The sequence below is a fragment of the Paenibacillus sp. F411 genome, from assembly GCF_017582705.1.
GTDB lineage: Bacteria > Bacillota > Bacilli > Paenibacillales > Paenibacillaceae > Paenibacillus_AQ > Paenibacillus_AQ algicola.
In genome coordinates, this window is sequence record NZ_JAGFIP010000019.1 from 1 (window position 1) to 57,671 (window position 57,671).

General features: G+C 50.7%; 59 protein-coding genes (1 of these 59 running past the window's edge). All 59 read right to left on the minus strand.

The annotated features are described in order from the left end of the window. Positions 1-251: 251 nt before the first annotated feature. Entirely contained in the window at positions 252-2,345 is a 2,094-nt protein-coding gene (gene pnp / locus JJQ72_RS17145) for a polyribonucleotide nucleotidyltransferase (RefSeq protein WP_138226079.1), read from the minus strand. Positions 2,346-2,494: 149 nt separating this feature from the next. Next, positions 2,495-2,764, minus strand: a complete 270-nt coding sequence (gene rpsO, locus JJQ72_RS17150; RefSeq protein WP_138226080.1) for a 30S ribosomal protein S15 — start codon at positions 2,762-2,764, stop codon at positions 2,495-2,497. A gap of 151 nt (positions 2,765-2,915) precedes the next feature. Next, positions 2,916-3,869: a bifunctional riboflavin kinase/FAD synthetase gene (locus JJQ72_RS17155; RefSeq protein ID WP_138226081.1), complete on the minus strand. Its 954-nt coding sequence runs from the start codon at positions 3,867-3,869 to the stop codon at positions 2,916-2,918. Between the two features lie 44 nt (positions 3,870-3,913). Next, positions 3,914-4,825 carry a tRNA pseudouridine(55) synthase TruB gene (gene truB / locus JJQ72_RS17160; protein WP_138226082.1) on the minus strand — a complete coding sequence of 304 codons (912 nt, stop codon included), beginning with the start codon at positions 4,823-4,825 and terminating at the stop codon, positions 3,914-3,916. Beyond that, on the minus strand, positions 4,822-5,799 hold the full coding sequence (locus tag JJQ72_RS17165; RefSeq protein WP_208204439.1) for a DHH family phosphoesterase: 978 nt from the start codon (positions 5,797-5,799) through the stop codon (positions 4,822-4,824). The genes truB and JJQ72_RS17165 overlap by 4 nt, the downstream gene beginning before the upstream one ends. Positions 5,800-5,834: 35 nt before the next feature. After that, the gene (gene rbfA / locus JJQ72_RS17170; RefSeq protein ID WP_138226084.1) at positions 5,835-6,182 is read right to left on the minus strand and encodes a 30S ribosome-binding factor RbfA; all 348 of its coding nucleotides are present in this window, start codon (positions 6,180-6,182) and stop codon (positions 5,835-5,837) included. 19 nt (positions 6,183-6,201) lie between these two features. Next, positions 6,202-8,910, minus strand: coding sequence for a translation initiation factor IF-2 (infB, locus tag JJQ72_RS17175; RefSeq protein WP_208204440.1), 2,709 nt, complete (start codon positions 8,908-8,910; stop codon positions 6,202-6,204). Beyond that, positions 8,903-9,229 carry a YlxQ family RNA-binding protein gene (locus JJQ72_RS17180; RefSeq protein ID WP_138227783.1) on the minus strand — a complete coding sequence of 109 codons (327 nt, stop codon included), beginning with the start codon at positions 9,227-9,229 and terminating at the stop codon, positions 8,903-8,905. Before JJQ72_RS17180 ends, infB begins: the two co-directional genes overlap by 8 nt. Next, positions 9,219-9,530, minus strand: a complete 312-nt coding sequence (gene rnpM, locus JJQ72_RS17185; protein ID WP_138226086.1) for an RNase P modulator RnpM — start codon at positions 9,528-9,530, stop codon at positions 9,219-9,221. Before rnpM ends, JJQ72_RS17180 begins: the two co-directional genes overlap by 11 nt. Before the next feature lie 24 nt (positions 9,531-9,554). Beyond that, the gene (gene nusA, locus JJQ72_RS17190; RefSeq protein ID WP_138226087.1) at positions 9,555-10,652 is read right to left on the minus strand and encodes a transcription termination factor NusA; all 1,098 of its coding nucleotides are present in this window, start codon (positions 10,650-10,652) and stop codon (positions 9,555-9,557) included. Between the two features lie 32 nt (positions 10,653-10,684). After that, entirely contained in the window at positions 10,685-11,146 is a 462-nt protein-coding gene (gene rimP / locus JJQ72_RS17195; RefSeq protein WP_138226088.1) for a ribosome maturation factor RimP, read from the minus strand. A 189-nt stretch (positions 11,147-11,335) separates the two neighbouring features. Beyond that, a complete protein-coding gene (locus JJQ72_RS17200; RefSeq protein WP_138226089.1) occupies positions 11,336-15,658 on the minus strand; it encodes a PolC-type DNA polymerase III in 4,323 nt (1,440 codons plus the stop codon). 145 nt (positions 15,659-15,803) lie between these two features. Next, positions 15,804-17,252 carry a proline--tRNA ligase gene (gene proS, locus JJQ72_RS17205; RefSeq protein WP_208204441.1) on the minus strand — a complete coding sequence of 483 codons (1,449 nt, stop codon included), beginning with the start codon at positions 17,250-17,252 and terminating at the stop codon, positions 15,804-15,806. 86 nt (positions 17,253-17,338) lie between these two features. Next, complete coding sequence (gene rseP / locus JJQ72_RS17210; RefSeq protein WP_407669161.1) at positions 17,339-18,607, minus strand: RIP metalloprotease RseP; 1,269 nt, start codon at positions 18,605-18,607, stop codon at positions 17,339-17,341. A 147-nt stretch (positions 18,608-18,754) separates the two neighbouring features. After that, on the minus strand, positions 18,755-19,894 hold the full coding sequence (locus JJQ72_RS17215; RefSeq protein ID WP_208204442.1) for a 1-deoxy-D-xylulose-5-phosphate reductoisomerase: 1,140 nt from the start codon (positions 19,892-19,894) through the stop codon (positions 18,755-18,757). Positions 19,895-19,914: 20 nt separating this feature from the next. Then, positions 19,915-20,715, minus strand: coding sequence for a phosphatidate cytidylyltransferase (locus JJQ72_RS17220; RefSeq protein ID WP_138226093.1), 801 nt, complete (start codon positions 20,713-20,715; stop codon positions 19,915-19,917). Between the two features lie 19 nt (positions 20,716-20,734). Continuing rightward, entirely contained in the window at positions 20,735-21,502 is a 768-nt protein-coding gene (locus JJQ72_RS17225; protein ID WP_138226094.1) for an isoprenyl transferase, read from the minus strand. 71 nt (positions 21,503-21,573) lie between these two features. After that, a complete protein-coding gene (frr, locus tag JJQ72_RS17230; RefSeq protein ID WP_138226095.1) occupies positions 21,574-22,128 on the minus strand; it encodes a ribosome recycling factor in 555 nt (184 codons plus the stop codon). Continuing rightward, a complete protein-coding gene (gene pyrH, locus JJQ72_RS17235) occupies positions 22,128-22,856 on the minus strand; it encodes a UMP kinase (RefSeq protein WP_138226096.1) in 729 nt (242 codons plus the stop codon). Before pyrH ends, frr begins: the two co-directional genes overlap by 1 nt. Before the next feature lie 114 nt (positions 22,857-22,970). Beyond that, positions 22,971-23,621, minus strand: coding sequence for a translation elongation factor Ts (gene tsf, locus JJQ72_RS17240; protein WP_138226097.1), 651 nt, complete (start codon positions 23,619-23,621; stop codon positions 22,971-22,973). 147 nt (positions 23,622-23,768) lie between these two features. Beyond that, positions 23,769-24,467 carry a 30S ribosomal protein S2 gene (gene rpsB, locus JJQ72_RS17245; protein WP_138226098.1) on the minus strand — a complete coding sequence of 233 codons (699 nt, stop codon included), beginning with the start codon at positions 24,465-24,467 and terminating at the stop codon, positions 23,769-23,771. A gap of 225 nt (positions 24,468-24,692) precedes the next feature. Further along, complete coding sequence (locus JJQ72_RS17250) at positions 24,693-25,358, minus strand: endolytic transglycosylase MltG (RefSeq protein WP_208204443.1); 666 nt, start codon at positions 25,356-25,358, stop codon at positions 24,693-24,695. Beyond that, on the minus strand, positions 25,355-25,873 hold the full coding sequence (locus JJQ72_RS17255) for a hypothetical protein (protein ID WP_138226100.1): 519 nt from the start codon (positions 25,871-25,873) through the stop codon (positions 25,355-25,357). Before JJQ72_RS17255 ends, JJQ72_RS17250 begins: the two co-directional genes overlap by 4 nt. A gap of 33 nt (positions 25,874-25,906) precedes the next feature. Beyond that, positions 25,907-26,218 (minus strand): hypothetical protein, encoded by a 312-nt coding sequence (locus tag JJQ72_RS17260; RefSeq protein WP_208204444.1) that lies wholly within the window; start codon positions 26,216-26,218, stop codon positions 25,907-25,909. Positions 26,219-26,252: 34 nt separating this feature from the next. Next, entirely contained in the window at positions 26,253-27,659 is a 1,407-nt protein-coding gene (locus tag JJQ72_RS17265; RefSeq protein ID WP_138226102.1) for a DUF342 domain-containing protein, read from the minus strand. 28 nt (positions 27,660-27,687) lie between these two features. After that, the gene (locus JJQ72_RS17270; RefSeq protein WP_138226103.1) at positions 27,688-28,476 is read right to left on the minus strand and encodes a FliA/WhiG family RNA polymerase sigma factor; all 789 of its coding nucleotides are present in this window, start codon (positions 28,474-28,476) and stop codon (positions 27,688-27,690) included. A 15-nt stretch (positions 28,477-28,491) separates the two neighbouring features. Further along, positions 28,492-28,905 carry a hypothetical protein gene (locus JJQ72_RS17275; RefSeq protein WP_208204445.1) on the minus strand — a complete coding sequence of 138 codons (414 nt, stop codon included), beginning with the start codon at positions 28,903-28,905 and terminating at the stop codon, positions 28,492-28,494. Positions 28,906-28,907: 2 nt separating this feature from the next. Then, positions 28,908-29,405: a chemotaxis protein CheD gene (locus JJQ72_RS17280; RefSeq protein WP_138226105.1), complete on the minus strand. Its 498-nt coding sequence runs from the start codon at positions 29,403-29,405 to the stop codon at positions 28,908-28,910. Then, entirely contained in the window at positions 29,398-29,991 is a 594-nt protein-coding gene (locus tag JJQ72_RS17285) for a chemotaxis protein CheC (protein ID WP_243896181.1), read from the minus strand. Before JJQ72_RS17285 ends, JJQ72_RS17280 begins: the two co-directional genes overlap by 8 nt. A gap of 35 nt (positions 29,992-30,026) precedes the next feature. Continuing rightward, entirely contained in the window at positions 30,027-30,488 is a 462-nt protein-coding gene (locus JJQ72_RS17290) for a chemotaxis protein CheW (protein ID WP_138226107.1), read from the minus strand. Positions 30,489-30,542: 54 nt separating this feature from the next. Continuing rightward, positions 30,543-32,609, minus strand: a complete 2,067-nt coding sequence (locus JJQ72_RS17295; RefSeq protein WP_208204447.1) for a chemotaxis protein CheA — start codon at positions 32,607-32,609, stop codon at positions 30,543-30,545. 23 nt (positions 32,610-32,632) lie between these two features. Continuing rightward, the gene (locus JJQ72_RS17300) at positions 32,633-34,054 is read right to left on the minus strand and encodes a protein-glutamate methylesterase/protein-glutamine glutaminase (protein WP_208204448.1); all 1,422 of its coding nucleotides are present in this window, start codon (positions 34,052-34,054) and stop codon (positions 32,633-32,635) included. Between the two features lie 40 nt (positions 34,055-34,094). Beyond that, positions 34,095-34,976, minus strand: a complete 882-nt coding sequence (locus JJQ72_RS17305) for a MinD/ParA family protein (protein WP_208204449.1) — start codon at positions 34,974-34,976, stop codon at positions 34,095-34,097. After that, positions 34,973-36,406 carry a flagellar biosynthesis GTPase FlhF gene (gene flhF / locus JJQ72_RS17310; protein WP_208204450.1) on the minus strand — a complete coding sequence of 478 codons (1,434 nt, stop codon included), beginning with the start codon at positions 36,404-36,406 and terminating at the stop codon, positions 34,973-34,975. The genes JJQ72_RS17305 and flhF overlap by 4 nt, the downstream gene beginning before the upstream one ends. Next, positions 36,403-38,436, minus strand: coding sequence for a flagellar biosynthesis protein FlhA (gene flhA / locus JJQ72_RS17315; protein ID WP_208204451.1), 2,034 nt, complete (start codon positions 38,434-38,436; stop codon positions 36,403-36,405). The genes flhF and flhA overlap by 4 nt, the downstream gene beginning before the upstream one ends. Positions 38,437-38,460: 24 nt before the next feature. Beyond that, positions 38,461-39,531: a flagellar biosynthesis protein FlhB gene (flhB, locus tag JJQ72_RS17320; RefSeq protein ID WP_208204472.1), complete on the minus strand. Its 1,071-nt coding sequence runs from the start codon at positions 39,529-39,531 to the stop codon at positions 38,461-38,463. Positions 39,532-39,568: 37 nt separating this feature from the next. Further along, entirely contained in the window at positions 39,569-40,357 is a 789-nt protein-coding gene (gene fliR / locus JJQ72_RS17325; RefSeq protein WP_138226113.1) for a flagellar biosynthetic protein FliR, read from the minus strand. An 11-nt stretch (positions 40,358-40,368) separates the two neighbouring features. Then, positions 40,369-40,638: a flagellar biosynthesis protein FliQ gene (gene fliQ / locus JJQ72_RS17330; RefSeq protein ID WP_138226114.1), complete on the minus strand. Its 270-nt coding sequence runs from the start codon at positions 40,636-40,638 to the stop codon at positions 40,369-40,371. Between the two features lie 37 nt (positions 40,639-40,675). Further along, positions 40,676-41,428: a flagellar type III secretion system pore protein FliP gene (gene fliP / locus JJQ72_RS17335; protein ID WP_138226115.1), complete on the minus strand. Its 753-nt coding sequence runs from the start codon at positions 41,426-41,428 to the stop codon at positions 40,676-40,678. Beyond that, entirely contained in the window at positions 41,425-41,943 is a 519-nt protein-coding gene (locus tag JJQ72_RS17340) for a FliO/MopB family protein (protein WP_138226116.1), read from the minus strand. Before JJQ72_RS17340 ends, fliP begins: the two co-directional genes overlap by 4 nt. Before the next feature lie 3 nt (positions 41,944-41,946). Then, positions 41,947-42,312 carry a response regulator gene (locus JJQ72_RS17345; protein WP_138226117.1) on the minus strand — a complete coding sequence of 122 codons (366 nt, stop codon included), beginning with the start codon at positions 42,310-42,312 and terminating at the stop codon, positions 41,947-41,949. Between the two features lie 27 nt (positions 42,313-42,339). Continuing rightward, positions 42,340-43,635: a flagellar motor switch phosphatase FliY gene (fliY, locus tag JJQ72_RS17350; protein WP_208204452.1), complete on the minus strand. Its 1,296-nt coding sequence runs from the start codon at positions 43,633-43,635 to the stop codon at positions 42,340-42,342. Next, on the minus strand, positions 43,625-44,623 hold the full coding sequence (gene fliM / locus JJQ72_RS17355) for a flagellar motor switch protein FliM (RefSeq protein ID WP_138226119.1): 999 nt from the start codon (positions 44,621-44,623) through the stop codon (positions 43,625-43,627). The genes fliY and fliM overlap by 11 nt, the downstream gene beginning before the upstream one ends. A 39-nt stretch (positions 44,624-44,662) precedes the next feature. Further along, positions 44,663-45,124: a flagellar basal body-associated FliL family protein gene (locus JJQ72_RS17360; RefSeq protein WP_208204453.1), complete on the minus strand. Its 462-nt coding sequence runs from the start codon at positions 45,122-45,124 to the stop codon at positions 44,663-44,665. Beyond that, positions 45,121-45,348 (minus strand): flagellar FlbD family protein, encoded by a 228-nt coding sequence (locus JJQ72_RS17365; RefSeq protein ID WP_138226121.1) that lies wholly within the window; start codon positions 45,346-45,348, stop codon positions 45,121-45,123. Before JJQ72_RS17365 ends, JJQ72_RS17360 begins: the two co-directional genes overlap by 4 nt. A gap of 57 nt (positions 45,349-45,405) precedes the next feature. Continuing rightward, positions 45,406-46,224: a flagellar basal body rod protein FlgG gene (gene flgG, locus JJQ72_RS17370; protein ID WP_138226122.1), complete on the minus strand. Its 819-nt coding sequence runs from the start codon at positions 46,222-46,224 to the stop codon at positions 45,406-45,408. Between the two features lie 78 nt (positions 46,225-46,302). Further along, positions 46,303-46,692 (minus strand): TIGR02530 family flagellar biosynthesis protein, encoded by a 390-nt coding sequence (locus JJQ72_RS17375; protein WP_208204454.1) that lies wholly within the window; start codon positions 46,690-46,692, stop codon positions 46,303-46,305. Further along, on the minus strand, positions 46,689-47,279 hold the full coding sequence (locus JJQ72_RS17380; protein ID WP_208204455.1) for a flagellar hook capping FlgD N-terminal domain-containing protein: 591 nt from the start codon (positions 47,277-47,279) through the stop codon (positions 46,689-46,691). Before JJQ72_RS17380 ends, JJQ72_RS17375 begins: the two co-directional genes overlap by 4 nt. Positions 47,280-47,300: 21 nt before the next feature. Beyond that, the gene (locus JJQ72_RS17385; RefSeq protein WP_208204456.1) at positions 47,301-48,629 is read right to left on the minus strand and encodes a flagellar hook-length control protein FliK; all 1,329 of its coding nucleotides are present in this window, start codon (positions 48,627-48,629) and stop codon (positions 47,301-47,303) included. 43 nt (positions 48,630-48,672) lie between these two features. Beyond that, positions 48,673-49,581, minus strand: a complete 909-nt coding sequence (locus JJQ72_RS17390) for a MotE family protein (RefSeq protein ID WP_208204457.1) — start codon at positions 49,579-49,581, stop codon at positions 48,673-48,675. A 56-nt stretch (positions 49,582-49,637) separates the two neighbouring features. After that, positions 49,638-50,081, minus strand: a complete 444-nt coding sequence (gene fliJ, locus JJQ72_RS17395; RefSeq protein WP_138226126.1) for a flagellar export protein FliJ — start codon at positions 50,079-50,081, stop codon at positions 49,638-49,640. A gap of 9 nt (positions 50,082-50,090) precedes the next feature. Next, positions 50,091-51,410 carry a flagellar protein export ATPase FliI gene (gene fliI, locus JJQ72_RS17400; protein ID WP_138227786.1) on the minus strand — a complete coding sequence of 440 codons (1,320 nt, stop codon included), beginning with the start codon at positions 51,408-51,410 and terminating at the stop codon, positions 50,091-50,093. After that, positions 51,403-52,251: a FliH/SctL family protein gene (locus JJQ72_RS17405; protein WP_208204458.1), complete on the minus strand. Its 849-nt coding sequence runs from the start codon at positions 52,249-52,251 to the stop codon at positions 51,403-51,405. The genes fliI and JJQ72_RS17405 overlap by 8 nt, the downstream gene beginning before the upstream one ends. Next, the gene (gene fliG / locus JJQ72_RS17410) at positions 52,244-53,239 is read right to left on the minus strand and encodes a flagellar motor switch protein FliG (RefSeq protein WP_407669162.1); all 996 of its coding nucleotides are present in this window, start codon (positions 53,237-53,239) and stop codon (positions 52,244-52,246) included. The genes JJQ72_RS17405 and fliG overlap by 8 nt, the downstream gene beginning before the upstream one ends. A gap of 32 nt (positions 53,240-53,271) precedes the next feature. Continuing rightward, the gene (gene fliF, locus JJQ72_RS17415; protein ID WP_208204459.1) at positions 53,272-54,846 is read right to left on the minus strand and encodes a flagellar basal-body MS-ring/collar protein FliF; all 1,575 of its coding nucleotides are present in this window, start codon (positions 54,844-54,846) and stop codon (positions 53,272-53,274) included. Between the two features lie 31 nt (positions 54,847-54,877). After that, a complete protein-coding gene (gene fliE / locus JJQ72_RS17420) occupies positions 54,878-55,183 on the minus strand; it encodes a flagellar hook-basal body complex protein FliE (protein WP_243896175.1) in 306 nt (101 codons plus the stop codon). Positions 55,184-55,219: 36 nt separating this feature from the next. Then, positions 55,220-55,672: a flagellar basal body rod protein FlgC gene (gene flgC, locus JJQ72_RS17425; protein ID WP_208204460.1), complete on the minus strand. Its 453-nt coding sequence runs from the start codon at positions 55,670-55,672 to the stop codon at positions 55,220-55,222. Between the two features lie 5 nt (positions 55,673-55,677). Next, positions 55,678-56,085: a flagellar basal body rod protein FlgB gene (flgB, locus tag JJQ72_RS17430; protein WP_138226132.1), complete on the minus strand. Its 408-nt coding sequence runs from the start codon at positions 56,083-56,085 to the stop codon at positions 55,678-55,680. Positions 56,086-56,490: 405 nt separating this feature from the next. Next, positions 56,491-57,671: the 3' portion of an ATP-dependent protease ATPase subunit HslU gene (gene hslU, locus JJQ72_RS17435; RefSeq protein WP_208204461.1), read on the minus strand. Its footprint extends 226 nt past the window's final position; only the last 1,181 of its 1,407 coding nucleotides appear in the window; its start codon lies off the right edge, out of view; its stop codon occupies positions 56,491-56,493.

The window sequence follows — 57,671 nt, forward strand, 5'->3', positions numbered from 1 at the left end:
GACGCGGCAGGATTCACTTTATGTTACAGCCTGGTATGTTGCTCGCCCTGTCTCTGACAGGTACTTATGTCGATACGCTTCTACGCACAGATTTCGCCATACGCAGGTATCCTAGCTACACAGGGGCTTGGTCCCTCCTGTGACCGGACTTTCACCGGCTAGAAGATGCGTGCTTTGCTGGGCACGCCGGCATAAAAAAAAGAGCCAGAGTCAATCTGTCTCTTTCCTTCATGTCCTTCATGTAGAGAATATTAGTTGGCTTCAGCCGTCAGAACAGCTTTACGGGACAGGTTGATCCGGCCCTGCTGATCGATTTCGGTAACCTTCACTGTAATCACATCTCCAATGGCTACCACATCTTCTACTTTACCCACACGCTCGGTAGAAAGCTGAGAAATGTGTACCAGACCGTCTTTGTTCGGCAAAATCTCAACGAAGGCGCCGAATTTCTCAATCCGCTTCACCGTTCCGGTATAGATTTCACCCACCGCAACCTCACGCACAATGCCCTCAATAATGGACAGGGCCTTCTGGTTCATTTCGGCATTGGATGAAGCGATGAATACACGGCCATCCTGCTCGATGTCGATTTTCACGCCGGTCTCTTCGATGATTTTGTTAATAATTTTGCCACCGGCACCGATCACATCGCGAATCTTGTCCGGATTGATCTGCATCGTGATGATTTTTGGTGCATAAGGAGAAAGTGCCTCTCTTGGCTGCTGAATCGCTTCAAGCATTTTGCCCAGGATATGCATACGTCCTTCTCTTGCCTGCTCCAAGGCTTCCTGCAAAATGCTACGGTCGATGCCATCAATCTTAATATCCATCTGGATGGCCGTAACGCCTTGCTGGGTTCCCGCAACCTTAAAGTCCATATCTCCCAAATGATCCTCCATCCCCTGGATGTCAGTCAGAATGGAAACATGCTCTCCGTCCTTGATCAAGCCCATGGCAACACCTGCAACAGGAGCCTTGATCGGTACGCCGGCATCCATCATAGCCAGGGTGCTGGCACAGATGCTCGCCTGAGATGTCGAGCCGTTGGATTCGATAACCTCAGAAACGAGACGAATCGTATACGGGAATTCCACTTCATTCGGAATAACCTTGGATAATGCGCGCTCACCCAACGCTCCATGTCCGATTTCACGGCGGCCCGGTGCGCGAAGCGGACGAGCTTCACCCACACTGAACGGCGGGAAATTGTAATGGTGCATGAAACGCTTCGTTTCTTCCAGATCAATACCGTCCAGAATTTGCACGTCTCCCAATGCGCCAAGCGTACACACGCTAAGAGCCTGGGTTTGTCCACGTGTGAACAGTCCTGATCCGTGAGTTCTTGGCAGCAGGCCAGTATCACAGTCGATTGGGCGGATCTCGGAAAGACCGCGGCCATCCGGGCGCACCTTATCATGGGTAATAAGGCGGCGGACTTCTTCCTTCACGATGTCATGCAGCACTTCCTTAACATCCTTCAGAAGCTCCGGCGTCTCCAAATACTTCTCTTCAAATACAGTGTATGCTTCATCGCTGATGGCATCGATGGCATCCTGGCGGGCATGCTTCTCTTCAATGCGTACAGCCTCTACCAGACGCTGCTCGGCAAACTTCCGAACCTCTGAGTTTACAGTTTCGTTAACCGCGTGCAGCTTGACTTCCATCTTCTCCTTGCCGGCTGCAGCTACAAGCTCACTGATGGTGGACACAATCTGCTTGATCTCATCGTGGCCAAACATAATTGCTTCCAGCATCACTTCTTCTGGAACCTCGTTGGCTTCGGCTTCAACCATCATAATAGCGTCTTTGGTACCGGCTACAACCAGGTACAGATCACTTGCTTCCTGCTGTGCAATAGTCGGATTCACGACGAACTCGCCGTTCACGCGTCCCACTGCTACTCCGCCAATCGGTCCGTTAAACGGAACGTCGGAAATGCTGAGAGCGGCAGAGGTACCAATCATGGCAGCAATCTCAGGCTCGCAGTCCTGATCCACGCTCATCACCAGATTAAGCACCTGCACATCATTTCGGAAGCCTTCAGGGAACAGAGGGCGAATCGGGCGGTCTGTCAGGCGGCTTGCCAGAATGGCTTTCTCGCTGGGGCGTCCTTCGCGTTTAATGAATCCTCCCGGAATTTTGCCGACAGCATACAATCTTTCCTCATAGTTCACCGTCAGCGGGAAAAAATCCAGGTCCTTCGGAGCACTGGAGGCTGTTACCGTACAAAGCACGGCTGTATCTCCGTACCGAACCATGACTGCTGCATTGGCCTGCTTGGCCAATCTGCCGGTCTCGAGTACCAGCTTTCTTCCACCCAGCTGCATTTCAACACGTTGTTCCATGTAGTCCCTCCTCCTAGGAGTTATTAGTTTAGTCATTGCTTAAGTATTCCCTAATTGTTTATCCCCTAAAAAAATAGCCCGGCTGCGCCGCTGTCGTTCCAAGAAGGACAGTGGACAACCAGGCTGCTTTTCGATACACCTTATCGCAATTAGCGGCGTAATCCAAGCTTCTCGATCAACGCGCTGTAGCGTCGAACATCCTTGTTTTTCAAGTATGCAAGCAGTTTCCGGCGTTGGCCGACCATTTTCAACAATCCACGACGGGAGTGATGATCTTTCTTGTGCGTACGCAAGTGGTCAGTCAAGCTGGTGATGTTTTCCGTAAGGATAGCGATCTGCACCTCTGGGGATCCTGTGTCGGACTCATGAGTCTTGTGCTCGTCAATCAGCTGCTGTTTACGTTCTTGAGTCAATGCCATCCTGTTCACCTCCTTCATTATAATCGCCATTAGCCTCGTCACCGACGGTGAGATCGGATAACCAAGCCAAGGTTCTACACCCGTAACCCAAGTGCCTTAAAGAGTATAGCATACTTTACCTGAAAAAGAAAACGGAACTTTGGATATTTACCTAAGACAAATGGGACAGCTGTTCTCTCGCCTTTGCTGCATCTTGACCGATCCTGTCAATCAGCTCATTAATGGAATTAAACTTGAGCTGGCCCCGGATGTGCGATACCAGATCCACAGTCATCACTTGACCGTAAAGGTCCCCGTCGAAATCCAGCAAATGCACCTCATACACCGGTTCAGCCATGCCCTCGTGAAAGGTTGGCTTCATTCCGATGCTCATCACACCGCTGCGCCAAACCTGATCTGAGGAGCATCTCGCGCGTACTGCGTAAACCCCCTGTGACGGAGTCACATAGGAAGCTTCAAGATCTAGGTTCGCTGTAGGGAAGCCGATCTGCCGCCCTCGCTTCTCACCGTGCACCACGGTGCCGGAAATACGGTACCGGCGGCCAAGCCAGCGGTTGACATCCTCCAGCCTGGCGTCAGCGAGTGCTTCGCGGATGGAGGAGCTGCCTACCTTCTCTCCGTCCACCAGCAACGGCGGAACAATGACAACCTCAATCTCTCCATTCCCGAGCACATGCAGATCTTCTGCATCCCCTGCGCCCTTGTGGCCAAATCTGAAATCAAAGCCGACCACAACGGTGTGCAGTGACAGCGGAAGCAGCATGTCCTTTACGAATTGCTCCGGTGTGATGCGGGAGAACGACTCATTAAACTCAATAACGTAGAGAATATCTACCCCCAGCTGCGCCAGAAGGTCCTCCTTGTCAGACTGAGGGGTTAGATAACCGTCGTAGCTGCCCTTGCGCATGACTTCCTTGGGATGTGGATAAAAGGTAATAACGGCTGCGGGGATCCCGGCCTTTCGCGACGAATTCACAGCGGTCTGTATGACACTGACATGCCCCAGATGCAGCCCGTCAAATTGACCAATCGCTGCCGTCTGGGGATGTCCGTATTCCGCAATCTGTGCTTCGGTAAGGGGGTATGACAGCGAAACGATTTTCATCTGGTTCTCACCTGCAATTCACTTAATAGATTCTCCCGTGCGTCTTAATGGAACACCTTCACCGGCACAATCGCACCGGTTTCTTCCTGTCTGCGAAAAATGCCCAGAAACTGCTGATGACCATCATACAGGCGGATAGCATCATTATGCTCCACCGGCGGCTGAACGGCTCTTGATGAAAGACGTTGTCCCTGGAGGGCCGCAGACCGTTTCTCGTCGATGACCGTATGCGCCGCTAGATGACGCACAGCTTCATCGGCCGGAATCAAGGAAGAGGCCAGCGTTCCGGCCTCCACCCTCTGTGCAATTTCTTCGAGCGTGAGGCAGTGCGAAGCCTCAACCCCGGCAGACAAGGTTCGCTTTAACGAGACCATAACGGCAGGATAACCTAACGCTTTGCCAATGTCTACACAGAGGGTACGAATATAAGTGCCTTTGGAGCAGAGCACCCTGAACGAGATGTCTGTGTGAGTGCCAGCCGCTTCAAAGCCGGTCATTTGGATCTCATGGATGGTCACCGTGCGGCTCTTGCGCTCCACAACCTTGCCCTCCCGCGCCAGCTCGTACAGCCTCTTGCCGTTCACCTTTACGGCAGAGTACATCGGCGGAACCTGTGATATGCTTCCCAAGAAAGAGGTCAGCGTCTTCTCTGCTTCCTCCCGGGTCACATTCACTTCATCAACCTGATCGATCACCGTGCCGGTAATATCTTCCGTATCACTGGAGAAGCCCAGACGAAGCACTGCATAATACTCCTTGGGAAGCTCCTGCATATACTCTACCACCCTAGTGGCACGACCCAGGCAAAGCGGAAGCACCCCTGTTACCTCCGGATCAAGCGTACCGGCATGACCGATTCTTTTCATTCCTAAAATGCGCCGGGTCTTGGCAACGACATCATGTGACGTCCAGCCCGCCGGCTTCATCACTGCAAGTACACCATCAAATTCACTCATAATGCCTTTTTCACCGCTTTAATCACTTGTGACATCACCTGATCCAGTCCACCTTCAATGCGGCAGCCCGCTGCCCGGACGTGGCCGCCGCCTCCGAACTCTTGGGCCAATGCTGCTACATCCACTTTGCCGGCAGAGCGGAAGCTTGCCTTGACCGCATCCGGGGATACCGCTTTAAACAGTATGCCTACCTCTACACCCTGGATATTGCGGGGGAAATTGACGATCCCCTCCAGGTCCTCATTCATCGCGCCGGTATCTGCCATATCCTCCGGGGTGACATAGACCCAGGCAACCTTTCCGTCCTCTGACAATTGCAGCGTATTTAGTGCTTTGACGAGCACCTTCATCTGCGGCAAAGTCATTTCCTCCAGCAGGGATTCTGCAAGCTCTGGACCATTCACCCCATGAGAGAGCAGATTCGAAGCAATGCTCATTACTTTAGGCGAGGTGTTAGAATACCGAAAGCCCCCTGTATCGGTAAGAAGCCCGGTATAAATCGCTGCTGCGATATCTGCATTCCACTCTACGTCAAATTCATGAATCAAATCATACAAAATTTCAGCGGTAGCGGCTGCTTCCGGCAGAACGACATGAACGTGTCCATAACGGTCGTTGGTCGGATGATGATCAATATTCAGAATCAGTGCGTCATCGGCAAACAACTCCCGGGTCCGGCCGACGCGTAAAAAGTCAGCGCAATCCACACAGATAACATGCTTGAAGTCACCTTCCGGACGCTGCTCCGTCATGTTGATCAATTCATCTGCGTGCCATAATACCTTCATTCTCTTCGGAATGGCACCTTCATTGACCATTATGTATTTTTTGCCCAAACGCGAGAGAAGCCAGCCCACCGCAAGGGTGGAACTGACTGCATCTCCGTCGGGCTGAACATGCGACACGATCAAATAATCATCATGCTCCAGCAGAAATTGCTTTGCCTGCTGCAGCTCCTGTTTATAGGTCAGCATTCGCCCTCTCCTTTATGAAACGATTAATCCAGCGGTTAATCTTGTTCTCCGATTTCACCTAGCAGCTTCTCAATCCGGCTGCCGTACTCAATGGATTCATCGAACTTGAAGATGAGCTCCGGTACGTGCCGAAGCCGAATGCGCTTGCCAAGCTCGGAGCGGAGAAAGCCGTTTGCTTTCTCCAATCCCTTTAAGGAAGCTGCCTTCTGCTCTTGATCTCCAAGCACACTCAAGTAAATCTTGGCCTGCGATAAATCGCTGGTAACATCAACACCTGTTACGGTAATAAAACCGATCCGAGGGTCTTTGAGCTCCGTCTGGATAAGCTGACTCAGCTCTTTTTTAATCTGTTCCCCAACCCGGCCTGTGCGGATTTTTGCCATGTCTGATCACCTCTCTAGCTTAGCGCGCCACGGTTTCCATAACGAAGGCTTCGATGACGTCGCCTTCTCTGACGTCGCTATAGTTTGCCAAAGTAATGCCGCATTCATAACCCTGCGCGACCTCTTTTGCATCATCTTTATAGCGCTTGAGGGAATCGATTTTGCCTTCATGAACCACAATGCTGTCCCGGATCAGGCGAACTTCCGCATTACGGGCAATCTTGCCTGAGGTTACCATACAGCCGGCAATCGTTCCGACCTTGCTAACCTTGAACGTATTGCGGACCTCGGCATGGCCGATAATGTTCTCCTTGTATTCCGGATCGAGCATGCCTTTCATCGCCTGTTCGATTTCCTCAATGACATTATAAATTACCCGGTGGAGACGAATGTCTACCTTTTCCTGCTCGGCGGTCTGCTTTCCTTGGGTGTCCGGACGAACGTTAAAGCCGATCACGATAGCATTGGATGCCGCAGCAAGGATAATATCAGACTCTGTAATCGCACCTGCACCGCTGTGAATGATCTTCACGCGAACGCCCTCAACCTCAATTTTGTTCAAAGAGCCCTTCAATGCTTCTACCGAGCCCTGTACATCACCTTTGATGATGACGTTCAGGTCCTTCATCTCACCGTCTTTAATATGCTTGAACAGATCGTCGAGCGTGACGCGAGTTCCATAATTCAATTCAGACTGACGCTGAGTTATCGCACGCTTGTCAGCAATGGAGCGTGCCTTGCGCTCGTCTTCGAATACCATGAATGGATCGCCTGCGCCCGGAACCTCGGTCAGACCTGTAATTTCTACAGGAGTCGAAGGACCGGCTTCTTTCAGACGGCGTCCCTTGTCGTTAACCATGGCCCGGATCCGCCCGAAGCAGTTACCCGCTACGAATGCGTCGCCGACCTTCAGTGTGCCATGCTGTACGAGAATACGGGCAACAGGCCCTCTTCCTTTATCCAGCTCGGCTTCAATAACGGTACCCCGTGCGCGCTTGTCTGGGTTCGCCTTGTACTCGTTCACTTCAGCGACGAGCAGAATCATTTCCAGCAAATCCTCAAGACCCATGCGCTGCTTCGCAGATACATTGACGAAAATCGTATCGCCGCCCCACTCTTCCGGGACCAGCTCGTATTCCGTCAGCTCCTGCTTCACTTTATCCGGATTCGCATCCGGCTTATCGATTTTGTTGACCGCTACGATGATTGGCAGGCCCGCTGCCTTAGCATGGTTAATGGCTTCCACCGTTTGAGGCATTACGCCGTCATCCGCCGCCACAACAATAATCGTCATATCTGTAACCTGCGCTCCCCGGGCACGCATGGCCGTGAAAGCTTCGTGGCCTGGTGTATCGAGGAAGGTAATTTTCTTGCTGTTGATTTCAACCTGGTATGCCCCGATATGCTGGGTAATACCGCCAGCTTCACCGCCGGTTACATTCGTAGAGCGGATCGCGTCCAGGAGCGTGGTTTTACCATGGTCAACGTGGCCCATGATCGTAACTACAGGAGGACGATCTTTTAAGTCGGCAGCTTCATCCACTTCCTCTACCGTCTCAAAGCGGTCTTCCTCCACTGGAATCTTCACCTCTACCTCTACGCCGAACTCACCGGCCAGAAGCAGAATCGTATCGATATCCAGCTCTTGGTTGATCGTGGCCATCACGCCGAGGAAAATCAGCTTCTTGATGACCTCAGAAGCATCCTTATGCAGCAGCTTCGCCGTTTCACCGACGGTCATATTGCCACGGACGATAATTTTCTTCGGCGTGTTGTCGATTTTCTCGCGAGGAGGCTGGTTGTTCTGATTGCGTCCCCGGTTATTTCTGCCGCCGCGATTGTTATTACGGAATCCACCCTGACGATTGTTATCATCAAAGCGCTTGCCGCCACCGGAGCGATTGTTGTTTCCACCGCCGCCATTGCTATTATTACCGCCATTGCCACCGCTGCGGTTGCCGCCGCGACCGCCGGCAGAACCTGCATTTCCACCTGCATTGCGATTGCTGTCTGTACGTGCGCCTGATGCGCCCGCTCCTTGCGGTCCACGGCTATTCTGCTGCTGCCCCGTTTGCTGGCTGCGTCCTGTCTGCTGGCCAGACTGTTGCGGGGAACGAGTGCCCTGCTGACCGGATTGCGGAGAACGATTGCCCTGCTGGCCTCCGCCAGTGCGGCTGCCGCGATTTTGATTCGTGTTACCTTGCAAATTTGAACTTGACGACGAATTCCTCCGGTTATCCTGACCGCTGTTTGAACGCTGCTGTGAACCGGAAGCCTGGTTTTGGGTTTGTTGGTTTCTACTATTCATACCTACCTGCTTTTCCTGTTGTTTTTGAGTCTGGCCCTGATCCTGGGTTTGCAATGAATCCTTTTGGCCTTGATTACGGCTGCCGCCAGACCCACCCCGGCTGCCGTCCATAACTTTATCCGAACCGTTTCGAGGTGGCTGCACCGCCTGCGAGGAGCCGCGGTCCGAAACCGATGCCGGCTTTGACTGTTCTCCCCGAGAGGCATTGGAGCCATCACGCTTTGCAGCCGCATTCGACTTGATGTCCTTGAAGAACTGCTCTACCTTCGAAACGGTGTCATTCTCCATCACGCTCATGTGATTGTTGACCGGAACGTTTAAACGCTTGAGTATTGTGATGATTTCTTTACTGCTCATATTGAGCGATTTAGCATATTCATATACACGAAGTTTATTGTCTTTGTTTTCCTGTTTACTCAATATACTCCACCTCCGACATTACCTCCAATTTCTTGGAGATCATTTCTGCGAATCCTTGATCCGTAACGGCCAGCACAACCCGTTCAGGTTTACCTACGCTTGTGCCCAGACTTTCCCGGTCAAATCCGATTACCAGAGGGATGTTGTAAGAACCGCATTTATCGCGGAACTTCTTTTTTGTATTATCTGAGGCGTCACCCGCCAGAAGGACTATTTTTGCTTCAGAAGACCGGATGGCTTTGAGCACGATCTCATCGCCGGTAACCACTTTGCCCGCCCGCATCGCCAATCCTAAGCTGGACAATGCTTTATTGTTCATCAGGCTCACGGTCCTTTTGTGCCAGAAATTCTTCTTCCACCTGCGTAAAATCCTGCGCCAGCTGCTCGTAAATATCACTGTGCACCGGCGCCTTCAAGGCACGATCGAGCGCTTTATTCTTGTGTGCCAGCTTGAAGCAGGACAGCTTTCCGCACAAATAAGCGCCTCTTCCCGACTTTTTGCCAGTCAGGTCGATCAGCACTGCGTCTTCAGGCGTTCTAACGACACGAATCAGCTGCTTTTTGGGCATCATTTCCTGACAAGCTACACATTTGCGAAGCGGTATTTTTCTCTGTTTCACTTCCTGCACCCCCGCCCTTATAATCTAGTCGACGGAGACGGAATCCTGATGCATCTCGCCGGTCAAGGTCTTGGGTCTGCCGTACTCCTGCTCTGCTTGGCTCTCGCTCTTGATATCGATCTTCCAGCCTGTCAGCTTGGCAGCAAGACGTGCATTCTGGCCCTTGATTCCGATCGCCAGCGACAGCTGATAATCAGGAACGATCACGCGTGCCATCTTCTCGTCTTCAAACACCTGTACCTCCAGCACCTTGGATGGGCTAAGCGCATTGGCCACGTATTCCTCGACGTTCTCGGAATAGCGAACAATATCAATCTTCTCGCCGCGCAGCTCGTTCACGATGGTCTGTACACGCATGCCCTTGGGACCTACGCAGGAGCCTACCGGATCAACCTCTTCATTGCGGGAATATACCGCGATCTTGGAACGGAAGCCGGCTTCACGCGCAACCGATTTGATCTCGACCACACCGTCGAAGATTTCCGGAACCTCCAGCTCGAACAAGCGCTTCAGCAGGCCGGGATGTGTTCTGGAAAGAATAATCTGAGGACCCTTGGTCGTGTTCTCAACCTTGGTGATGTAAGCCTTGATGCGATCGCCATGCTTGAATTTCTCATTCGGCATTAGCTCGGTCAGCGGCAGGGCAGCTTCAATCTTACCTAAATCAATGTAGATATTGCGAAGATCCTGACGCTGCAGCGTACCGGTCACGATATCCTCTTCCTTATCGATAAAGGCGCTGTAAATCAAGCCGCGCTCCGCTTCACGGATACGCTGGGTGACGACCTGCTTCGCCGTTTGCGCAGCGATCCGTCCAAAGTCACGAGGCGTGACTTCAATCTCGGCCACATCGTCCAATTGGAAATGCGCGTTAATATCACGCGCGGCCGGCAGCGAAATTTCCGTACGCGGATCCAGAACCTCTTCCACTACCAGCTTGCGGGCATATACCTTGATTACCCCCGTATTGCGGTTCATATCCACTCTCACGTTCTGAGCCGTGTTGAAGTTTCTCTTGTAGCTGGAAATCAGCGCGGCCTCAATGGCTTCAAACAGCACATCCTTGCTGATCCCCTTATCTCTCTCCAACTCGTTCATCGCTTCAATAAAATCCATACTCATTGAAAATCGGTTCCCCCTTTCATAAATACCGTCTAAAAAATGATGGCCAGTCTCGCACTGGCAACTTTATCATATGGAATCGCGTAAGTTTTTCTGGCGGTTTGGATTTCAAGCTCCTCATTCTCAAAAGAAATGAGCTTGCCTTCAAACTCCTTGCTGCCGCCCAGAGCTTCATACACCGTGACAAATACATGCTTGCCCACAGCCTTGGCGACATCCTCTTTCTTCTTCAATGGACGCTCGGCCCCCGGTGAGGACACCTCCAGGAAGTAAGCGGTCGGAACCGGATCGTTCTCATCCAGCTTCTGGCTCAGGTATTCACTGATCAAGCCGCAGTCATCGATATCGATGCCTCCATCCTTATCAACAAATACGCGTAAAAACCAATTGCTTCCCTCTTTCACATATTCCACATCTACCAGTTCAAAGCCGTGTTCTTCCAAATACGGCTGCACCATTTCTTCTACAGTACTTTTAATCTTTGATGTGCTCAAAGAACATAACCTCCAACACTTCATTTCCTATATACCAAAGAGTAAAGAGTGGGTTGCCCCACTCTTTACACAACGGTTTTATCTCCATGATTACCAAAAAAATTATAACATAGTCTGCCAATAGTGACAAGTGTGAGTCCTTGACTAGCCTGGATGGTCGGGTGGCTGTATCATCCACTCCGAAAAGCTCTAGAACAGGGAAAGCTGATTGCTCTCCGGCAGTCCGCGGAAGCAGCCCATCTGTGTCAACAGCTCCACCGCCGTCTTACTTGCCTTAGACTTCTGCTGGAAATCCTCAATGGATAAGAACTCTCCCTGCTCCTTAGCCGCAGCGATGTTACGGGCCGCGTTATCACCAATTCCCTGCAGGGCGGAGAACGGCGGAATCAGGCAGTCGCCTTCAACAGTAAAGCGAAGTGCGTCAGAGCGGTACAGGTCAATGTTCTTGAAGGTGAACCCGCGAGCCGTCATTTCCAGAGCCATCTCCAGTATGGAAAGCATGCTCTTCTCCTTGGTACTTGCCTGGAATCCCAGCTGCTCAATCTCGATAATCCGCTTGTGAATGGCATCATAGCCCTGACAGCACAGCTCAATGTCAAAGTCCTCTGCCCGGACTGAGAAATACGTGGCATAATACTCGATCGGGTAGTACAGCTTGAAGTAAGCCGTACGCACGGCCGAGATGACATATGCGGCCGCATGGGCCTTCGGAAACATGTACTGAATTTTAAGACAGGAATCAATGTACCACTGCGGTACCTTGCAGCGCTTCATCTCATCGATCCATTCCTGCGACAATCCCTTGCCCTTACGTACACTTTCCGTAATCTTAAACGCCAGACTGGCATCCATCCCTGCCTTGTAAATCAAGAAGAGCATAATATCGTCACGGCAGCCGATAACCGTCTTGATGTTACAAGTTCCATTCTTGATCAGCTCCTGCGCATTGCCGAGCCACACGCCCGTTCCGTGGGACAATCCTGATATTTGCAGCAGATCGGCAAAGCTTGATGGCTGCGATTCAATCAGCATTTGCCGAACGAACTTGGTACCCATCTCCGGCACCCCATAGGTTGCTACCGGAGAGCGAATCTGCTCCGGAGTTACTCCCAGCGCTTCTGTAGAGTTAAACATGCTCATAACCTTGGGATCATTCATTGGAATCGTTGTCGGATCTACGCCAGTCAAATCCTGCAGCATCCGCATCATCGTTGGATCATCGTGGCCCAGAATATCCAGCTTCAATAAATTGGCATCAAAGGCATGATAATCGAAATGCGTGGTCTTCCATTCCGCCTTGACGTCATCCGCCGGAAACTGGACGGGGGTAATATCTTCAACCTCCATATAATCCGGCACAACCACGATCCCGCCCGGATGCTGGCCGGTGCTGCGCTTAACGCCGGTACAGCCGCCGGCCAGCCGGTTCAGCTCAGCGCCGCGCCAGCGCTTCTGATGCTCTTCCTCATATTTCTTGGCAAAGCCGAAGGCGGTTTTTTCCGCAACGGTACCAATGGTTCCCGCTCGGAACACATTTTTCTCACCGAACATGACCTTCGTGTAGTTATGCGCTTCAGGCTGATATTCGCCGGAGAAGTTCAAGTCTATATCCGGCACCTTATCTCCCTTAAAGCCAAGGAAGGTCTCAAACGGAATATCCTGCCCTTCGCCCTTCAATCGCCCTCCGCACTTCGGACAAGCCTTATCCGGCAAATCGAAGCCGCTCGGGACACTGCCGTCCAGGAACCACTCGCTGTGCTTGCATTCTTTATCCAGACAGATATAGTGCGCAGGCAACGGATTAACCTCGGAAATGCCTAGGAAGGTAGCTACTACAGAGGACCCTACAGAGCCCCTGGAGCCGACCAAGTATCCGTCCTGGTTCGATTTTTTAACGAGCTTCTCGGAAATTAGATAGTTCGCAGAGAAGCCGTATTTGATGATAGGCTCCAGCTCCTTCTCCAAACGGGCGACCACAACCTCCGGCAGATCCTCTCCATAGATAGACTTCGCGGTTTCATAGCAGGTGTTGCGGATTTCCTCGTCTGCTCCGTCCAGAATTGGTGTAAACAGCTTGCTCGGAAACAGCTCGATTTCTTCGAAGCGGTCTGCCAGATCGTTGGTATTTTTGACGACAATCTCAAAGGCCTTCTCTGCTCCCAAATATTGAAATTCATCCAGCATCTCCTGGGTCGTGCGGAAATGGGCATCCGGCTTTCGAAGATCCTTCAGCGGGCTGAAGCCGGTAATACCATGGATCGTAATGTCGCGGAACAGCTTGTCCCGAGGCTCCAGATAATGAACGTTCCCGGTAGCAATGACGGGCTTATCCAGCTTTTCTCCAATGGCGATAATTTTTTGGACCGCTGTTTTCAGCTCTTCCGGACTGCCGACCAGTCCCTTGTCCACAAGGTGCATGTACATCGTCAGCGGCTGCACCTCCAGCACATCATAGAACTGGGCAACCTCCTCTGCTTCCTCTACAGTCTTGTTCAGTACCGATTCAAAAAATTCGCCCTTCTCGCACCCGGAGAGAATAATCAAACCGTCCCTCATCTCGACCAGCTTTGACTTTGGAATGCACGGCACCCGCTTAAAATGCTGAGTATGCGACATGGATACGAGCTTGTACAGGTTTTTCTTCCCGATCATGTTTTGGGCGTAAATGCCGCAGTGGAACGGTCTCGTATTACTTAGATCCGTACCGACATAATCGTTCAGTCGGTCCAGCATCTTGATGCCCTTCAGCTTCTCAACATCAGACAGCAATCCATTGAGGATTCCCGCGAGCGCTATAGTGTCATCAATGGCCCGGTGATGACTTTCGAGGAGCACCTTGTATTTGTCAGCCAGCGTGTTCAGCCGGTGGTTCTTCATGCCGGGATGCAGCATCCGGGCCAGCTCCAGCGTATCCAGGTACGGATTATCCAGCGTATTCATGCCGGCATTTTTCAAGGAAGCCTGAATGAAGCCCATATCGAATCTCGCATTGTGCGCAACCAGCACCGCATCGCCCACGAACTTCACGAACTCCTCCAGCACAGGCTCCAGGTCCGGAGCATCCTTGACCATTTCATCAGTAATGTTCGTCAGCTGCTGGATATGGTACGGAATTTTCTCGTGCGGATTTACGAAGGTCGCATAGCGGTCAATTTCTTTACCCTCCTGCATTTTTACGGCGGCAAGCTCCGTAATTTTGTTCTGCGTGATGGATAAGCCGGTCGTCTCGATATCAAATACAACATAGGTGGCATGATGCAATTCCAAAGGCTTGGCCTGCTCGACTACGTTGACCGCGTCATTTACGACGTTCGCCTCAATGCCGTAGATCATTTTGATGCCATTCTTCTTGGCATGCTTGTCCGCATCGGGAAAGCACTGGACCCCGCCATGATCGCTGACCGCAATCGCTTTATGCCCCCAGGCTGCTGCTGTTTTGACATACTTATCAATCGGAGTAACAGCATCCATCGTGCTCATTGTCGTATGGAGATGAAATTCTACCCGCTTGAGCTCCGCTTGATCTTTACGTGCAGCAGGAGCCTTCACCTCCACCAGATCCGACGGCATCATGACCAGCTCGGGCACCTGCATAAACCGGTCATACTCCACCCGTCCCCGTGCTTTAACCCACTTGCCGTTCTCCAGCAGACTCATGACCTTGAGGTCATCCTTAGTTTTGGCAAACATTTTCATCTGGAGGGAGTCGCTGAAGTCGGTCACATTATACGTAAACAGTGTGCTGCCATTACGAAGCTCTTTACGGTCCAGCCCGAAGATGGTACCCTGAATCGTAATCTTCTTCTCTTCATCCTGAATATTCTGAATGGACACCGGATGATCCTTAATGTCATAGCCAATCTGCAGCCTTACCTCTCCTTCTTCTTCCTCCGGCAGCGGGTCTGCCTCCAGCGTGGACATCATGCGCTCAATGACTTCCCGCTCTTCCTCCCGCTTCTTCTGCTCAAACTCTGCCAGGGCGGCTTGATCCTGCTGTTCACCCAGCTGCAGCTTCACCCTGAGCTCCAGTGCGAAATATTGCTTGAAAAAGGTCATCAGCGCCTCGTCGATCTGCTTCTTCCGTGCCAGCTCCAGCGCCATGCTATCGGGCATCTGAACAGTCAGCAGCCCGTCATTCAGCTCATGGCTTGCCCGCGCCATCCAGCCGTTCACGGACGGGATTTGGCGGTGTACCCACTCCAGAAACAGCCGCCAATACTCCTGAATCACCTCAGCTGGTGTTACTGATCCCTGATACACGAACTGAAACCGGATTTTTGCAATATGATTCAGCTTCTCCTGAATACGAAGACAGAAGGACCGATATACCTCAGCAGGCACCAAGCTGTCTTTGTGCAAGGTGATCAGCCACTCCCGGTTTTCTTGCGAGATCTCAACCTTCTCAATGATTCCGTCCAAAAAATACGGATCCACCAAGCCGGCCGGCACCTCGCCCTGCCTCATCAATAGCTCAAACCTGTTTCTTTTTTCCTTTATGTCCGCTGTGCCCATGGCTCCCTCCCTGCTGTATCCTTGGTTCACTTACTTATAAAAATGAAAAGCTTCCGGGCAGCACCGCAAGCTCCTCTACCCTACAGAGCGTTATGCCATCCAGAAGCTTTCCGGAAGATATGCGTTTAGTTACTACTTTAACATACTAGTAAGCTTTTGCGAACAGGACGTTATGTTTTGCCTGCTCTTTGCAAACCAGACAGTGTGTTTTGTGCTGAGCTGCTTGGAATGGTATATTCCGGCTTGTCGCTCCGGTTTCCTGCTTTACCGTATCCTCGCAGGCTTCAGAGCCGCACCAGCCGGCAAGCGTAAAGCCCCGCTTTTCTTCCATGCTTTCCTTCATTTGATCCAGCGTATCTACATCATAGAAATGGTCTTCCCGGAATTGCTTCGCACGTGCAAACATTTCCTGATGCACCTGCTCCAGCATATCCTGAACCTCCTGGACCAGATCACTTTGCTGAATGATTTTCTTCTCACCGGTAATGCGGGAGACCAGAACGCAGACTCCGTTCTCCATATCGCGAGGTCCGATTTCCAGACGAACAGGTACGCCGCGCATTTCATATTCGTTAAATTTCCAGCCTGGACGAGCGTCCTTATTATCGTCGACCCGAACGCGCACTCCGGCTGCTCTCAGCTCACGATACAGCTCGTCCGTACGCTCGACGACAGCATCCCAGGTTTTTGGAGGGCCGATCGGCACCATAATGACCTGGGTTGGCGCTACCTTCGGCGGCAATGCCAGTCCGCGGTCATCACCGTGCACCATAATAAGAGAGCCGATCAAGCGCGTGCTCACTCCCCAGGAGGTCGTATGGGCAAACTCAAGTGTGTTCTCACGGTTCAAGTATTGAATTTCGAACGCTTTAGAGAAATTGGTCCCCATATAGTGGGACGTTCCCGCCTGAACAGCACGTCCGTCCTTCATCATCGCCTCAATAGAATACGTATCCACAGCACCCGCAAATTTCTCGGACGGCGTCTTCTGGCCCTTGATAACCGGAATAGCAAGGATATTCTCCACAAACTCCGTGTAGATGTCCAGCATTTGCATCGTTTCCTGACGCGCTTCTTCCTCGGTTTCATGGGCGGTATGTCCTTCCTGCCAGAGGAATTCACTCGTACGGAGGAACGGCATTGTCCGCTTCTCCCAGCGAACGACGTTGGCCCATTGATTAATGAGCACCGGCAGATCACGATAGGATTGAATCCACTTAGAGTACATATGGCCGATCATCGTTTCCGAGGTCGGACGAATTGCCAGGCGCTCCTCCAGCTTCTCGCCTCCGGCTTCTGTAACCCAAGGCAATTCCGGATTAAAGCCTTCAACGTGCTCTTTTTCCTTCTGGAAGAAGCTCTCGGGAATGAAAAGAGGGAAGTATGCGTTGCGGTGACCGGTTTCCTTGAATCGGCGATCCAGCTCTTCCTTAATATGCTCCCAGATTTCGTAGCCGTCCGGCTTGAAGACAATACAGCCGCGTACCGGCGAGTAGTCCATTAAATCTGCTTTTTTGATGACATCAATATACCAGCGGGAAAAATCCTCTCCCTGCGGCGTAATTTCGGTCACAAACGCTTTATCCTTTGACATAAGAATTCTTGTCCTCCCATATGGCCCTCAAATATAAATACAAAAGACGGCCGGAACGGCGAAGCCGAACCAGCCGCACATCTACACTACCCGTTAATCAGGCGTAAAATATCGTTATAGGTTACAGCAATCATCAACAGGAACAGCATAGCAAAGCCTACGAAGTGGACCATGCCTTCCCGGTTGGGATCAATCGGCTTGCCTCGCAGCGCCTCCACTCCCAAAAAGATCAGGCGGCTTCCGTCAAGCGCAGGAATCGGAAGCAGATTGAAGATGCCCAGGTACAGAGAGAGAATGGCTGCCCAATAGGTCAGCTGCTCAATGCCCTGCTTCGCAATTTGACCCGTCACCTCAAAGGTGCGCACCGGACCGCCAAGATCATCCATATTAAACTGCTGAATTAATTGGCGGAACCCTTGAAAAATAATGCCGGTGGTATCCACCATTGCATTTCCTGCCCCGCCAACGGTCTCGCCAAAGCCGGCTGAGCGGCTGGGAAGCTCTGGTATGATGCCGACTTTGCCGCCTTCCTGGCCTTCCATAGAGCGCGGTGTCAGCGTCACATTGAACACTTCATCCCCCCGGCGCACGGTCCAATCCATCGCCTTGTCCTTCGATGCGGCAATCAGCTCAATCATCTTGGCGTAATCGGGTCCGATAGCCGTACCGTTAATCGTTTCAATGATATCTCCCTCACGCAAATCCGCCTCGTCAGCCGGCATCCCTTTTGTAATCTCGCCGATCTGTACATATGTCGGATTCTCAATCGGAATTCCTGCCATCTGGATATGGAGAGCAAAGAGCACAAAGGCCAGCAAAAAGTTCATCAGCGGTCCGGCAAAGATCGCCAGCGATCGCTGTCCCACCGTCTTGCTGCCAAACTGACGGTTCTTTGGTGCAATCTGCGTCTCTGTGCCTTTAGCTACCATCATGGCTTGAGGATGCACCTCATATTGCTGAAGCTCTCCGTCTACGTCCAGACGCAGCGACAAGCGCTCCTCCAGATCAATGAATTGAACTTCCCCGCGCAGCACATTCTTGCGGGTGTCCAGCTGATCCAGATAAATCCGCTTTACCTTCTGGTCCTTGTCCAGTCGAACGGCAATCGTCTGCCCCGGTTGAATCTCAACCAGCTCCGGGTCCTCCCCGGCCATGCGGGCGTAGCCCCCAAACGGCAGCAGCCGCAGCGTAAACTGAGTTTCATTACGTTTATACGAGAACAGTTTCGGACCGAAACCAATCGCAAATTCACGTACCAATATCCCGGCGCGCTTGGCGAAATAATAATGTCCCCACTCGTGCACCGTGACGATGACGAAAAACATCAGCACCGTCAAAAAAACAACCTGAACCATTTCCAAAATTGACATCCCCCTTTTCATCTGAGAACGCAGCAGGTTCTTCTAGATTATCATTATTCTCACGTCTCGGACAAGAGAATCAAAGACGCTTAGCTTTTTTAGGGGAAACTTGGACATGACCGGAGTACACCGCCCGTGCCTCTAGATTTCAGCAGCCACTTTTCGGGCCCATGCATCACTGTGGGCAATGGTCTCTAGCGAAGGCTCAGCAATGGATTCATGCTGATCCAGCACAGCTTCAATGATTCTTTCAATATCAAGGAAGGCTATGCCGCGGTTCAAGAAACGGGACACCGCAACCTCGTTGGCTGCGTTAAATACGGTCGTTGCCGTGCCCCCTATTCTACCACATTCATAGGCCAGCTTTAAGCAAGGAAAACGTTCGAAGTCCATCTCTTTGAAATGCAGCTTCCCGGCTTCAGCCAGGGATAACTGCGGCGAGGCTGAGTGCCAGCGCTCCGGATACGTCAAGGCGTACTGAATCGGAACTCTCATATCCGGATTCCCCAGTTGAGCCATAATGCTGGAGTCGCGGAATTGAACGAAGGAGTGGACAATGCTTTCGGGATGCAGCAGCACCTTGATCGAATCATAGGGCAGTCCAAACAGCCAATGCGCCTCGATCACTTCAAGCCCTTTGTTCACCATCGTTGCCGAATCAATCGTTATTTTGGAGCCCATGGACCAGTTAGGATGCTTCAGCGCATCCTCCACAGTGACATTCTTAAGCTCATCCCGGCTTAAATGTCGAAACGAGCCGCCGGATGCAGTCAAGGTGATGAAATCAATATCTTCCATCCGCTCGCCATTCAGGCACTGAAAGATGGCAGAATGTTCACTGTCAATAGGAAGCAGAGACACACCCTTCTCTCGCGCCCGTGCCGTTACAAGATGGCCTGCGGTCACCAGCGTTTCCTTGTTCGCAAGACCGATGCTTTTGCCGGCATCAATTGCAGCCAGCGTGGAAGGCAGCCCCATGCTGCCTACCACCGCGGTCACGACCATATCCGCTTCACTCCCGGCGCCCACCTCAATCATACCCTCGCTGCCGTAATAGAGCTTGGTGCCTGCCGGAAGATCGTTAGCGATACGATCAGCCAGCTCTTGCGTGGACACGGATACCTTCTTCGGTTTAAATTCCTGCACCTGGCGCAGCAGCAGCTCAACATTGTTTCCGGCAGCCAGGCCCTCGATTTGAAAATGCTCGGGGAAGCTAGCGACAACATCCAGGGTTTGTGTTCCGATCGAGCCTGTGGAACCGAGCACGCTGATTTTCTTCATGAGCAGTTATCTATCCTTTCTCAGTAAGGCAGCAGCCCCCAAATATGTACAAACGGAAACACAATGATCCAGCTGTCACAGCGATCCAGGATCCCGCCATGTCCAGGCAGAATGCTGCCTGAATCCTTAATGCCGTACACTCGTTTATAAGCAGATTGAATCAGGTCACCCAGTTGTCCAATCACAGCGCTAACCAGACCGATGAGCAGCGCCTGGCCTACAGGCAGGATCCCGCCGGAGAATACCGAGAACACAAGTGAGGTGAGGATCGCAATGAACACACCCCCGAGCGCGCCTTCAATCGTTTTGTTCGGGCTGATCGCTGGCCACAGCTTAGTTCTGCCGATCTTTTTCCCTACGAAATAGGCGCCGGCATCACTGGCCCAGATTGAAGCAAACAGGAGAAAGGTCCAGAATAACCCGTTTCCGTCAGCGGCAGCACGCGATTCGGCAATGTATGAAAACCCAGTACCAATATAGACAACCCCCAGAAACATGACTGAGACCAGCTGGATCCCTGTTTTGTTCTTGCTAAATACGGTCACCAGCAGGAACAGAAGCAGCAATGTCCACATGATCTGGATGAATGACACCTGCAGCTGAATTTCAAGGAGAGACCACGGAAATACAAACCATAGCACTCCCAAATAACCGACGATGGCTGTCGCACCGAAAGGAGCAAGCTTTGCCATTCGGGCAAATTCATAATAACCGACCAGTGACATGGCCAAAATCAATAAATGATACCAAAGCCCTCCAGCCAAGCACAGCCCCAGAAACAGGGCACCGGCCACAATACCTGTTACGATCCGCTCTTTCATTCCGAAGCTACCTCCATTACTAGGTCAACCCGCCGTAACGGCGTGTTCGGTGTTGATATTCTGCCACGGCCTCCTGAAGATGAGCACCCGTAAACTCCGGCCACAAAATATCAGTGAACCAGAGCTCACTATAGGCCAGCTGCCATAGCATAAAGTTGCTCAGACGCAGTTCTCCGCTTGTACGAATGAGCAGGTCCGGGTCTGGCAGACTGCCTGACAGCAGACGTGAGCCGATCATCTCCTCTGTGATGTCCTCCGGCTTAAGGCTTCCCCGGTGTATATCCTGACCCATCTCCTGAATACAACGGGTGAGCTCTTTGCGGCTGCCGTAATTCAGCGCAAAATTCAAGACCATTCCGTCATTATCTGCCGTTCTTGCTACAGCTTCCTTCATTGCCTCCAGCGTATGCGATGGAAGATCCTCCGGATGTCCCATCATCGTTACGCGAACATTTTTGTCAATCAGCTCTTCCAGCTCAATAGCCAGAAATTCTTGCGGAAGCTTCATTAAGAATTCGACTTCTTCCTTAGGACGCTTCCAGTTTTCCGTTGAAAAAGCATACAGTGTCAATATCTTGATCCCCAAATCATCCGCTGCAATCGCTGCTCTTTTGACGGCCTTCATTCCATTCTGATGACCAATAATGCGCGGCATACCGCGTTTCTTGGCCCATCGGCCGTTGCCATCCATAATAATGGCGACATGCTCTGGAATATTGTCAGCGGCAAGCTGCAGCTCCGGCTGACTGTCCCCACGATTCAACCACGAACGAACCCGTTTGATCATTCTATTTCCTCCAGCATCACTCTGCTTGAAAGAGACCAAAACCCCACCGCTAACGGAGGGGCCAAAAGTCTCTATACTTCCATAATCTCTTTTTCTTTGGCAAGTAGCACCTTGTCAACCTCGGCAATGAACTTGTCCGTTGTCTTCTGAATATCGTCCTGATGTCTCCGGGACTCGTCCTCAGAAATATCTGTTTTTTCCATCTTTTTAATATCGTCATTGGCATCACGGCGAATGTTACGGATCGCAACCTTGGCTTCTTCGCCAAATTTCTTGGTCATTTTCACGAGCTCCGCTCTCCGCTCTTCCGTAAGTGGCGGAATCGACAGACGAATCTGGCTGCCGTCATTTGCCGGTGTGAGACCCAGGTCTGATTTCATGATTGCTCTTTCGATATCTCCCAGGGAGGTTTTATCCCAGGGCTGAATCATTAATGTACGCGGATCCGGTGTCGTAATGTTCGCCAGCTGGCTTACCGGTGTCGGAGCACCGTAGTATTCCACCTGAATCCGGTCCAGAAGCGCGGTGCTTGCTCTTCCGGCACGCAGGCTGGCCAGGTCGCGCTTCAAAGACAGAATCGCTTTTTCCATGCGCTCTTCAGCATTTTTCTTGACCGTTTGCGGCATTAATCTACACTCCCTTTAACGATGGTTCCAATTTTCTCGCCCAGGACCACACGCTTGATGTTCCCCTGCTCCGTAATATTGAACACGATCAGAGGAAGATTGTTATCCATACACAGGGACGAAGCCGTGGAATCCATGACGCCTAGATTTTTATTCAAGACCTCAAGGTAAGTCAGCTGCTCGTATTTCTCTGCGGTTGCATCCTTGAATGGATCCGCTGAGTATACACCATCTACCTTGTTCTTCGCCATCAGGATGACCTCTGCCTCAATCTCAGCCGCTCTGAGTGCTGCGGTCGTGTCCGTTGAGAAGTACGGATTACCCGTACCGGCTGCAAAGATAACGACACGTCCTTTTTCTAGATGGCGAATGGCTCTGCGGCGGATATAAGGCTCAGCAATCTGCTGCATGGAGATCGAGGTTTGTACGCGGGTCGGCACGCCGATCTGCTCCAGAGCATCCTGAAGCGCGAGTGAATTCATCACGGTGGCCAGCATTCCCATGTAGTCCGCCGTTGCACGGTCAATGCCATTCGCACTACCGGCAATGCCTCTCCAGATGTTTCCGCCGCCGCATACGATGGCTACTTCAACACCCAGCTCAACGACGTCGCGAACCTGCTCTGCAATGGAAGATATGGTTTCAGCATCAATGCCGTAACCGTTTTGACCTGACAGAGACTCCCCACTGACCTTCAATATAACACGTTTAAATACAGGCTGTTCCAAATGTATACCCTCCACTTTAAAACGTCAGCTTGACGCATCCGTCTTGGTTCCACTTTATAAAAGAAGGAACACAATGTGTTCCGGCTCTTTTATACTATGTCAGCTGCAAGCAGCTTATTTGTTAACTTGTGCCATTACCTCTTCAACGAAGTTGTCCTGCTTCTTCTCCAGGCCTTCACCCAGCTCAAAACGTACGAAGCGGCGGATCGAGATGTTCTCACCGATGGTGCTGATTTTCTCATTCAGCAATACGCTGATCGTTTTGTCCGGGTCCTTCACGAAGGATTGCTCCATCAGGCAGTACTCTTCATAGTACTTGTTGATGCGGCCTTCAACCATTTTCTCAACGATCTTCTCTGGCTTGCCTTCGTTCAGAGCCTGAGCCTTCAGAATTTCCTTCTCTTGCTCGAGCTCTTCTGTAGGAACCTCTTCACGACGAACATATTTCGGGCTTGCTGCTGCGATATGCATTGCGATATCACGCGCAAATTCCTTGAACTGATCGGTTTTGCCTACAAAGTCGGTTTCGCAGTTGATTTCAACCAGGACGCCGATACGGCCGCCGCCGTGAATGTAAGATTCAACAACGCCCTCCGTTGCCACACGGCCAGCTTTGCTGGCTGCAGCAGACAGGCCTTTTTCGCGAAGCAGCGCGATGGCCTTGTCGATATCACCGTTTGTTTCGTCGAGCGCTTTCTTGCAGTCGAGCATACCGGCTCCTGTTCTTTCACGAAGCTCTTTTACAGCACTAGCGGATACTGCCATTTCAAATCCCTCCAATGGTTATTATGACTATTCAGTCCTGATTTACAACTAAGTATAGGCTTTTATTCCTTAAAAAAAGGGCAGTGAAAGGTTATCCACCTACCAACCACCCTTTTCATTTAATTCATAGTATGTGACCTGCTTGAATTAAGCAGTAGTCTCTTCGCCTTGATGTGCTTCCACAACTGCGTCAGCCATTTTACCAGTCAACAGCTTGACAGCGCGAATTGCATCGTCGTTACCCGGAATCACGTAGTCAATCTCGTCCGGATCACAGTTCGTGTCCACGATGCCTACGATTGGGATGCCCAGCTTGCGTGCTTCTGCAACAGCGATACGCTCTTTGCGAGGATCGATGATGAACAGCGCGCTTGGAAGGCCCTTCATGTTCTTGATACCGCCGAGGAATTTCTCCAGACGATCTTTCTCCTTGCGAAGAAGGATAACTTCTTTCTTAGGCAGCACTTCAAACGTGCCGTCCTCTTCCCATCTTTCCAGTTCCTTCAGACGGTTAATCCGCTTCTGGATGGTTTCGAAGTTAGTCAGCGTTCCGCCGAGCCAGCGCTGGTTAATGTAGTACATGCCGCAGCGTTCAGCTTCTTCTTTCACGGAATCTTGAGCCTGCTTCTTAGTACCTACGAAAAGAATAGTTCCGTTGTCAGCGCTCAGGCCTTTCACGAAATTGTATGCCTCTTCGACTTTCTTAACTGTCTTTTGCAGGTCAATAATGTAAATACCGTTTCTTTCAGTGAAGATAAATTTGTCCATTTTCGGGTTCCAACGACGAGTCTGGTGACCGAAGTGTACCCCAGCTTCCAAAAGCTGTTTCATGGAGATAACTGCCATCTTCACACACCTCCTAAGTTTGGTTTTTTGTGTGCCCTCCGCCCGGTTCATCTCCCGCTGAGACTTTCCATAGAAAGCACCCTCAACGAAATTCCCAAAGCGTGTGTTTTAACACCGTCAATTACTATAACATATCATTGGACGGGATGCAATTTATTTTCCGAGCCCTTCCACTGACGGCTGCATAAGCTGCAAAAAACGCCCGGGCATTGGCTGCCGCGGACGTCAGGATTGAGGCTTGCTTGTAATCTTCTCCATAATTGAGCCGAAGCTTTCCCCTTTGCGGAAGGTGAAGGTGCCCTGTTGAATTGACAGGTTAATCTTCTTCTCTGTCGCGGCTGTCACAAAAGCTGCGGCATCCTGAATCACCCCGGACTGCTTCAGTCCTGCAGCGACATCACTTAAATGTGCTCCTGGAGGAATGCTATATTTAATATAGACAGCTTTAGGTGCTTCCGGCGCCGCCGGAGGGGCTGATTTCTGCGGCGCCGGCTCTGCGGCGGGGGCAGGTGCTTTCGCCTCCGGTGCTGTGGTCTTCTCAGGACTCTCAGGCTGGAAAGGCGCAGCAGGCTCTAAGCTGCCGCCTTGATCAGCAGGAGATGCCTTTGGTGCAGCAGCGCCGCCCTGCTGATTATCAGAACCAGTTGGTTGCTGCTGTTCATCCTGCTTCTGAAGCTCGGACCACTCTTCCTCCGTCATCAGCTCTTCTTGTGACTCTAGGACGCGCAGGTTGATGCTGTCTGCCGCCTGCTCCAGCTCCTCCCGGGTCCACTCCGTTTTACTTTCATCAGTGCTTGAAGCCGCTTGTCCCAGAAACATGAGCTGCAGCAGCACGGCACCCAGAATAAGGCCCAGGCCCAAGCCGTTTAGAAAGCTCTTGTTCTTGATCATGACAGTTCCTCCCGCTTCGCCAGCTGAATAATAAGCTGAACCTCACCTTTCTGCATCCCGGTATCCTTCGCAATTCTGTCTATGGATTTACCGCTCTGATACATGGCAAACAGCTCGCTGTATCTGTCCTTGATCGTGGGATCCAGTCCGGGCTCAGGCGGTGCTTCTTCCTTCGCAAGCTGCTGCTGGAGCTGGAGGAATAGGGCCTCATGTCCGGCTAGCTGCTCTCGCATCATAATCATCTCTTGTTCCCCTTGCTTCAGCTGATTGTTAACACTCTGAAGCTGCTGTTCATGGTGAGACAGCGTACGGGAATGCTCCTCTTTCATTCGAGCTACCAGCTCCACCAGCTGTTCATTTTCAATCTGAATTTCAGCCGCATATTGCTCTAGCGTTGCTTCAACTTCCTTCACAATCTGGTCCGAAGCTTTCTGTGGTTCCTTCTGCTGTGGCAGCATCCGGGCATAGATGAGAGCTGCCAATCCCAGCATGGCGACGTAAATCCATGGGCCCATACCGGTTAACTCCTTCTTATCATTCAATATAGTTTACAGCGTGATGTCCAAATTTCTTCCTTTATAGGGGTGATCAGCCGCCGGGAGCTTGTGATCCTTTGGAAGTTCTTCCCCTTGCTTCTGAGATTGAGACTGGGATCCGCCTTTGCCGCCATCACGCATAATGGCATCAGACGACTGATCCACCTCAGTACTGCGCTGAGCGGCTTCCTTGCTGTCTTTGAGCTGCTCCGCAGACAAGAACAGCTGCTCCTGCGACGGGCGCTGATGCTGCTCCTGTTGGATCTTTCCAGCCTCCGTGGTTCGCGGCACTGCAATTTGCATCTCAACAGATTTCAAGCTCACGATGCATCACCTCATCAGAATTATAAATGTCCATTCAAGTGATAGGAAGCATTGCAATATCACCATCTATATAGGTGTACACTACTCTTTGAGACGCATCCTTGATAAATCGGGTGTAGCGGCCGATGACGATTTTGGAGCCGCCATAAATCGAATTCAGAACCTCGACTCGAGCTTTGGTGGTATCCTCCAGAGTCTGTTCAATTTCAAAAATACGTTCCTTAGTTTCCGCCAGCTCTGACATATGAGACTTTTGCGTAGCATTCAGCTTGATCCGAAGCCCGAGCTTGTCCGGCGTCAGCTGGCCCGCAGCCGCAAGCTGATTCAAAAGATTCAGCGCTTTTTCTGTTTTGGAGACATGATCAAGCTGCTGCCGCTGACGCGCTCTCAGCTCCTTCAGCTCATTACGAAGCTCCGGCAGTACACCGACCTCAAGGACTGTAACGGTCGACATGCTGTTCCCGATGGTTCTGGCAGTGACCTTCTCACCAGCTTGAATAACTCCCCCAACAATCAATCCCTTTGTGCCATTACAATATATGCTCTGTGCAGCCCGAAGGGTAGAGTGCATGATGCTCTGAGATACTGTAATGTCTCCGCCTGCTACGATGTTCCCGTCCTGCACGAAAGCGCATTTCACATGCTGTGCCGCTTGAATGCAGCCTTTGTGATAGCCAATCACGCCGCCGTTAATTACAATCGAGCCGCCGGCCTCCAGATCCGCCCCTTCTACAAAGCCTGTGACGCGAATATCGCCGGCAGACTTGATGCGAAAGCCAGAAAGCACGTTGCCGCGAATCACGACGGTTCCCACAAAATCAATATTGCCTACGCTGTAATCCACATCGCCGTGAATTTCGTAGATCGGGAACACGTTGATTTTTCCGTTATCTGTCACGGTTAACAGACCATCAATAGCGGCGTACATATGCACCTGCTCTGCATCCACAACGACATTTTTTCCAATTTTAAAGCGCGCTTCTTTGCCGGCCTTGGGAGGCATTTCTGCTCCAGTGACAGACATCCCCGGCTTTCCCGGCGAAGGAGGTATGCGGGTCGCAATTAGCTGGCCCTTACTGACATTGTTCAGCCGTGTAATTTCTTTAAAGTCCACTTTTCCGTCATCGGTTTCAAGCGGCCGATGATCGGCCGGCTTACTCTGAAGCATGCTAACAATTTTACCGTGTTCTCCAGGAATCGGCTGGGTAGCGTATGCAACAGCTATTTTTTGAAACTGGTACCCCGCGGGCTTGGCAGCAATGCCTTCCAGCGCTTCACGCTGAATGCCATGAACAACCTGGTGGTCAGCTAGGAGGGCTTCCATACTTTCGACGTCACAGTGAAAGTCCTCCTCCCAGTTAACCAGCTCGATATATGCCGTTGCCTTGTCGTCTGAAATCGTGATCTGAAAGAATTGCTCCAATGCAAAGCTGACCGACATTATAATTCCCCCCTCTCCATCTTACGCCTTATTCATTGTGCATTAACAGCTCTTTGTCTTTCTCAAGAGCCCCCCTTAAGCGTAGAATGGCTTTCGAATGCAGCTGAGATATTCTCGATGGAGATAAAGACATGACCTCCGCAATTTCACTTAAAGACAGGTCCTCATAATATAACAAGGAAACAACGGTTTTCTCCTTCTCTGTAAGCTTACCGATGCCCTTGATTAGTGCCTCTTTTAGATAAAACTCGTGTACCTTATGGTCTGGATTTTTGGCCTTCTCATCCACAAGCAGCGTCATTCTCGTTTCCGACTCTTCTTCCCGAATGGGATCCTCCAGAGAGTTTAGCGTCATCACGGCAACCTCTTGAAGCATGTGGCGGAATTCCTTTTCAGATACCTGTAAATATTCACTCATTTCGGTATCGCTGACGGTACGCAAATATTTCTGCTCCAGCTGCTGGTATGCTGTCTCGATTTTTTTCGCTTTTTCACGGACTGAGCGCGGCACCCAGTCACCTTGCCTTAGAGAATCCAAAATCGCCCCCCGCACCCTCCAGGATGCATAGGTTTCGAATTGCAGGCCGCGTTTATAATCAAATTTATCAATGGCGTCAATCAGGCCCATAACTCCATTGCTTGCCAAGTCTCCCTTAGACACGTTCCGGGGGAGGCCAATGGCCAACCGCCCCGAAACATAATCCACGATATGCAAATACTTCTCGATAAGCTGTTTTTTCGCTGAAAGATCTCCATCTTCCTTCCATGCCGTCCATAATTCTGCATGATTCAAGGCTGATGCTTTTTTTGAGTCCAATTGCCCTCACCATCCTTATTTTTCACTCAGGTGACGAACGGCCTTGGCCAGTTCCTCAGGATTTTTCGTCGTGACCAGCTTGGGTGGGGAGAGTGGAGTGAATCCGTTCTCCTGCCTCTGAGGCTCCTGCTCATTCTTCATCAGGTTTAACAGCTCCTGATCGTCTTGCTCTATAGTCGATAAATCCAGCTTTGCGCCCTTTAAAGGCTCCGCGCTTCGCTCTTCATCTTGAGCATCAGCTTCCTGCCCCGGCCGGAACACGGCCAACCACACTCCGCCTAACACAGCCGCGAGCAGGGCCCAAACTACAAACGCAAGGCAAGCACGGGTGATGGCAGTTGACCAAAGATTGTTCCCGCTGCTAACAATAAAGGTAAATATGAATCCTGCTGCTCCGGCTAACAAAAAATATCGGATTTTTCCCTTCATGGCTACAATTCCTTTATTTCCTTTTGTACACTGCGTATGGTAAATTTACCCGTTGTGCAGTCCAATTCCACAGTTCTTCCGTAATTTCCGCCAGTATCCTCGCCGATCAGCGGAATATTCATTTGCTGCAGTCCCTCTTTACATGACTCGACATTCCGGGGACCAATGCGCATGCTGTCGCCAGAGCCTGCAAAAGTGAACATCTGCGCCCCCCCGGCCATCTTAGCGACAAGCCTCAGCGGGGACGCGCCTAATTCCCTCAGCTTGTTCAGCAGGATCGGAAGCGCCGTATCCGCATACTTCGCCAGATTAAGTTGACCTTCTCTTGCAATGGCGGAGGAGGGCAGCATGACATGAGCCATCCCGCCAACCTTTTGAACCGGATCATATAATGTCAGCCCCACACAGGATCCCAGACCTGTGGTTCTTAATATTCCGCCAGAGGTGGACACATTCAGATCTGCCATGCCAACCTTAATAATGCTTTTTTCTTCAATCATGCTCTAGAGGCACTCCCAGTGCTTCAAATATTTGTGCAAAAGTCTGCGGGTCCGGGATTAAAAAAAACTGGCCTTCCACTTCGTACTGGCCTTCTAAAAATGTCGTGTTGATCAGCAGGGCATCATCGCCCATTTCTCCGAATTGGAGCAAGCCATAGCCCAGAACAGCACCGGCCATATCAATGGCCAGTCCCGGCACCGTCGGAGTCATGGACAGCCTCGTAAAATCAGCTAGAGATGAGAGATAGGAGCCTGCCAAAATGTTGCCAATTTCGCTAAGTGCCGACTGCTCCATTTCATTGAAGCTGTCGCCCTCCTCCACCTCAATGCCGGCGAGGCGCTTCAGCAGCTTCTTGCCGGCCTCCGGCGTCATAATGAAAAATAGGTTGCCGGGAGCATCACCCTCTACGCGAAGGAACACGGCAAGAACGATAGCCTCTGGTCCTCCGACACAGTCAGCAATCTCTTCGAATGGAAGCAACTGAACCTTCGGCACTGCCATATCAATCGGCTTATTCAGAAGCTGCGACAATGCGGTCGCCGCATTGCCGGCTCCGATATTGCCGACCTCCTTCAGCACATCCATCTTGAAATCTTTCCCGTGTTTAAATAGTTCCACGGCTACTCCTCCAGCCCTTCTAGCTGAATAATTTCACTCTTGTTCAACACCTCGGACAGGTTCAGCATAACCAGAAGGCGCTCTTCGCTGAGCTTCGCTACACCGCGGAGATATTTAGCCTTTATTCCACCCACAACTTCTGGTGGAGAATCAATACTGTCGCTGTTCAAATCTACCACGTCACTGGCAGAGTCAACGATAAAGCCGACCTGCATGTCGTTGACGGCGACAATAATAATACGGGTTTGCTCTGTAGGCTCTACTTCCGGCAGGCTGAAGCGGCCACGAAGATCGATGACAGGAATTACAACCCCGCGAAGGTTAATAACCCCTTTGACAAAAGAATAGGTTTTGGGAACCCGGGTAATCGGCATCATACGCTCAATCGTCTGAACCTTGTCTACCTCAATTCCGTACTCCTCGCTGCCCAGCGTAAACACAATAACCTTTATTTCTTCTCCCATGTTAATACCCTCCTTATGAGTAACCAGTCCTTACGAGAACCCGCAAGATCCGGTTCACTTGATAAAAGCGTTCGGATCAAGAATCAAGGCTACCTGGCCGTCTCCCAATATCGTAGCTCCGGAGATCCCCTGAACAGCGGGCAGATACTTACCCAGCGTTTTCAATACGATCTCGCTCTGGCCAATAAAATCGTCCACGGCCAGCGCAGCGAGCCGTTCTCCCTTTCGGATGACGACAATTTCGGTTTCCGCCTCATCTGCCTCGTTATAGCTCGGAATGCTGAACACCCGGCTCAAGGAAATGAGTGGGATATGATGCTCCCGGAAAGGAATCATACGGCTGCCATGCACCGTACGAATACTGGATTGCTTCACAATGCCGGTCTCCACAATCGAGCTCAGCGGAATCGCATATTTCTCACTGCCCATCTTGATGAGCATAGCAGCGATGATCGAAAGCGTAAGCGGCAGCTGAACCGAGAAATTGGTTCCTTTTCCCGGTGTCGAATAGATGGTTACGTTCCCTCCGAGCGCGTTGATCTTGGACTTTACGACATCCAGGCCGACCCCCCGGCCAGATACGTCCGAGATCACCTCAGCCGTACTGAAGCCTGGAGCGAAGAGCAGCTGATGAGCCTCAGAATCGGACATTGCCGCGGCTTCCTCTTCCGTGACCACGCCTTTCTTGACCGCGCTGCGGACAATATTCTCACGGATGATTCCCTTGCCATCGTCCTCAATTTCAATAAATACGTGGTTACCACTATGGAAAGCTCTCAGATTTACCGTGCCTGTCTCGGGTTTGCCGGCAGCAAGCCGCTCTGCAGGTGACTCAATACCATGGTCCACTGAATTTCTCAGCAGATGGACGAGCGGATCACCGATTTCATCAATGACGGTTCGATCCAGCTCTGTTTCGGCACCCGTGATGACCAGATCTATTTTTTTGTCTAATGATTTGGCCAGATCGCGTACCATCCGCGGAAAGCGGTTGAACACGGTGTCCACAGGAACCATCCGAAGCTTAAGCACAATGTTTTGCAGATCGCTGCTGACCCGGCTCATATGCTCTACCGTATCAGTCAGCTCTTGATTCTTGGCTTCATTGGCCAGCTGCTCCAGCCGTGATCGGTCAATCAGCAGCTCACTAAACAAATTCATCAATACGTCCAGTCTCTCAATGTCGACCCGAATCGTTCTTGATGGTGTGGCTGCAGAGGAGGCTTTGGCCGGTGCTTTGACTGCAGGCGGAGCGTTTAACGGCGAATGTACAGCAGGTTTCTCCTCAGCAGCAGGAAGAGTGGGCGCTTGTGCTGCCGCCGTCTCAGCTGCGGCCAAGTTACGTTGATTCATCTGCTGCAGCGTTTCCTGATCCAAAGCGATGACCTGAGCCATTTCAATTTCAGAAATGTTCATGATCTGGTCCTGAAGATCTCCTGCTTGCTTCTGTGTAATCATATAGAGCGTAAAGCCCTGCTCAAATTCTCCCTGCTCGATGTCCTGGACATCCGGGAACGTCTTGACGATCTCCCCGGAGCGCTCCAGCAGCTCGAATACCATAAAAGCCCGAACCGCCTTCAGCATGCAGTCATCCCGCAGCTTGACTTGTATGTACAGCACCTGATGCCCTTCTGATATCGATTGGCTCAGTACCGAGAATTGAAACTCGTCCAGCTCAATGCCTGTGACGGCTGCACTATGGTCTGGGACGGCCGCTGCGGCAGGAGCGGCCACGGCAACCTCACCGCGCTCAATCGCTTGCAGAGATGACACAATAGACGATACATCGGCCTTGCCCTCTCCGCCCTCAACGATGTCCTGCACCATGGACTCCAGTGCATCAAGGCTTTTGAACAATGTATCAAAAATATAATCCTGCATTTTGAGCTTCTCGTTCCGAACTAGATCAAGCACATTTTCCATCTTATGCGTCAGTGAGGCCAGATCCTCAAAGCCCATTGTGGCGGCCATACCCTTAAGAGTATGGGCCGAGCGGAATATGACCTGAACAATACTCAAATCATCCGGGCTGGCTTCCAGCTGCAGCATATTTTCATTTAGCGATTGCAGATGATCATTGGACTCATCAATAAACATGCTTAAATACTGATTCATGTCCATTGCGAGACACCTCCTCCATGAGTTCACTTTCCGTTTTTCACTGCTTGAATCAACTTGTCCGGAATGGAATGAAGCGGGAGCACATGACTCACGCAGCCCAGCTCAACGGCGGAACGAGGCATACCATAGACAACACAGGTCTCTTCACTTTCAGCTATGGTTGAAGACACACCCGAGTCATACAGCATTTTCATTGCCTTGGCTCCGTCACTGCCCATACCGGTCATCAATACGGCGTGACGCTTTATATGTTGAAAAGGGAGCAGTGATTCAAACAGGACATCAACCGATGGGCGGTGGCCGTTTACCTGCTCTTCCTGAGAAACCCTGATGATCCATTCCCCGCCGGCCGACTCCACAATTCGAATGTGGTGTCCCCCCGGTGCAACATATGCACAGCCTTGCTTTAGAACCATCCCCTGCTCGGCTTCCTGCACGTGTAACGGGCTGAATGTGTTTAAACGTGCAGCCAGCGATTTTGTAAAATTAGGCGGCATATGCTGTACAATAACGACCGGTGCCGGGAAATTTGCCGGAAGCCGCTCTAGCAGCGTTCTCAAAGCTCTCGGTCCACCGGTAGAGCAGCCAACTGCAACAATATGCTCCAGGGCCGGACTTGTCTGATGTGCCTTATGCTGACTCCCTGCACCGCGTTCTAGCACAGGCTCACCCGGTCTACTTTGATGACCCCAAACCTTGCTGGTCGTCTCCGTGGCTGCGGCTGGGTCAGCCTGCTGCGTCGGTTTCGGCTTGCTTCGCTTGAAGTGATCGCGGCCAGCGTTAGTACTCTCATGACGCTCAGCAGCTTGACGGGCCTCAGGAGGCTTCCGTACTGCTTGACCTTTCGGCTTTGATTCAATGTCTTTTGGGCTGCCGGCTCCTCGCCGTTGCTCGCTCTGCGCCTTATCTTGCCGGTCCTTCCCCGGTATACCAGGGCCTGCATCCATAGATGGTAATGTCCCGGTGGCATTCCGAGAAGATTGCGTCCGGGGCTCACCGGATTCCTTTACCTTCTGCTCCTCTTCCCAAAGCGCTCTTCGCTCTTTAGCCTGAATCGCTGCACTGAGCTGCTTGTTCAGCTCCTTGGCCACATTATTGATGTCCTGGTCATGCACGACAGAGGGCTTGCGTATGAAATCAAATGCGCCGGACTCCAATGCCAGGATGGTTTCCTTCATTCCCTGCTCATTAATACCGGACAGCATAATTACAGGCTTTGGCTGTTCCTGCATAATGCGCTTTAGCGCTTCCAGCCCGTTCATTTCCGGCATTTCCACATCCATGGTAATGAGATCAGGATTCAGCTCTCTTACTTTCTCTAAAGCCTCAATTCCGTTGGCAGCCGTTCCGACGACCTGAAATCGGGAATCCTTTTGGATCAAATCCGTAATGATTTGTCTCATGAATTTGGAATCATCAACCACCAGCACACGAAAAGGCCTCATAGATGTCTACACCTCAGTTATATTCGTCCGCATGATACGGCTATTTTCGCTTAAGAAAACGCTGCATGAAACCCTTGACACCCTTATGGACAGCGCCGCTGTCCTTGAATGGCACAGCGGCATAATTCGCCGCCAGGCGTTCAATGTCCCTGGATGCCTCGCTTTTCGGGAATCCGACCAGAAAGGGAACTTGCCGTTTCACAGACCTGGATACGGACTGGTCATCACGGACATATCCCAGAAGAGAAATATCCAGCTGCAAAAACCGTTTCGCAGTTAGAATGATTTTGCTGGACGTTTCCTGGGCTTCCTGAGCATCCCCTGCCCGGTTAATCATTAAGGTAAAGGGAACTTCCGGATGGTTATTATGAACCACCTTGATCAAGGCATAAGCGTCCGTAACCGACGTGGGCTCCGGTGTCGTCACAACCAGACATTGATCCGCAGCCGTAATAAAATTAATGTTTTCCCGGGATAACCCTGCTCCCGTATCAAACAGAATATAATCCAGATCACTGGCCAGCGCTTCCATCTGCTGAATAAAGCGGCTAACATCCTTATCGGTCATTGCAAACATATCTGCGATGCCGGAGCCTCCAGCGATAAATGGCAGGCCATAGGGTCCGTGATGAATCACCTCTGCAAGACTCTTCTCCTGGCGCAGCACGTGATACACGTTATACCTTGAGGAAACGCCCATGAGAACGTCAATATTCGCCATGCCAAGATCTGCATCAAAAATTAACACTTTCTTGCCCAGCTGCTGCAGTGCCAGCGCAAAATTCAAAGTAAAGTTGGATTTGCCTACGCCGCCCTTCCCGCTGCAGACAGTAATGAATCGGGCTGAACGCGGAACCGCAGTCATGTCTGCAGAGGCCTGTGATGTAGCTAACTGCCGCAGCGCTTCTGCCTGATCGCTCATGCGGGAGTCTCCCCGAACAGCATCCTAGCCAGCATATTCTTATCCGGCATCAGCAGATCATCCGGTACATTCTGTCCGTTCGTCATGTAGGATAGCTGAACCGGGAAAGTGGATAACAGATTATAGATGGCTCCGCAGCTTCCCGTTTCGTCGAGCTTTGTAAATATCACCTTATCGAGTCCATACTTGCTGAAATGACCTGTAATGTGCTCCATGTCCTCACTTTTTGATGTCAAGCTGAGCACAAGATAAGTCTCACTTTCATGATTCTCAGGAAGCAGGCTGTGCAGTTCGGAGACGAACAGCTCACTCCGGTAATTACGTCCTGCCGTATCCATGAGAATCAGATCACACGCCTTCAAATTCTCCAGCGCCCTCTGCATGTCTTCAGAAGTCTGAACTACCTCGATCGGCAAATTGAGGATTGAAGCGTAGGTCTTCAGCTGCTCTACCGCCGAAATTCGGTACGTATCCGCTGTAATAAAGCCAACCTTTCGCCGATATTTAAACATCTGCTCCGCTGCCAGCTTGGCGATCGTGGTCGTCTTTCCGACCCCCGTCGGGCCAGCCACATAAACAATACGGGTATCCGGCTGAATCCCCCCGCCGATTCTACCTTCTAGAAAGCTGGCGGCCTGAGAAATAAACAAGTCTTTTAACTCCTCTGCACTCAGCTCACCGCCAGCTTCATTCCATTTCATGACGGCTTCCTCAACCCATAATTGGAAAATTGCCGGTGAGAGACCCTGTCCGATCAAGCTGTCACGGATGGAGGCGATTGCGTCCGGGAGCACCTCCTTGGCTGCCGTTTGGCGGGACAGACGTGCAATCCAATCCTTCATTTCCCGAATTTCATCAAATAGCTTCTGCTCCGCTGCACTTCGATTAAAGGATGGCTCTTCTTCAGTGCTCCACGCTTCGAATTTGGCCGAGGCAACACCTGAACGAAATCCCGTGGTGCTCAGAGCTCCTGCCGCCGTTTCCGCAGCTGCTCTTGATTGGCTTTCGTCCTCACGTTTCAAGTGTTTATCTGCTCTTGGAGCTTGAGGCTCGCTTTGCTGAGGCGTCTTTGCTTTGCCATCCAGCTCCTCCGGCGATTTCAGACTTTCAGTGTTCACCCTGGCTGATGTCTTGTAGACGCTGGCTGCTGCCTGCCGGGGAATGTGAGGCTTTGGCGCAATGGCTGCCGCCTCAGCTTCGCGCTGATCTCCATCTGGCTTGACTGCCTTAGGCTGAGCCTTCTCTGTCTTAACGGTCTCATTTTTCTCTACAGCTGCGATGACCTCAATTTTTCGACTTGTAAACATACCGAGGAAGCCGCCCACTTTAATTTCTTTGGAGCTAAGAATAACAGCATCACTGCCCAGGTCTTTCCGTATGCTTAGCATGGCTTCCGGCATGGTGTCGACGATATACTTTCTCACTCTCATAAGTTCACCACTCCGACACTCTGAATTTCTACGTTGGGCTCAAGCTCACTATAAGAAAGCACCGGGATATCCTGCATGCTGCGCTCAATGACCTGCCGAAGATACATCCGGATTCCTGGAGAGGTCAAAAGGATCGGCTGCTGTCCCATTTGAATAATGCGGTTCACCTGTTCACTCAGCTTCTGGAAAATACTCTGCGTCGCAGCCGGGTCCATTGCAATGTAGCTTCCCTGCTCTGTCTGCTGTACGCTTTCTGCGATTTTCCTCTCCAGCGCCGGCCCCACGGTGATCACACGCATGGCTTCGCCTTCCCGAACGTACTGCTGGGTGATTTGTCGTGATAATGCCTGTCGGACATACTCTGTTAAGACGTCTGGGTCCTTTGAATACTGTCCTGAATCCGCCAAGGTTTCGAAGATCGTTACCAGATCCCGAATTGAAATCTTCTCTTTGAGCAGCTTCGCAAGCACCTTCTGTACATCCCCCACAGAAAGAATTGAAGGGATGAGCTCGTCCACCAGCACCGGATAGGTTTCGCGAAGATTGTCAATCAGTGATTTCGTTTCCTGACGTCCAATCAGCTCGTGCGCGTGACGTTTAATCAGCTCTGTCAGATGAGTCGCCACTACCGAAGGAGGATCTACAACCGTATATCCGGCAAGCTCAGCGCGTTCCTTTGCCGCCTCATCAATCCAGAGTGCTGGAAGGCCAAAGGCCGGCTCCATCGTCTCAATACCTGTCACCATATCATCCTCATAGCCGGGGCTCATCGCTAGATAATGGTTCAGCAGCAATTCTCCGCCGCCCACGGTATTCCCCTTGATCTTGATGACGTATTCATTCGGCTTGAGCTGAATATTGTCCCGAATCCGAATGACAGGAACAACCAGTCCCATTTCTAAAGCGCATTGTCTCCGGATCATAATAATACGATCCAGCAGGTCTCCTCCCTGCTGGGTATCTGCCAGCGGGATCAATCCGTATCCAAATTCGAACTCAATCGGGTCGATCTGCAGCAGGTTAATGACACTTTCCGGACTGCGGACCTCTTCAATCTGCTGTTCTTCCTCTAGCTGCTCCACCTCTACCTGCTTACGATCCAGGCTGCTCTGCATCGTTCGAGCGGCGATAAACAAGACGAAAGCAATAGGCAACGTTGTAATCAAATGGATTGGGGTCAGCAGTCCCAAGAGGGCAACCGTTCCGGCAACGATGTACAGCAGCTTAGGGTAGGAGAGAAGCTGACCTGCCAAGTCATCAGACAGGTTTCCATCGGAGGAGGCTCTGGTTACAATCAGGCCCGCTGCTGTTGAAATCAGCAATGCCGGAATCTGGCTGACCAAGCCGTCGCCAATGGTCAGGATGGAATACGTGCTCATGGCCTCTCCAAAGGGCATACCGTGAATGGACATCCCGATAATAAAGCCGCCGATCAGATTGATGAGCAGGATAATAATAGAGGCAATGGCATCACCTTTTACAAATTTACTGGCACCGTCCATTGCTCCATAAAAGTCTGCCTCTCGTTCAACCTTCTGCCTGCGTTCTCTGGCCTGTGATTCATTGATCATCCCGGCATTCAGATCCGCATCAATACTCATCTGCTTGCCTGGCATCGCATCCAGCGTAAAGCGGGCTGCTACCTCGGCTACCCGCTCCGAGCCTTTTGTGATCACGATAAACTGAACCACAACCAGAATCAGGAAAACGACGAAGCCAATCGCGATCTGTCCGCCGGCAATCCAGCTTCCGAACGTCGATACCACTTCACCGGCCTCTCCTTCCGACAGGATCAGCTTGGTTGTGGATACATTCAGAGAAAGCCGGAACAAGGTTGTAATCAAAAGCAATGAAGGAAAGATGGAAAATTCCAGCGCTTCCTTGGTATTCATTGCAACTAACAAAATGATCAGGGCCAGCGAGATGTTGATCACGAGTAGCACATCTAAAAGCCAGTCCGGAATGGGAAGAATCATCATCAGCACGATTCCGATGACACCCACTAAAACCGATAAATCCTTCACCTTCACTGCTGCCGGCCTCCGTTCCCTGCTTTAATTCGCCTTGCCTTTAAGCTTGTATACATATGCCAGCACTTCAGCTACGGCCTGAAACAAGTCACCCGGTATGGCGTCGCCAATCTCAGTCCGTTGAAATAATGCCCGTGCAAGCGGTTTGTTCTCCATCGTCATCACGCCATGATTCTTGGCAATTTCTTTGATTTTCAAAGCCATATAATCCTGCCCTTTGGCAAGCACCTGCGGCGCTTCCATGCTGGAACCGTCATACTTCAAAGCCACAGCAAAGTGGGTCGGGTTCGTAATGATGACGTCCGCCTTCGGAATCTCCTGCATCATACGCTGCAGTGCCATCCGCCGCTGGCGTTCCCGGATCTTTCCCTTGATTAAGGGATCGCCTTCCATCTTTTTATACTCGTCTTTGATGTCCTGCTTGGACATGCGAATGTTCTTTTCGTAATCGTATTTCTGATACATATAATCGAAGACCGCGAGAACGAGTAGGCCGGCCCCGATCTTAATCCCCAGCCAAAGCGTAACATCAGCTGTAAAATGCAGTATTTGTCCCGGACTGGTAGTGGCCAGCTTGGACAGGTCTTCCTTTGCACTCCAAAGTGAGGTGTATACAAGGTATCCGATGATGGCCAGCTTGAGTATGGATTTGGAGAATTCAACCAATGAACGAAGCGAGAATATATTCTTGAACCCTTTAATGGGATCCAGCTTGTTCAGCTTCATCTTCAATGGCTCTCCCGTAAGCAGAAACCCGACCTGCATGTAGTTTACAATGATCGCAATAACGAGCACGCTAATAAATATCGGAGCCACGAGAATCAGAATTTGTATGCCATACTCTCCCAGAAGCATGACTACATTATCTTTAGTGACCGCCATCTCCAGACGATTGATGAATACATCCGTAAACAGCCGGACCAGATGATTCTGAATATAGCCTCCGAAAAAAATAAGGCAAATGAAAGCAGCAAGCAGGATGGAGGCGCCGGAAAGCTCCATACTTTTAGCAACCTGTCCTTTTTTACGTGTTTCCTGCCTCTTTTTCGGCGTGGCCTTCTCGGTCTTCTCCCCCGCAAACAGCTGCAGATCCATCTCAAATCTCAATTGTATTCCTCGCTTTCCCCTGCCGCTATTCCGGCCTTTGCCCCAGAACACCAAGCAGTCCCTGCAGCGCCCTGAACAGCTTGTCGAACAGATGATCAAACAGCGTCACCATTCCAGGCATTAAAAGAAAGAGCATGCCCAAACCAACCAGTATCTTGACAATAATTCCAATGACAAACACGTTAAACTGCGGCGCTGTTCTTGCTAGAAAGCCCAATCCCAGATCCGTTAAAAATAAAGATACGACAATCGGAGCCGACATCTGCAGCGCCAGTGCAAATGAATACGAAAAGGTCTTAATCAAAAATTCCGAAGTGCTGCCGTCCTCAAATTTGAAAAACACATTTCCCGTTACAGGCACCCACTCATAGCTGTACATAATGGCATCCAGTAGATAGTGGTGGCCGTTCATGCTCAGAAATACCAGAATGGCCAGCATATACTTAAAGTTGCCGATCAGTGGCGAGGATACGCCTGATACAGGATCAATCACATTCGCCATTGCAAAGCCAATCTGGATATCAATCAATGCTCCTGCCGTCTGTACGACGGCAAACATCAGGTAGGCCGTAAAGCCCAGCAGCAGTCCAATCAGCACTTCTTGAAGGATCAGCAAGATATAGGACATATTGTCTGTCACTGTCTGACTTAAGCCAAACGAAAGATAAACGAGCAGCGTGACAATAAACGACAAGCCCAGCTTATGGGTGGTCGGCACCGTTCGCGAAGAATAGACCGGAGCGACCACAAAAAATGCTGTTATTCGACAAAACATAAGCATAAAAACGGGAACACTTTGCTCTAACCATTCCATGGACATTCAGCCTATCCGATATATTTGTAGAGATTGTCCAGAATCCCAAACGTGAAATCCACCAATGTGGTTAAGATCCAGGGCCCAAATATGAGCAAGGCCAGCAGAACCACGATAATTTTGGGAACAAAGGCCAGGGTTTGCTCCTGAATCTGTGTTGTTGCTTGAAAAATACTGATAGCCAGACCCGCCAAAAGGGCAAGGATCAGCATCGGCGCACTCACCTTCAAAACGGTATACACAGCCTGACCGGCTAAGCCGATAATAAATTCAGCATTCACGGTTTGTCCTCCTGATCATTATTTCTGCTGCCTGCAGCTATGTGTTGAAGCTCATCAGCAAGGACTTTACAACCAGATACCAGCCGTCTACCAGCACAAACAGTAAAATTTTGAAGGGTAATGAGATCATGACCGGTGGCAGCATCATCATCCCCATGGCCATTAGAACGCTGGCTACGACAATATCAATGACCAGAAACGGAATGAAAATCATAAAGCCCATTTGAAATCCTGTTTTTAGCTCACTGATCGCAAAGGCAGGGACAAGAACCGTTAATGGGATGTCCTCGTACGTTTCCGGTTTATCTTCACCGGTATATTTCATAAACAGTAAAAGATCCTTCTCACGTGTATGAGCGAACATAAACTGCTTAATGGGATCCTCTGCTCTCTCCAAGGCTTCGCTTTGCGTAATTTCTCCCTGCAGATAGGGCTGCAGTGCCTGTTCGTTCATTGTTGAGAACGTAGGCGCCATGATAAACAGTGTGAAGAATAACGCAAGCCCGATGAGAACCTGATTCGGAGGTGTCATCTGTGTCCCCAGGGAAGTACGGACAAACCCGAGGACAATGACAATCCGTGTAAAGCTCGTCATGAGCACCAGAATGGCTGGAGCGACACTTAGTACGGTGATTAGCAGGATCAGGGACAGTGCACTTGTACCGGGCTGCTCGCCTTCTCCGCCAATTTGAATATCAATATTCGGAATGGGATCCGCCAAGACGGGAGTGGCCCAGGCCGCACCGACAAGGAGGATCAGTAGCATCAGACTAGCAATTCGTTTGTTCATGAATCCTTTTGATCCTCCCGCAGCAATTCTTCGACCTTTTGTTTCCGGTTCGGTACATTGCGCAGCTTGGATTCAAACACTTCATGAAATGATGAAGTATCCTCAAGTTCAACATCCTCCGGAGGACGATTCTTTTTTAGCTTGGCAGCAAAATTACTGATGAACGGGGGCATGGTGCCCGCCGCGCGATGCTGTTCCTGCTCCATTGCTGCCCTTAACCGTGCCACCTCATCAGGGTCGGTGATCTTGTCGAGCAGTGACAGATCCTCACCGACACCGACAACATAAATGCTCTCTCCCACCTCAATGACCTGGACAGATTTGTTCGGCCCCATTCCCAAGGCACCTAATGTCTTGATGGAGCGTCCTTTCATCCAGCTTTGATTCTTCCGGCCTAAATAGCGGAACAGTGTAATAATGAGGAACACAATGATGGCAAGCACAATGAATACGTAGAACAATTGCAGATAAAAGCCCGACGTATCCGGTCTCGGTATATCGGATGACAACGGCATGTCTTACACGCCGAGCGTTTTGTTAATCGCTTCAATGACCCGATCAGCCTGGAATGGCTTCACAATAAAGTCCTTTGCACCCGCCTGAATGGCATCAATAACCATGGCCTGCTGGCCCATCGCCGAGCACATAATGACTTTCGCATTGGGATCATTCTTCTTGATTTCTTTCAATGCCGCAATACCGTCCATTTCAGGCATTGTAATGTCCATTGTGATCAGATCCGGACGCAGCTCCTTAAACTTCTCAATAGCTTGCGCGCCGTCCTGCGCCTCTCCTACCACTTCGAACCCATTTTTGGTCAAAATGTCACGAATCATCATTCTCATAAATGCAGCGTCGTCCACGATCAGAATTCGATTTGCCATTGATTTAAAATCCTCCCTAAATGTGTGCTATTGTAATTTTTGTATTCGGTCCCATTGGCTTACGATATCTGTCACACGGACGCCAAAGTTCTCGTCAATCACGACGACCTCGCCTTTAGCAATCAGCTTGTTGTTCACCAGGATGTCTACAGGCTCTCCCGCAAGCTTGTCCAGCTCAATAATAGAGCCTTGTGACATTTCCAAGATATCCTTAATTTGCTTCTGGGTCCTTCCTAATTCTACGGTGACTTTAAGAGGAATGTCCATCAGTAAGTTCAAATTGCTTTCATCGGCTGGGCCAAAAGGTGCATTTTGCAAATTAGCGAACTGCACCGGCTGCACATTTACGTTCCGGTTTGGTACTCCTCCAAAATGCTGCGGGGCCTGAGGATAAGGCATTTGCGGCTGACCATACGGCGCTTGTCCATACCCTGGCTGACCGTACGGCGACTGCACATATGGTGGCTGGCCGTAGCCTGGTTGACCCGGCATCTCTGCACCCGGCATCCCTTGACCGTATCCATAGCCTGGCGCAGGCTGTCCTGGCGGCGCCAGATCTGGCTGCGGAGGCTGTGCTGGGGCGGCTGGGGCTTGAGCAGCAGGAGCGGCTTCAGCGGCAGCTGGCTCTTCGGCCTCAGCTTCACCGCCATTCATAAGAATGTTCACCATATCCTTGGCGAATTGTACCGGGAGAAGCTGCATGATGGTGGAGTCGATCAAATCCCCGATAATAAGCCGGAAGGAAATTTTGATCAATGTCTCATCCCCTGGCAGATTGCTGACGCCATCTCCATTCGACATGTTCAGGATATCAATTCCCGGTGGAGAAATATTGACGAACCGGTTGAAAATGGTGGACATACTCGTGGCCGACGAGCCCATCATCTGGTTCATCGCTTCTTGAACGGCACTGATATGAATCTCATTCAGCTCTTCATCCTGAGGTGCCCCTTCTCCGCCCAGCATAAGATCTGCGATGATCTGAGCATCTCTGGTCTTGATCACCAGCGAATTAATTCCTTCAAAGCCATCTACATAAGTGACGTGGACCGCAACATGAGGCTTCGGAAACTCCGCTTCGAACTGATCTCTTGTAATAATCGATACCTTTGGTGTGGTAATATCCACCTTTTTGCCCAGCAGTGTGGACAAGGCCGTAGCTGCGCTGCCAAATGTGATATTTCCGATCTCGCCTAAAGCATCCTGTTCAAGCGGTGTCAGCACATCATCCACACTCAGCGGGGAGGATGGAGTCGAAGACATTCCTGATTGCTGCAGCAGGGCGTCAATCTCTTCCTGGGATAAATAATCTTTACTCGTCAAATTCTTCATCTCCTTCGCTGACGATTTCATCAATCTGCACCGCAATCCGGTCCTTTAAGGTGCCCGGGCTTCCCATAAATTTCACCTTGTCACCGACCTTGATCGACAGCCCGTTATGGACAGGCTTGTTCAGCGTAATTACATCGCCGGTGCTCAATCCCAAGAATTCGGATATCGTAATTCGCGATTCGCCCAGCTCGGCAATAATCGGAAGCTCCGCTTTATTTACGCGTGCCTTTAGTGCATCTACCTCTTCGGGATCCCTGACCTTCTTCTCTGATGTAAACCATTGATGAACAGAGAGCTTGGACATGATAGGCTCTAGTACCACATGCGGAATACAAAGGTTAATCATCCCGGAGGTATCTCCAATTTTGGTACTGAGCGAGATCAAGGCAATCGTCTCGTTCGGTGATACAATCTGCATGAACTGCGGGTTAGTTTCCATAGCCTCTAGACGCGGTGAAATATCAAGCACGGTCTTCCAGGCCTCCTGAAGGCTTTCAAATGCACGACTGAAAATCCGTTCCATAATAATCGTTTCAATTTCAGTCAAAGATGTAATTTTGGATGGTGCACTTCCCGATCCGCCTAAGAGGCGATCCAGCATGGCATAGGCGATGTTGGGGTGAACCTCCAGCACCATCCGCCCTTCCAGCGGCTCCGCTTCGAATATATTCAGGACCGTCATTTTGGGAATGGACCGGATGAACTCATCATAAGGGAGCTGCTCCACCTGAACGACATTTATCTGGACAAATGTGCGCAGCTGGGCTGAAAAATAGGTCGTCAGATAACGAGCAAAATTCTCATGGATCCGTGTCAGGCTTCGGATATGATCCTTCGAAAATCGCACGGCGCGTTTAAAATCATACGAGCGGACTTTTTTCTGCGTATCTTCCTTTTTCAGCTCATCTGCATCCATTTCACCGGACGAGAGTGCAGCCAGGAGGGCGTCAATTTCATTTTGCGATAATACGTCCACCAATTACCTCACCCCCTTATGTGCAAGCTGTGGATGCTCATTTTAAATGCCAGTGACCAGCTTGTTCGTAACGTCCACTTGCACGACTTCACCTTGCTTCACATTCTTGTTAATTTCGTCCTGCAATACTTTGGTGAGCTGCTCGACTCCTTTAGAATCTTTCAAGCTTTCCGGCTTGGTATCCATCAGGGTCTTAATAATGATCGGCTTGATGCGAATTTCCTTGATCTTATCAAAGTCCTCCTTCGCCTTCTTGTCACTCAGCTGAAAAGCGAAGCTGATCTTCGCAATATAGCTGGGATCGGACATATTCGTCGTAATATCCACCAGCTCTGAAGTTACCTCGACAATTTCATCTGCCGTCATTACAGGCTCCTCCTGCTTCATCGGAGCCGCTTGCTTGTCATCTCCGCCCAGTAGCTTGTCAGATAATAAAAAGACGACTAACACAATCAAAGTGATGGATACCAGTATGGTAATGAGCCAGGGAAGCATTTTTTTCATGGGGATTCCTCCGTCTGATGCTGCACTTTAATGGATGCCTGCTGCATGCCGATCTCCTGGTGATAAGCCTTGATGGACTGGATTACTTCAGGCGCCTTCTCCAGCACAATTAATCTTTTGCCGGTTGTCAGCGTAATGTAGGTGTCCGGCGTTTCCTCCACCATCTCGATCAGCAGCGCATTCAGCCACATTTGTGAACCGTTTAATCTTGTTACCAGGATCATTGAAAGCCTCCTCCAGATCATCAGGGGGGAACAAGCCCCCCTTTAGTCATTCAATGCTTAACGCTTCAGGTTAACAACTTCCTGCAGTACCTCATCCGAAGTTGTAATGATCCGGGAATTTGCCTGGAATCCACGCTGGGCCACGATCATTTCCGTAAATTCGCCCGTCAGGTCCACATTGGACATCTCAAGCTGGCCGGCAACAATAGCACCCGTTCCGTTCTCTTCACTGTTAGCTGCAAGGCCCATGGCTTCTGCGTCTCCGTCTTCACCCAGTGCATTTGCATTTACGCGGTAGAGGTTCCCTCCGACCTTTTCCAGAGCAGAAGGATTCGCAACCTTAGCTACGCCAATCTGAACCGCGTCACCGTCTCCGCCCTGCGTCAGAATCGATCCGTCGAGTCCAATCGAGAAGCTGGTTACTTCCGCTCCCAGTACAATCGGTGCCCCATCAATATCACAGACGAACATCCCGTCGGAAGTGACCAGAGCCCGGTTACCGTCCAGCATAAAGTTACCGGCACGTGTCAGGAACGGGACTTCCTGATCTTCACTCATCTTGACCATGAAAAATCCGTCACCGTCGATACGAAGATCCGTCGGATTGTTCGTTGTCTGCGCGCTGCCCGGAGTGTGCACGGTATCAATGGAGCCAATCGTGACACCCAAACCGATTTGCTTGGCGTTGACGCCGCCCTGTTCCCCTTCAACCGGAGCAGTGACACCGGAAACCGTTTGGCTCAAAATATCCTTAAACATTACGCGGCTGGCTTTAAAGCCCACCGTGTTTACGTTCGCGATATTGTTACCGATCACGTCCAGCTTGGTTTGAAATCCTCTCATCCCGGATACGCCTGAATACATTGATCTCAGCATGTTTATTTATCCTCCTTATAAAGACCGCTTCTGTCGATCCACGGTCTATGGCTTCCTTACGGGCCAGCCGTTTAATAATTAAGAAATGATGACCGCACTATCAATTTGTGTAAACACATTGTCCTTCATGGCCTTGCCATCCATCGCTGTCACCATCGTGCGATTATGCACGTTCACAATAAATGCCATGTCTCTGAGCAGAATCAGTGATTCTTTACTGCCTTTGGCTGCTGCCTGCTCGACTGCGGTGCTGATCTGAGCCAGCTGGTCGCTTTGAAGCTGAATGCCTCGCTGCTCCATTCGTTTGGCAGCATGCTGACTGATTTTGATCTGATTCTCTCTTAGAAGCTCCTTGAACACCCCGTTCTCTGCAGAGCTGCCTGGAGGAGAAGACTGTCTTTTGTTGTGTAGAGAAGCAGGATGAAGGGAGCCTGGATACATCGATCCAATGGTTATCCGGTCATTCATATTTCAGTACCGTCAGCAGGCTGTGGAGAATCCGCTGTATTGTCACTGTAGCTCCCGTCATCCTCAGCCGCCAGCTGAATATCTTCATTGCTGCTCTCACCCGGTGCAGGTGCTGGTGTTGGCGTCTCTGGTGATGGGGAAGGGGCTGATGCCGGTGCGTTCTCGATCTGCACGATGTGCTCCAGCGCAATCTCTGCCGCTCCGATACTTGCGTAATGCATGCCTCCCCGGATGAGGATCGAGTCCACGATGCCTGATTTAACGGAAGAGTTTCCACTTTGATCCACCGCAATCCAGCTTACCTTTTGCCCGATTAGACCGGACGCACTGCCAAGAGACTGCCTCATATCGGTCAACTGGGATGAGATATTCATAAGCTGCTCCAAGGATGTGAATTGGGCCATCTGGGCAATAAATTCCTTATCCTGCATTGGCTGCATAGGATCCTGATAACGAAGCTGCGCAATCAAAATACTCAGAAATTGATCCTTGCCCATCGTGCTCGTATCTTCGGCCTTGCCGGCCTGCTGGATATTGCTTGGCGAATAATGAGGCCATACTGCTTGATTGATGTAGCCTGAGGCCATAATTGTGTTCACCTCCGTGTTCTAAGCTTTAGCCTGGAAGCCACCCTCCCGGCCTAACTGGCTGAGTTGCTCCGCTTCGGCCTTCCAATCGTTCCATTCCTCGGTCAGCTCTGCGGTAAGTAAAGCGTCGTCAGTCGTCGTATTGGCTTCTTTGGAGCGTCTGCCCGGCTGCTGCTGTCCTGAACCGGACTGCCTGCCGTCCTGCATATGAAATTGCGACGTGGAGGTCTGGCTGTTCTGAGTAACCTCCAGCTTCTCAACCTGCAGGCCTTGTCCCAGCAATGCCGTACGCAGCTGGGTCATTTGCTGGTCAAGCAGTTCCCTGGCTTCTGCGCTGTGAGTCATAAACTGCGCCACCAGCTGGCCGTTTTGCATCATTATTTTGATGTCGACCTTGCCCAGATGCTCTGGATTCAAAGAGATTCTGGCTTCAGTAAAGCCCTGCTGCTTGATAAATTCCAGCTTGTTTACCGTAAACTGGGTCATTTCCCTTGCAAATTGATGCACTGGAATCGGTTCTGTCGTCTTGATCGGCGTGCTGCCTCCCGAACGAATAGCCAGCTGTCCGGCTGTTAATACTTCCGGCTCCGGCAGCAGCTCAGAAAATTCTGACTGTTCTTCCATAAGCGGCAGCGCTGTCGATGCATTTGCTTTAATTGAAACCTCAGAGAATTCTTGCTTCGTGAACTTGCCGCGGACCGCAGCATGAAGCATCTCTTCATAGCCCTTTAACAAATTGCGCAGCTGGGAGCTGAACTCCTCTGCAGCCTCAGGCTTTACCTTGAGCTGAGAAAGCTGTGTCAGTACGTCCTGAACGGCAAAGCGTATCGTTTCTTTATGTGCAGCCAGCGCCGGCAGTTGAACCATTGATTCCTCGGTTGATGTCCAAGCAGCACTGGCCGAGCCTGCCGAGCCCTGTTCTTGCTGCATGGATTGGAAGCGTTGGATGACCAGCTGAGCCGTAGCCAGCCAGGCCTGCACTTCCTGTAGCAGGTCTGAATTCTCTTCTAATGCCTGCTCCAGCTGTTCCAAATGAGGGACCTCGGTGTATTGCAGTGCCCCTTCTAATAGATCCAGCTCTATATAAAGTGCACTCTCTCCCGCGGCAATCAGTTCAGAGCCTTCAGCCGGCGTGCTGCGTAACCACGCAAGCAGCGGATTCAAGCCATTGCCGCTGACATCGGCAGGCATCGATTTCTTGCTGCCTTCCGCACCCATTTGGAGATTTAAAGCCTCGCCGAACATCCCGAGCAGTACACCTTGCCCCTGTTGACCCACTTCAGAGACTTTGCCTAACGGACTGGAGGATGCACCGGATGAGGCCGTCAGCTTTTGAAAGATTAATGACATGGATTATTCACCTCCTTTCCCATGGCTTTCCCGGGATAAAAAACTACTGGGCACCCATCAGACGATTCAGGATTCTGGCAGCCATTTCAGGCTCAGCGCCAGACAGCTCATCCAGAATTTTGGCTCTGGCTGCATCATCGACGGATTTAAGGATCGTAATCGCTTTATCAGGTGTAATCTTATAGGTTTGAATCAGCAGCTCTGCAGCGCTCTTGGGTGCCATTCTGGAGAAGGTCTGGCTTAGCTCATTTTGATCCAGACTGCTTCGCTGGCTATCCGATGCATCCTGCTCCTCTTTAACTAATCGGGATTGCAGCGCCGCAATCGCTTGATCTCTCGCCGGCTTTGCATCCTTTAATAGCATGGTTGCATCCGCTGCGGTTTGAGGATTCATTTTTTCCAAAATCGCCGCTCGTGGATCATTCTTCATGGCTCCCAGAATGAGCACCATTTCCTCTTTCGTCAAGCTCTCGATAATGGGAGCTGCTTTACTGGGGCTCATGCCAGCATACATTTTAGCCAGGTCACTAATCTGCTGGAAATAGGGATCCTCTGTCTCCTCTGCCGCAGCCTCATTCTGGGCTGCATCTAACTGCGCCTGCAGCTCCGCAGCTTTGGTCTCTTGGGAGTTCTTCTGACTGGTCATTTCTTCAAGCTCCTGCTCCCGTTCGGCCAGCTGCTGCTTCAGAGCCTCCAATTCCTTTGCCGTGCTATCTTCCTTGTCCTGGGCAGCTGCTTCTTCCGGGGTTAGCTCCGGGCCCGGTATCCAATCCTTCACGATAGGAATCTTGTTTCCTAAATTCATTGCACTATTGCGAAAATCAATGTTAAACAGCGTGAGCAGAACGCCCACCAAAACGATTGTGAACATAATCGGGATCAGGAACAGCAGGCTTTTCTCCAAGCCTCCGCTTGATTCCTCTTGATCCAGCGGCATATCCTTGCGAGCCATTAATGTTATCCTCCTCTGCGGGCTAAGGACGCGTTTATTCGAAAAACGCCTCCGATTTAGCGGCTTTGGACCGTATAACGGACTGTAGCCAGCTCGTCCAGCTCATTTTGTTCCCGCAGGAGACTTTCGTGCCGGAACTTCTCAAGTGATTTTTCTCTTGCTTTCATCCAGACCTTTTCATCCAGCATTTTCTCGGTCAGCTTTCCCTGCTTATGCTTCACGTTGCTGTGGGCCTGCTCAATATCCGTATTCTTCTGCTCGATGAGGGTGTCCAGATACTCTGCATAAGACTGCAGGCGGCACATTTCCGAGATCGGAGTACTTTTCTGGGCTGCTTGTTGAAGGGAATGGCCAATCTCGTCCCGCTTCTGAAGCAGCTGATGCAGATTTTGCTCCTGCGCCTTCAATTCTCCAATTGCCGCAGACAGCATCCACTCGGCCTGTGCCTTCTCATTGCCTTTAAGATCTACGATTTTTTGAAATGCATAGTGAAACCTCATGAATCATCGTCATCTCCTTGAAAATTCAGCAATTAGACGCTCCTGCACCTTTTCCAGACTTACCTTTTCATTGACTTTCTGCTTCGTAAAATCCCAAATCTGATGGATCATATTTATAGCCTCGTCAATCTCCGCATTAGAGCCTGGCTGGTAAGCTCCAATGTTGATCAGATCCTCGGAATTTTTGTATACGGCCATCAGCCGTTTTACGTTCTCGGCCGCTTCCAGCTGGTCCTCGTGTGCAATATCCTTCATGACACGGCTGATGCTCGCCAGCACATCAATCGCTGGGAAATGCCCTTTGTTAGCAATGCTGCGGTTCAGCACAATATGTCCATCCAAAATGCCGCGGACAGCATCAGCAATCGGTTCATTCATATCATCGCCGTCAACAAGCACCGTGTAAAAAGCAGTAATCGAGCCGCTTGGACCTGTACCGGCGCGTTCCAGCAGCTTCGGCAGGCTGGCAAACACGGACGGGGTGTATCCCCGCATTGCAGGAGGCTCGCCAACCGCTAACCCGACCTCACGCTGTGCCATTGCATAGCGGGTGACCGAATCCATCATTAGCATGACATTTAAGCCGCGGTCCCTGAAATATTCAGCAATGGTCGTTGCAATCAATGCGCCCTTAATCCGAATGAGCGCTGGCTGATCCGAGGTGGCCACGATGACTACGGAACGCTTCAAGCCCTCTGGTCCCAGGTCGCGCTCGATAAAGTCGAGCACCTCTCTGCCCCGCTCTCCGATTAGAGCAATGACGTTCACATCTGCGGAGGTGTTCCGGGCGATCATGCCCATCAAGGTGCTCTTTCCGACCCCTGAGCCGGCAAAAATCCCGACCCGCTGCCCTTTACCGACCGTGAGGAGGCCGTCAATAGCTCTCACCCCGATGCTGATCGGCTCTTGCACACGCGGACGATTCAACGGATTCTGCGGGATATTATTGGTAGAGCTGTGAGACATTCGTGCGGGCAGCACAGAACCGTCTAAAGGCTGTCCCAAGCCGTCCAACACTTTACCTAACAGCTCCGATCCCACCTGAACATTAAGCGGCTTGCCGGTGCCAACGACATCACAGCCTGGACCAATTGAATGCAGATCCCCCAAAGGCATCAGCAGCACCTTATTATCACGAAAACCCACGACTTCAGCCTGCAGCGGTTTGCTCTGCTTGGAGGGATAGATGTAGCACACCTCGCCAATACTTGCATCCGGGCCTTCTGATTCCAGCATCAGGCCGATAACCTGAGTCACTTTACCGTTGATCCGCACAGGATCCACATGCTGCAGATGATCTTTATAACGACTGCTGTCCAGCTTACTCATCGGCAGCTCTCCGTTGCGTGTCATCTAGGGATATCCGAATTAATTCCTTCTTGATCTCGGACAGCTGTGTATCAATTCTGGCATCTACACTGCCGAAGGATGACCTAATCACACATCCCAAATCCGTTACAGTGGAGTCCGGCAGCACCTGAAGCTCCGCCTGGGAGTCGACGCTTAATGCAAGCTCCTCCCGGGCGGCGTGAACGAATGCGAACTGGGAGGGAGCCACACAGAGCGAAATCATCCCTTTCTCCTTCTTGCGGGCCAAGTTCTTTCGAATTAGCTTCAGCACGAAATCAGGCTCCAATGTCAATTGGTGATCGACAATCTTCTCGGCGACCGAGCAGCTGAGCTCTACAAGAAACGGCTCGGCTTCCTGAATCAGCTCTTCCTTGGCTGAATAAGCTTGGCTCAAGACGCCCTGGGCTTCCTGGGCCGCTTGCTGCAGGAGCTCATTCATCTCCTGCTGAGCCTTGAGCGACCCGGCCTCATAGCCTTGTTGGAAGCCTTCCGCGCGAGCACCCTCCGCAATGCTTTCGTCCTGACTTCGACGCTCTTCCCACCAGACTGCAATTTGCTCCTGCGCCTGGGAAAGCAGCTGCTCCGCAGCCTCTGCAGCCTCCCTGATTTGACGCTCGGCAAACTCCTTTGCATCCTGCAGCATTTCCTGCTTGGCCAATTGAGCCGATTCCAAAGTGTGCTGTACTTCGGGCTGGAGCTCACTTTCAAATACTGCCGTCTCTCTCTCTTCCGGCTCCGTTGAAGGGTACTTCCGGGACAAATCCAGTTCCTTTAGCATATCAATCGGCATGTACTGAGAAGGCTTGATCAAATTAGACAATGATGTCATCTCCTCCGCCACGGGCGATGATAATTTCTCCAGCTTCCTCCAGTCTGCGGATCGTGCTTACGATGCGCGTCTGCGCCTCTTCAACGTCACGCAAACGCACAGGACCCATATACTCCATCTCTTCCTTGAACGTTTCCGCCATCCGTTTGGACATATTCCGGAAAATAACATCTCGAACTTCCTCGCTTGCCACCTTCAGTGCCAGCTGCAGATCCGCATTCTCGATATCGCGGATGATACGCTGAATCGAGCGGTTGTCCACATTGACAATATCCTCAAAGACAAACATCCGTTTCTTGATCTCTTCCGCCAGCTCCGGATCTTGAATCTCCAGCGCATCGAGAATCGTTCTTTCAGTTCCCCGATCGACTCCATTCAGAATCTGAACGATTGATTCAATACCGCCGGCACTCGTGTAATCCTGCGTGACGGTTGATGACAGCTTCTGCTCCAGCACCCGCTCGACCTGAGCAATGACCTCGGGCGAGGTGCTATCCATAACCGCAACCCGGCGGGCAACCTCTGCCTGCTTGTCCTGCGGCAAAGCCGACAGAATCGAAGCAGCCTGCTCAAACTGGAGGTACGACAGCACCAGAGCAATCGTTTGAGCATTTTCGTTCTGTATAAAGTTGAGAATTTGGCTCGGGTCTGCTTTTCTCGCAAAATCAAACGGACGGACCTGCAGGGTCGCGGTCAGCCTGTTGATAACCTCCCGCGCTTTTTCACTTCCCAAAGCCTTTTCCAGAATTTCTTTGGCGTACGTGATGCCGCCTTGAGAAATATACTCCTGGGCAAGACAGATCTGATGAAACTCCGACATAATGAGCTCTTTCTCGCCACCGTCTACCTTGCGCACATTCGCAATTTCCAGAGTAAGCTGTTCGATCTCATCATCTCTCAGATGCTTGAAGATTTGGGCGGATACCTCCGGCCCGAGTGTAATCAACAGGATGGCAGCCTTTTGCCTGCCGCTTAACATGGGATTTGTAACTCTGGACAATGCTTCCACTCCTATTCCTCAGCAAGCCACGTGCGAAGTAAATTGACGAATTCGTCCGGCTTCTTTTTCGCCAGGGTTTCCAGCTGCTTGCGAACCTGGCTGTCGTTCGTGACGCTTTCCAGATTAATGGAAGGCAATTCGGTAATCGGAGGTAGCTCCAGCTCCTCTTCTTCGTCCTGCGCTCTTCGTCTTCGAACCATAAAGATAATCCCTCCGGCCAGCAAAGCGGCTGCCGCCAGGGCTGCTCCCCAAATGATCGGATTCGATAGAAGAGAATCAGATTCTTCAGCCAAGCTGTTATCTGTAACCTGCGACACGACCGAAACTTTTTTAGCCAAATCAGCATCTGTATATGCAAGGCTCGAATCCGCTAACGAGGCTCTGACGATATTGATCAATATGTTCTCAATCGCCCCGCGTGTAGCTTCATCCAAATTTTCCTCGCCGCCGGGTGGTTCAACAGAGACATTAATGGTTAAATCTTTTACAGAATAAGGACTGGAGATTACGTCTCTGGTAATTCGGTTAACATCATAATTGATGGTGCTTGAGCTTTCTTCCGAGTTACTCTCGCCGCTTGAAGAATCACTGGGATATCCTGAAATTTCTTCCTCGCCTACCCCTGCAACACCGCCTGTAGGATTGCTAGTACCGGAATAATTTTTCTGGATTTCCTGCACACTGATTTCGATTCCCTTCATTTCTTCTTCATTGACCGGCGTAACTAAATTTTCCTTGCTCTGAATCTGATCAAAGTTCAGTGTGGACATGACGAGCACGTTGACCTTATTCGGACCCATGTACTGGGATAAAAATTGCTGCACATTCTGGCGTACATTGTTCTCAAACTGCTTCTGCAGTGCGAAGTTTTCTTCGACTTTGCCAATCAAACCACCTTGACCGCCCTTGGCAGTAGCGATTAACTCTACTTCATCATTTGTAATTGTAATGTTCTCAACCGGTAAATTCGGCACTGAGGTTCTGACGAGATTATAATAGCTGTCAATCATTTCCTGGCTGGGACGGTAGCCCGGCTTGAACTTCATGACCACAGAAGCCGTTGCTTTCTCACGGTCGGCTTGAGATGCAAAGAGACTCTCTTTCGGAAGATTCAATAGGACTGTGGCGTCATGTACTCCGCTCATCTTCCTGAGCATGCGCTCTATTTCGCCATTTAGAGCATTTACATATTTCACTTCGAACTCATTATCCGTCATCCCAATTGCGGAAGAGTTCTGTTCGAACGTTTCTAGTCCAATCGTCCCGTTCTGTACGAGACCTTGAGAGCCTACATCAATCTGAACGCGAGTTGCATCCTTGCTCGTAACGGAGAGCGTTGTGCCGTCAGGTCCCAGCTGATAAGGAATGCCTTGTGAATCCAGGTGACTCATAATTCCGGCTGCATCTGCAGCATCCAGGTCTCGGAAGGCCACTTCGTATTCCGTCTTCGAGAACCTTATGGTTAATGCGACAATCGCAATCAAGATAAAAACGATCGTCGATACAAGCATGATTTTTTGCTTGCTGCTAAATTGATTCCAATAACCGGAAGCTTTCTCCCGGTACTGGGTTAATCGCTCATTCACATTGTCACCTCATCACAGTCATTGCTGAAGCTTACATTTGCGTACGCATAATCTCCTGATAGGCCTCTACTACTTTGTTTCGGACCTGAGTGGTGAGCTGTACGCTCAGCAAAGCCTGTTGGGCGGAAATCATCGTCTGGTCCACGCTCACCTGCCCGGTGATCATCTTGTCACTCATGAGGCTTGCAGTTTTCTCCTGGGCGGACACGGACTGAATCGCTTCCTGCAAATATGCACCAAACTGCTGAATGGAATCCGAAGGTGTAGCTGCGGGCTTGGCCAGAGATGATGCCTGCAAAGGCAAGCTCCCGGGATTAAACATAGTATTCTGGATCAAAATGGTTCCTCCTGTCGGATGTTATGTAACGAAATCTTATCTTCCAATTTCAAGTGCCTTCATCACCATGGCTTTTGTCGCATTCAATGCTGTTACATTGGCCTCATAGGATCGGCTTGCAGAAATCAGGTCAACCATCTCTCTAGTAATATCTACGTTAGGCATAAAGACATAGCCCTCCGCATTCGCATCGGGATGTCCCGGATTGTATACGGGCTTAAGCGGGGCTTGATCCTCACGGATCTGACTGACCTTCACCCCTTGCACCGGCTGGCTGCTGCCATTCATCTTGGCCTGAAGCATGGCGTCAAAGCTCTGCTTCATCGGCTCCATAACGACGGTTTTACGGCGGTATGGCACGGACACACCATTCTCCACCTTGGCCCGGGTTGTTTCTGCATTAGCAATGTTCGAGGAGATGACATCCATCCGGAACCGCTGGGCCGTCAAGGCCGAAGCGCTGATGTTAAAGCTTCCTGTGAAGTTCAAATGACCTATCTCCCTTCTACTGCTGCACGCATTAATCGAATTTGGTCGTTTACTGCCTGTACATAAGAGTTATATCTAAGCTGATTTTCGGCCAATAAAGACATTTCCCGATCAATATCGACATTATTGCCATTATTGTTCATTGCACTGGATTGATCCATTTGAAGGGTAGAGCTCGGGAGCTTGCTGCTTGGGCCGATCACAAAATGACGCGGATCGGTTCTTTTACCTGTCAGACTTGTTTTCATTCCGCTCATTTCCATTTTCAGAATACTCTCGAAGGCTACCTCGGAACGCTTGAAATGAGGCGTGTCCACATTCGCGATATTGTTGGTAATAACCACATTTCTAGCGTTTGCTGCGTCCAAACCACCCTGCAGCCGTTGAAAGCTGCTGCTCCCTAACAAGTTCACCAGACCCATCCTCTCTTCATAGTCATTGCACAACCAATTCAACATCTTTACCTAAAATCCTCTTTATTCGACAAAAAAAATAATTCACTCGTGTCAACCTGGGACTTTAGTTGAAAAAGACAACATGCTGTCACCTAAACTAAGTTTCTTAAACATTGGAACTTTTTACAATAAGAAAAAAGCCCTATCTTTTACCACAAAGAAGGGCTTAGGATTCATTTTCGCGCTTATTTATCCTAAATTATTGAAATTTATGTTAGAATCTGAGTATTTCTGACCTTGATCAGGTTCGTCAAATTTCCAATTTACTACATGACCCGCGACATAGTACTGGCTAAATGACATACTCGAAAGTACGTTTATGTTCTAAATTTCCTGGGTCAAATGGCGCTGTTAAAGATTCATCTACAGGATATATTGACTTAAATCCCGATCCTGAGCAATCTCGCCCAGCTTCTCGCGAACATATTGCGGCGTAATAACCATGGAATCCAGTGTAAGCTCGGGGGCTTCAAAGGACAGGTCCTCCAGCAGCTTCTCCAGGATCGTGTGTAGTCGTCTTGCTCCGATATTTTCCGTATTCTGATTGACGGAGGCAGCAATCTGCGCAATTTCCCGAATAGCTTCATCTGAGAATTGTACCGTAATATCCTCCGTCTGGAGCAGGCTTGTGTATTGCTTGGTCAAAGCATTTTGCGGCTCGGTCAATATGGACACAAAATCATCCAGAGTAAGGCTGCTCAGCTCTACCCGGATCGGGAAGCGTCCCTGCAGCTCCGGAATGAGATCTGAAGGCTTGGCAATGTGGAATGCACCTGCAGCGATGAAGAGGATGAAATCGGTCTTCACAGGTCCGTATTTGGTCATCACGGTAGAGCCTTCTACGATCGGGAGAATATCTCGCTGTACCCCTTCTCTAGACACATCCGGCCCTGAAGCACGCCCCTGACTGGCAACCTTATCAATCTCATCAATAAAAATGATGCCGGACTGCTCCGCCCTTCTCACCGATTCCTGGATCACATCATCCATATCGATCAGCTTGGCAGCTTCCTCCTGAATCAGCACCTTGCGGGCATCCTTGATTGGAAGCTTTCGCTTTTTGGTGCGTTTAGGCATCAGGCTTCCAAACATTTCCTGCATGTTCATACCCATTTGATCGTTCCCTTGACCGGCAAACATATCAAACATCGGAGGTGTCTGATCCTCCACATCCACATCAATGAGATCCTCTTCCAGCTTCCCGGATAATAAATTGAAGCGAACCTGACGACGTTTCTCCTTTATACTGCTGTCATTTTCACTCTTGTTCTCCGGCTCTTCGTTTTCTTGGCCCTGACTGCCGCCAAACAGCATTTCAAACGGATTCTTTTGCGTTTTCTGACCCTTGGAGGACGGCACCAAAATGTGGACAATCCGCTCATTCGCCATCTCTTCCGCTTTATCCTTCACCTTCTCAGTCCGCTCTGCCTTGACCATTCGAATAGCGGTTTCGACGAGATCCCGGACCATAGATTCCACATCACGACCGACATAGCCCACCTCAGTAAATTTGGTCGCTTCCACCTTCACGAACGGCGCGTGCA

Coding starts and splice junctions, on each gene's coding strand:
- rpsO (WP_138226080.1), bottom strand. CDS start 2,764: ATGGCATTGACTCAAGAACGTAAACAGCAGCTGATTGACGAGCACAAG.
- fliR (WP_138226113.1), bottom strand. CDS start 40,357: ATGGAATGGTTAGAGCAAAGTGTTCCCGTTTTTATGCTTATGTTTTGT.
- JJQ72_RS17280 (WP_138226105.1), bottom strand. CDS start 29,405: ATGATTGAAGAAAAAAGCATTATTAAGGTTGGCATGGCAGATCTGAAT.
- JJQ72_RS17340 (WP_138226116.1), bottom strand. CDS start 41,943: ATGCCGTTGTCATCCGATATACCGAGACCGGATACGTCGGGCTTTTAT.
- nusA (WP_138226087.1), bottom strand. CDS start 10,652: ATGAGTATGGATTTTATTGAAGCGATGAACGAGTTGGAGAGAGATAAG.
- JJQ72_RS17250 (WP_208204443.1), bottom strand. CDS start 25,358: ATGATCAAGAACAAGAGCTTTCTAAACGGCTTGGGCCTGGGCCTTATT.
- truB (WP_138226082.1), bottom strand. CDS start 4,825: ATGAGTGAATTTGATGGTGTACTTGCAGTGATGAAGCCGGCGGGCTGG.
- fliP (WP_138226115.1), bottom strand. CDS start 41,428: ATGAACAAACGAATTGCTAGTCTGATGCTACTGATCCTCCTTGTCGGT.
- JJQ72_RS17255 (WP_138226100.1), bottom strand. CDS start 25,873: ATGGGCCCATGGATTTACGTCGCCATGCTGGGATTGGCAGCTCTCATC.
- flhF (WP_208204450.1), bottom strand. CDS start 36,406: ATGAGAGTGAGAAAGTATATCGTCGACACCATGCCGGAAGCCATGCTA.
- fliJ (WP_138226126.1), bottom strand. CDS start 50,081: ATGAGGTTTCACTATGCATTTCAAAAAATCGTAGATCTTAAAGGCAAT.
- JJQ72_RS17275 (WP_208204445.1), bottom strand. CDS start 28,905: ATGAAGGGAAAAATCCGATATTTTTTGTTAGCCGGAGCAGCAGGATTC.
- JJQ72_RS17390 (WP_208204457.1), bottom strand. CDS start 49,581: ATGGCTCGCAAGGATATGCCGCTGGATCAAGAGGAATCAAGCGGAGGC.
- fliG (WP_407669162.1), bottom strand. CDS start 53,239: ATGTTAAGCGGCAGGCAAAAGGCTGCCATCCTGTTGATTACACTCGGG.
- proS (WP_208204441.1), bottom strand. CDS start 17,252: ATGTCAAAGGATAAAGCGTTTGTGACCGAAATTACGCCGCAGGGAGAG.
- JJQ72_RS17345 (WP_138226117.1), bottom strand. CDS start 42,312: ATGGCAAATCGAATTCTGATCGTGGACGACGCTGCATTTATGAGAATG.
- JJQ72_RS17360 (WP_208204453.1), bottom strand. CDS start 45,124: ATGAAAAAAATGCTTCCCTGGCTCATTACCATACTGGTATCCATCACT.
- JJQ72_RS17215 (WP_208204442.1), bottom strand. CDS start 19,894: ATGAAGAAAATCAGCGTGCTCGGTTCCACAGGCTCGATCGGAACACAA.
- pnp (WP_138226079.1), bottom strand. CDS start 2,345: ATGGAACAACGTGTTGAAATGCAGCTGGGTGGAAGAAAGCTGGTACTC.
- JJQ72_RS17290 (WP_138226107.1), bottom strand. CDS start 30,488: ATGGGAGAAGAAATAAAGGTTATTGTGTTTACGCTGGGCAGCGAGGAG.
- JJQ72_RS17300 (WP_208204448.1), bottom strand. CDS start 34,054: ATGAGGCCTTTTCGTGTGCTGGTGGTTGATGATTCCAAATTCATGAGA.
- JJQ72_RS17385 (WP_208204456.1), bottom strand. CDS start 48,629: ATGTCATTAATCTTTCAAAAGCTGACGGCCTCATCCGGTGCATCCTCC.
- JJQ72_RS17305 (WP_208204449.1), bottom strand. CDS start 34,976: ATGAGCGATCAGGCAGAAGCGCTGCGGCAGTTAGCTACATCACAGGCC.
- JJQ72_RS17285 (WP_243896181.1), bottom strand. CDS start 29,991: ATGGATGTGCTGAAGGAGGTCGGCAATATCGGAGCCGGCAATGCGGCG.
- JJQ72_RS17375 (WP_208204454.1), bottom strand. CDS start 46,692: ATGAATGACCGGATAACCATTGGATCGATGTATCCAGGCTCCCTTCAT.
- rseP (WP_407669161.1), bottom strand. CDS start 18,607: ATGGTTCAGGTTGTTTTTTTGACGGTGCTGATGTTTTTCGTCATCGTC.
- JJQ72_RS17155 (WP_138226081.1), bottom strand. CDS start 3,869: ATGAAAATCGTTTCGCTGTCATACCCCCTTACCGAAGCACAGATTGCG.
- JJQ72_RS17180 (WP_138227783.1), bottom strand. CDS start 9,229: ATGAACAATAAAGCATTGTCCAGCTTAGGATTGGCGATGCGGGCGGGC.
- JJQ72_RS17220 (WP_138226093.1), bottom strand. CDS start 20,715: ATGAAAGAGCGGATCGTAACAGGTATTGTGGCCGGTGCCCTGTTTCTG.
- JJQ72_RS17265 (WP_138226102.1), bottom strand. CDS start 27,659: ATGTCGGTCAGCTTTGCATTGGAGCAATTCTTTCAGATCACGATTTCA.
- flgG (WP_138226122.1), bottom strand. CDS start 46,224: ATGCTGAGATCAATGTATTCAGGCGTATCCGGGATGAGAGGATTTCAA.
- frr (WP_138226095.1), bottom strand. CDS start 22,128: ATGCCGCAAACGGTCAAGAAAAATGCTGAAGAGCGCATGGAAAAAGCG.
- flhB (WP_208204472.1), bottom strand. CDS start 39,531: ATGGATCTGCAGCTGTTTGCGGGGGAGAAGACCGAGAAGGCCACGCCG.
- JJQ72_RS17165 (WP_208204439.1), bottom strand. CDS start 5,799: ATGCTGACCTATAAACAGGAGCTGCAGCAGGCAAAGCAATTTCTGCTG.
- JJQ72_RS17380 (WP_208204455.1), bottom strand. CDS start 47,279: ATGGCCTCAGGCTACATCAATCAAGCAGTATGGCCTCATTATTCGCCA.
- JJQ72_RS17225 (WP_138226094.1), bottom strand. CDS start 21,502: ATGATCAAACGGGTTCGTTCGTGGTTGAATCGTGGGGACAGTCAGCCG.
- rbfA (WP_138226084.1), bottom strand. CDS start 6,182: ATGGCAAAAATCCGCACAGGCCGGGTTGGGGAACAGATTAAAAAAGAG.
- rpsB (WP_138226098.1), bottom strand. CDS start 24,467: ATGGCAGTTATCTCCATGAAACAGCTTTTGGAAGCTGGGGTACACTTC.
- fliI (WP_138227786.1), bottom strand. CDS start 51,410: ATGAGTAAGCTGGACAGCAGTCGTTATAAAGATCATCTGCAGCATGTG.
- JJQ72_RS17200 (WP_138226089.1), bottom strand. CDS start 15,658: ATGGGCACAGCGGACATAAAGGAAAAAAGAAACAGGTTTGAGCTATTG.
- JJQ72_RS17365 (WP_138226121.1), bottom strand. CDS start 45,348: ATGATCCTGGTAACAAGATTAAACGGTTCACAAATGTGGCTGAATGCG.
- tsf (WP_138226097.1), bottom strand. CDS start 23,621: ATGGCAGTATCCGCTAGTGCTGTAAAAGAGCTTCGTGAAAGAACAGGA.
- JJQ72_RS17295 (WP_208204447.1), bottom strand. CDS start 32,609: ATGGACATGAATCAGTATTTAAGCATGTTTATTGATGAGTCCAATGAT.